This window comes from Actinoplanes sp. NPDC049681 (assembly GCF_044465265.1).
GTDB lineage: Bacteria > Actinomycetota > Actinomycetes > Mycobacteriales > Micromonosporaceae > Actinoplanes.
This window is the reverse complement of sequence record NZ_JBITLP010000001.1, coordinates 55,161-110,546: the sequence shown is the minus strand read 5'-3', so window position 1 is coordinate 110,546 and position 55,386 is coordinate 55,161. Positions and strand designations below refer to the sequence as shown.

The following is a 55,386-nucleotide window of genomic DNA, read 5'->3' as shown; positions in this document are numbered from 1 at the left end:
CGCCGGTCAGGAGACGCACCCGACCGGGAATGCGCCGGCCAGGAGGCAGGCCCTACCGCGAAATCGCGGGCTCGGAGGGCGGCCGGCCGGGGAAGCCGTCGGCCGGGAATGACGAGCCGCAGGTGGGCTGCCCGGCCGGGAACCGCATCAAGCGGCCAGGAAGACTCCCGCCGCCGTACGGATCTCCGGTAGCGGCAGGTGCGGCTCCGGGTTCGCCGACAGCACCTGCAGTGCCACGTGGTCCGCTCCCGCGGTGAAGTGTTCTTCCACGCGGGCACGCACCGAGTCGTCGGAACCCCAGGCCACCAGGGTGTCCACCCACCGGTCGCTGCCGTCGCCGGCGAAGTCCTCGTTCGTCAGCCCGTACCGGAGCAGGTTCTTGGTGTAGTTGGGCAGGCCGAGATAGATCGTCGTGCCGTGGCGGCCGGCCGCGCGGGCCGCCGCCGGGTCCGTGCCCAGGAAGATCTTCTGCTCCGGGATGAGTAGTTTGCCGGGGCCGAGGATGCGGCGGGCGTCTGCGGTGTGTTCCGGCGGGACCAGGTACGGCAGGGCGCCGGCGGCCGCGGTCGACGCCAGCTCCAGCGCCTTGGGGCCCAGCGCTGCGAGGAGACGTTCCGAGGCGGGTACGTCGGGCAGCTCTTCGAGGAAGCCGCGGAGCTTGCTCAGGGGGCGTACGTATTGCTGGCCGATCGCCTCGGTCGAAGGTGCGTGGCCCATGCCGAGGCCCAGGTAGAACCGTCCCGGGTGAGCGGAGCGGAGGCGTGTGACGCTGGCCGACAGGGTGGCCGGGTCGCTGCGCCAGATGTCGACGATGCTGGTGCCCACGACGAGCCGGGTGGTCGCGGCGAGGATCGCCCCGGGCAGGGCGAGGTCGTCCGGTGGGCTGCCGCCGATCCAGATGGAGCCGTATCCCAGCGCTTCGATCTCGGCTGCCGCGTCCGCGATCGCGCTCGCTTCCGTCGGCCACGATCGCCGGCTCGTCCACAACCCGTAGCGTCCGTCCACGTTTGCGATCGTACGATTGCCCGCAGCTGTCGTGCCTGAGAGGAACACCACTGTGTACCTGATGATCTCGAAGTACCTGGCGCCGCTCGACGAGGTGGACCGGGCTCGCGACGACCACCTGGCGTTCCTGGGCGGCCTGGAGGAGCGCGGCCTGCTGGTCTCGGCGGGCCGTCAGGATCCTGCGGTCGGCGGTGTGGTGCTGCTGGGTGTCGACACCGAGGGCGAGGCGCGCGAGCTGATGGCGCAGGACCCGTACCTGCTCCGGGGCCTGGCGGAATACACGGCGATCGGCTGGACGCCCGCCCGCGGGGTGCTGGCCGGCTGGGAGCCCGCCTGAGCAAGGCCGGCCGGGACACGGCCCGGCCGAAGCCCGGCCGCGACCCAGGACCGCGTCGAGGCAGGACTCGGCCGGCGTCGTGAGCCGATCGGCTGACGACAGGGAAGTGCGCGCCGCCCTTACCCTCGGATCATGTTGATCACGACAGCTCTGGGAGTGGTCCTGCTCGCCGGCGGACTCGTGGCCGTGGCCCGGCGCCGCAGCAGTGCTCCGTCCCACCTCACACCGGGGCGTACCGATCCGGGCCCGACCGCCGGTTTCGGGCATTACGACAACAAGTCCGGCTTCTAGGAGAACCAGGCGCCCGGCCCGTGTCGTGCGTCACGGTGAGGGTCAGCCGCGGCTCAGGGTGACCGCCGTCGTGACCTTGTCGGTGACCGTGGTGCCGTAGGCCGGGTCGGTGGCCGTCGCGGTCGTGTTCACCTCGGCGCGGCCGAGCTGGAACGGGGTCGTGCCGGTCGGCGTGGCCGTGCCGGACCAGGGGATCTCGGCGTTCTTCTCGCAGTCGACCTGGGCGCTGAACGTGCCGCGAATGATGGTCTTGCGCTTCACCTGGGTGATGTCGCCGTTGATCCGGACCGGGACGTCGGCCGAGCAGGCCACCGTGCCGTGGATCGTGGCGGCGCCGTTGAGCCGGCTGAACGTGCCGTCGGAGGCCGGGGTCACGCTCAGGGTCAGTTGCTCCGGTGCGGGGTCGTTGTGGATCTGGACACGACCGCGGGCGGCGGGGTCGTCGCCCTCGCAGTGCTGCTCGAAGGTGGCGTCGAAGTCCTCGACGTAGCCCTGGGGACCGAAGGACACCTGGTCGACGACGAAGGTGCCGGTCAGCTCGTTGCAGCCGCGGCCGTCGCCGGAGACGTCCAGGCCGGGGCCTTGGCCGTTGAACGGGTAGCGGGTGGCTCCCGCGTAGGTTCCGGGGGCGATGGCCTGTCCGGCCGGTGCGGAGAAGTCGGCGGACCACCAGTCACCGTTCGCGGCGCTGATGCCGACGGAGATGACCCGGCGGTCGGACGAGCTGGTGACCGTCAGCCGGTCGCCGCGGGCGACGTCGTAGCTCCAGTCGCGGCCTTGGGAGATGTAGTCGCCGGGGTCGCCGGTCATGGTGAAGGAGCCGGAGGTGACCGGCTGGGCCTGCGCCGCCGAGGGGGCCAGGAGAGTTCCGGCGGCGGCCGCCAGCGAGGCGAACGCGAGCACGGCGGAGCGTCGTACGAGCTTGGACATGCTTCTCCCCGTAGTGATGAGTGCCGATGTGACGACTCTCAATCTAGGGGAGGGGTGTGACACTTTGGACAGTCGTTTTTCAGGCTCGCCGGGAGCGGAACCGGCCGGCCTCACCGACGATGGTGTTGATCAGCAGCGTGTTCAGCAGCATGCCCGTGACGACGCTCAGCCACAGGATCGCGATGGCGAGCCAGCCGTCGCCGAGGAGGGCGATCGGCGCGAAGATCACCGATACCGGGGCGGTCAGGCCGATCAGGTAGATGCCGGCGAACGAGGGGCCGTGGTCGCCGGTTGCGAGCTGGGCGCCGATCAGGACCGCGGCGGACACCCCGACGGCGAACAGGTAGCAGCGGGTCACCCAGTTGCCGAAGAAGAACTTTGTCATGGCGACCATCCTGGTAATCCATCGACGGCCGTTCCTGAGTAGCCCTACCTAGGCACCACCCGGTTCGCAGCTCAGATCCGCCCCGGTGAGCAGTCCGCGGATCCCGAGTTCGGCGGCGGTCGGTGGCGGGCACTCGTCCACGATCACCGCCGTGCCGACCACGGTCGCGCCCAGGCGGCCGGCGAGGGTGTGCAGGCCGCGGGTCTGGGCGCCGGTCACCGCCCAGTCGTCCACGAGCAGGATGCGGTCGCCCGTACCGATCAAGTGGGTTCGCACGCCGAGCCATTGCGCATCGCCGCGGTGATCCTCGGGTACTTCCGCCCACGTCATCGGTTCGGCGATGGGACGACGGGCGCCAGCCCGGTACGCCTCCACGAAACCCACCCCCAGCGCCCGTGCCACCAGCGGTCCGACGAGGAAGCCGGTGACCTCGGGCGAAACCACGACGGTCGGGCCGGCGGAGGGGAAGAGGGCGGCCAGGCCGGGGCCGAGCCCGTCGAGGATCTGTGGGTCTCGCCACCATCCCGAGCGGTCGCTGACCAGCAGGCCGTTGCCCGGTTCGGGCTCCGTCCAGCGGAACCGGGAGCGCAGCAGGTCACGCAGGTCGGATGCCACGCGGACATGGTGTCACCGCGGCTCGCCGGTCCGGCCACCGAGTGGACAGAACGCGCTCAGACTAGGGGTCAAGTTGATGCAGTCGCCGGTGCGGATCAGGCATGCTGTTCGGCGTACCCATGCCTAAGTTGCCGTCGGGCCGCCGCCCGCTCAGTCCTGGAAGCCGCGCCGGTCTCGGCGCGGCCCTCGTGCTGCTCGCGGCCGTGTCGGGGCTGGAGATGACGGACGGCAAGGGCGCCCACTACGTCGGGCTCTTCGCCGCGGTGCCGTTCCTCGCGGCGGTCTTCGCCTACTGGCAGGCGGTGCTCGCGGTGGGTGCGCTCGCCACGACCGTCGGCTTGATCTTCGCGACGCAGAGCGGGTCCTTCGGCTCCGTCGGCATGATCAACGTGCTCGGCATCATGCTCTCCACGAGCATCGCGGCCACCGTCGCGACGATCCGGCAGCGGCAGGCCACCCGGATCGCCGAGCTGTTGCGGCTCGCCGCGGTGGCACAGCAGGCGGTGCTGCGGCCGCTGGGCCCGCAGGTCGGTGCGCTCGCGGTCGCCGGCCGGTACATCTCGGCGTCCGCCGCCGCGGACATCGGCGGAGACCTCTACGAGGCTCTGGACACCCCGTACGGCGTGCGGATCATCATCGGGGACGTGCGGGGCAAGGGCCTCGATGCGGTACGCCTGGCCAGCATCGTCCTGGGGTCGTACCGGCACGTGGCGTACGAGCGGGCCGACCTGCGCGCCATCGTGACGGACCTGGACCGGGCCGTGGCCCGCAGCGTGGGCGACGAGGACTTCGTGACCGCGGCGCTGGTGGAGGAGCGCGGCGGCACGCTCACGATCCTCAACTGTGGACATCCGGCGCCGCTGCTGTTGCGCCGCGGGCAGGTCATCCCGCTCGAGCCGCCGGCTCCGGCGCCGCCGCTGGGCTTCATGCCCGTGGCGCAGCCCCGGGTGGAGCGGCTGGAGCCCGGCGACCGGCTGCTGCTCTTCACCGACGGCTTGGGCGAGGCCCGCCGCGACGGCGAGTTCTTCCCGACGGCCGACCGGGCGTGGCGGCTGCTGGGCCACGGCACGGTGGGCGACGGCCTGGCGTCCCTGGAGACCGCTCTGGTCGACTGGGTGCACGGGCGGCTCGAGGACGACATCGCCCTGGTGCTGCTCGAGTACGCCGGGTCCGACGGCGGTCCTCCCGTACCGATGCCGAGCTGGGAGGTCGGCGCGGCCGGCAGCTAGCCGGCCTGCGGGACCGAGTCCTCGGCTGTCTCTTCCTGTGCCGCGGTGGCCTGAGCGGGCACGACCGGGACGGCGGCGACGGCGGCCACCGTCTCGGGCTGGCGATGCCGCCCGATGTAGTTGCGGGGCTGGTCGGCCTGGCGAGGCTCGGGAATAAGGCTTTTGATCGTGGCGAACATGGAAGACCTCCCCGGGTCTGTGTACGTCCTGCGCGTACATCCCAAGCAACGACGCGGCGCACCCCTCGATACGTGTCCGCGGCGCGGCGGCTTGCAAATGTCCGAACGGCTGCCCGCTTTCCCACCCGATCGGAGACGTTTGACCCCCAAGCCGACGGACAACCGGCCGGGGCGCTCAATCCGTGTGGTCCTCGTCCGAAAGATCGGACGCGACTTGTCGGGCGCTACCGATGGGTAATACAGTGTTGGTTACTGACGGGTAACTCGCGTCCGGAGAGCGGGGCCAAGAACACATGACTCACTACAAGAGCAACCTGCGCGACCTGGAGTTCAACCTCTTCGAGGTCTTCGGGGCGGATCGTGCGTTCGGGCAGGCGCCGTTCGACGGCATCGACGCCGAGACCGCACGTGACATGCTGGCGGAGGTGAACCGGCTCGCCCGCGAGGACCTCGCGGCGAGCTACACCGACGCCGATCGCAACCCCCCGAAGTTCGACCCGGCGACTCACACCGCGCCGCTGCCCGAGTCGTTCAAGAAGTCGTACGCCTCGTTCATGGCGTCCGAGTTCTGGCGCCTCGACCTCCCGGAGGCCCTCGGCGGCACGCTCGCGCCGCGCACCCTCTGGTGGGCCATCGCCGAGCAGATCCTGGGCGCCAACGCCCCGGTGTGGATGTACTCCTCCGGTCCTTCCTTCGCGCACGTCGTGCACGTCGAGGGCACCGAGGAGCAGAAGAAGTGGGCACAGATCTTCGTCGACAAGCAGTGGGGCTCGACGATGGTGCTGACCGAGCCCGACGCGGGCTCCGACGTCGGTGCCGGCCGCACCCGGGCTATTCCGCAGCCGGACGGCTCGTGGCACATCGAGGGCGTCAAGCGCTTCATCACCTCGGGTGAGCACGACCTCAGCGACAACATCATCCACTACGTGCTCGCCCGCCCCGTGGGCGTCGAGGGCGTCGGTGGTCCGGGCACCAAGGGCCTGTCGCTGTTCATCGTGCCGAAGTTCCACTTCGACCCGGAGACGGGTGAGCTGGGCGAGCGCAACGGCGTCTACGCCACCAACGTCGAGCACAAGATGGGCCTGAAGGTCTCGAACACCTGCGAGATGACCTTCGGTGAGCACGGCACCCCGGCCAAGGGCTGGCTGCTCGGCGACGTGCACCAGGGCATCCGCCAGATGTTCATGATCATTGAGTACGCCCGCATGATGGTCGGCACGAAGGCCATCGCGACCCTGTCGACGGGCTACCTGAATGCGCTGGAGTACGCGAAGAACCGCGTCCAGGGCGCCGACCTGGTCCAGAACTCGGACAAGGCCGCCCCGCGCGTCACGATCACCCACCACCCGGACGTACGCCGCTCGCTGATGCTGCAGAAGGCGTACGCGGAGGGCCTGCGGTCCCTGGTCATCTACACCGCGACCTGGCAGGACAAGGTGGCCATCGCGGAGGCCGCGGGCGACACCGAGGGCGCCAAGGCGGCCGGCCGTGTCAACGACCTGCTGCTCCCGCTGGTCAAGGGCGTCGGCTCGGAGCGGGCGTACGAGCTGCTCGGCCACGAGTCGCTGCAGACCTTCGGCGGCTCCGGCTTCCTGCAGGACTACCCGCTCGAGCAGTACGTCCGCGACGCGAAGATCGACACCCTGTACGAGGGCACGACCGCGATCCAGAGCCTCGACCTGATCTTCCGCAAGATCGTCAAGGACCAGGGCCGCGCGCTGGCCGCGGTCGCGACCGAGATGCAGGGGTTCATCGAGAGCGAGGCCGGCAACGGTCAGCTCAAGGAGGAGCGGCTGGCGCTGGGCAAGGCGCTCGGCGAGCTCCAGGCCATCCTCGGCGTGCAGATGGGCTGGCTGCAGGCGGCTCAGGGCGGCGAGACCCGGGCGCTCTACAAGGTCGGCCTGACCTCGCGGCGCGTGCTGCTCGCCCTCGGTGACGTGGTCGTCTCCTGGCTGCTGCTGCGGGGCGCCGAGGTGTCGCTCAAGCAGCTCGGCACCGAGCTGAGCGCGTCGGACAAGGCCTTCTACGAGGGCAAGATCGCCGCGGCCCGGTTCTTCGCCCGCGAGATCCTCCCGCGGATCGGCGCCGACCGCCGGATCATCGAGAACACGACGCTCGACCTCATGGATCTGCCGGAAGAGGCGTTCTGAGCTTCGCACTCTCCTGAAGACGGAAAACCGGCGGACAAGGGCGTCCGCCGGTTTTTCGTGCGCTCAGGCCCGGGCGGTGTGCTCCGCGACGAGCGCCATCGACCCGGGCTCGGTGGCCGACCACGACGCTTCGGTCCGGTGTACGGCGATGCCGGCCGTCTTCAGGCCCTCGTACACCGCGTAGCCGTCCGGCCGGAGCAGGATGGACACATCGGAGACCGTCGGGTTGTGGCCGACGATCAGCACGATGCCGATGGAGTCGGGCACGTCGCGGAGAAGGTCGACGACCTCCGTGCGGCCGCCGGCGTACAGGCCGTCCTCGTAGCGGACCTCCGGCGCATCACCTCCACCGAGTGCCGCGGCGACGGCATCCCACGTCTGCCGCGTGCGGGTCGCCGGCGAGCAGAGCACGAGATCCGGGCGAAGATTTTCCGCAGCCAGCCAAGCACCCGCCGCGCCCGCGTCGGCCCGCCCGCGGTCGGTCAGTCGGCGCTCGAAGTCGGGCAGCTCACCGGGGGTTTCCGCCTTGGCGTGGCGGAGCAGGACGAGGGTACGTGCGCTCATGGCAAGAGCATGCCTGATTGAGCTTCCGCCCGTCTGGGTAGACACCGGATCGACGTATTGCCGCGGCTCGGAGCGGCAGCCACGAGCCAGGGAGGTCCCGATGGGCATCGGTGGAAGCATCTTTCTGTTGGCGCTGGGCGCGATCCTCGCGTTCGCCGTCAACGCGGACATCAGCGGTCTCGACATCCACATCGTCGGCTACGTGCTGATGCTGGCCGGACTCGTCGGCCTGATCATCACGGTCTGGTACTGGAACAGCCGGCGCCGGCCGACCACTGTCGTCGAGCAGCGCCCGGTGGTGCGCAACGACGGTCAGGTCGTCGAGGAGTACCACGAGACGCGGCGCCAGGCCCCGCCGCCGCCGCCGTACGGCGCGTGACCTCGAGGGGGCGCCAGGAGCGCCCCCTCAACGCACTACTCAGGCCAGGGCGGCGCGTACCGCGTCGGCGAGCGGGGTCACCGGGCGGCCGAGGAGCTTCTGCAGATCCTCGGTGCCGGTGTAGAGCGCGCCCGCGGACGCGCCCTTGTCGGAGTCGGCCAGGACGGCGGCGAACGCCTCGGGCAGTCCGACGCTCACCAGGAACTCCGTGTACTTCTCCGGGCTCAGGTCGGTGTACGTGACGTCACGGCCGGACTGGCGGGACACCTCGGCGGCCAGCTCGCCCAGCGTCACGCCTTCGCCGCCCAGCTCGTACACCTGCTGGTCGATGCCGTCCGCGACGACGGCCGCCGCCGCAGCCTCGGCGAGCTCCGCCCGGGTCGCGATGCTGATCTTCCCCTCGCCGGCCGCGCCGTAGAGGCCGTGCTCGAGCGCGCCCTTGAGGTCGTAGTTCTCCAGGTACCAGCCGTTGCGCAGGAAGACCGACGGGATGCCGGACTCGGTGAGCGCTCGCTCGGTCGCGAGGTGCTCCCCGGCGAGGATCATGCTCGAGGTGTCGGCGTGCGGCGCGCTCGTGTAAGCGATCTTGCTGATTCCGGCGTCCTTGGCGGCGGCGATGACATTGAGGTGCTGCGGCACGCGCTGCCCGACCTCGCTGCCGGAGACGAAGAGCAGCTTGTCGGCGCCGGCGAAGGCCGCCCGCAGCGACTCCGGGTCGTCGTATGAGGCCTTCCGGACGACCACACCGCGGTCGGCGAGATCCTGGATCTTCTCGACCCCGCGGCCGACCGCCACGATCTGGCCGGCGGGTACGCCGCGCCGCAGCAGCGCCTCGACGGCGAGACGGCCGAAGTTCCCGGTGGCCCCGGTGACGACGATGGTCATGGTGATCTCCTCAAGTGCTCGTTCGGGGGCCGGTCGGCCACCGTACGGGGACAACTGACCAGGTCGCAGATCACTTCCCGATAGAGAGTGAGCACCTTGAAGTGCAGTACTCACCTGAGGGATAGTGTGCAGGTGGAAGCCGACGTGTACGACCGGAACTGCCCCAGCCGCCAGGTGCTCGACCGCATCGGCGACGCCTGGAGCGTGCTGATCGTGGGCGCGCTCAAGATCGGCCCCCGGCGCTATACCGAGCTGGCGCAGCGCATCCCCGGCGTCAGCCCGAAGATGCTCACCCAGACCCTGCGTGGCCTCGAACGCGACGGGCTGGTGACCCGTACGGTCCACCCGGTCGTGCCGCCTCGCGTCGACTACGAGCTGACCCCGCTCGGGCGCAGCCTGCTCGGCCTGGTGGACGCGTTGAAGCAGTGGGCCGAGAACCATATCGCCGATGTCGTCGAGGCCCGGGACGCCTACGACGCCCGCGCCACCAGCCAATCCAGCGCGGTCGGGGCGTGATTCAGGATCGAGATGTGCCCCTCGCCGGGGCCGATCCGCAGCTGGCCGAGCCCGGCTCGACGACCTGGGAGAACCAGGCCCAGGGCCCGTCGACCATCGCCCGGTCCGCGGCCGTGAAGTCGAGATCGTCACCGGCTTCGGGGGTACGGCCATCCGCGGCCGCACGCAGGGTGCGTACCCCGGCGGACCCCATGCCGGCGAACCGGTCCAGCCCCTCGGCGTCGAACGGGACGAGCGCGGCGATCGCCACCACGCCCAGGATCCGGCCGGTCAGCTGGGCGGCGCAGGCGAGGGCGTGCGAGCTTGCACCGCAGTGGCCGGCCACGGCGAACCGTTCGAGGCCCAGCTCATCGAGATCCACCGGAGGTCCGGACGCAGCAACGGGCCGGGCGGGGTGCCGATGTTCGGCGTGCCGTGATGCCACACGACCGGAAGGCCGCCGCCCCCGGTGTCGTACGCATGCAGCGACCCGACCCGGAATTCACGCATAGAGCGCGAAGTAGATGGCGATGTGGTGGCAGATGGCGGCCACGAGGGTGCAGGCGTGGAAGAACTCGTGGTGGCCGAAGACCGTCGGCCACGGATTGGGCCGGCGCAGCGCGTAGAAGACCGCCCCGACGCTGTAGATCAAGCCACCGGTGGCGAGCAGCACGAGGTCGGCGACCCCGCCGTTGCGCATGATGTCGGGCAGGATCGCCACGGCGCCCCAGCCCAGGGCCAGATAGAGCGGCGCACCGACCCAGCGCGGCAGGTGCGGCCAGATGCTCTTGAGCGCGACCCCGCCGACCGCACCGCCCCAGATCAGGGTCAGCATGAGCGTTGCCTTGGCCGAGTCGAGCAGCAGGACGCAGAACGGCGTGTAGGTGCCGGCGATGAAGATGAAGATCATCGAATGATCCAGCCGCCGCATCACCTGGTAGCCACGCTCACCCCAGACCCGCCGGTGATACAGCGCGCTGATCCCGAACAGCCCGCACACCGTCAGGCTGTAGATCAAACAGCTGAGCAGCGGCCAGACCCCGGGACGTGAGGCGGCGATCGAGCAGAGGACGACGCCGCAGACGAGCGCGACGAAGAACGCGTACTGGTGCAACCGGCCGCGCAGCCGCGGCTTGCCGAGATCGGCAGGCTTCATCCGGAACGGGGTCGAGGTCGTCACGATCTCCAGGTTACGGCACCGTAGGTTACTGCCAGGTAGTGAAGCCTCTCACGGATGAGGAAGCTCAGGCGTCGAGCCCCCGCAGGATCAGCGGCAGGCGGTCGGGCCCGGCCGGGTCGATCACGACCGGCACACCCCAGTCCTGGCGGGTGAGATGGCACGCCGCGTGTTCCACATCCGCGTCGCACGTGGCGGCCTGCGCGACAACCTGCAAAATCCCCTTGGGTACGGCCGGGTTCAGCACCAGCCGCCGCGACAGGTCGGTGCCGGTCCCCTCACCCTCCAGCAGCAGCTCGGGCGGCGCGGCGGAGACGACGAGCCGCGTCGACGGGCCGTACGTGGTGTCGAGTTTCTGACCAGGCGCAGGCGTGAACACCACGTCGAGGGTCACGTCGCCCGGCGCGAGCAGCGAGGGCGGACGCTCGGTGCGGTGCCGCTCGCCCTCGACGGTCGTGACCGCACCCGGCGCCAACCGTACGAGACGATGCGCGCCGGACTCGACCACGAACACGTCGCCCGTGCCGGTCAGCAGGACGTCGCTCGGCTCGGCCAGGCCCGAGTCCACCGTGGACACGTCACCGGATTCGGGGTCGTAGCGGCGCACGGCACCGTTGTAGGTGTCCGCGACCAGCACCGAACCGTCCGGCAGCGCGCTCACGCCCAGCGGGTGCTGCAGCAACGCCTCCTTGCCCGAACCGTCGACATGGCCGAAATCGAAGAGCCCCTGACCGACCGCGGTGTGCATCTCCCCATTCTCGATCCAGCGCAGCGCTGAGGTTTCGCTGTCCACAATCCACAGCTTTTCCCCGTACGCGGAAAGCCCTGAAGGTTGAGCCATCCACACATCCGGAATCGGGCCGTCCCGCAGGGATTCGACGGTCGTGCCGGCGTAGACGCCCGTGGTGCCGCGCTCCGGGTCGAACCACCACAACTGGTGGATGCCGGCCATGGCGATGATGACGCGGCCCTCGAACCAGGCGACGTCCCACGGCGACGAGAGCGAGACCCCGTCGTCGTCCGCGGACCGCCACGGCCGACCGGTCCCGGCGAGCGTCGTGACCTCGCCGGACTCCAGGTCGAAGCCCCGCAGCAGGTGGTTCACGGTGTCGGCGACGACGACGGTGCGGTTGTCGGGCAGCAGGCACAGACCCTGGGGCTCCGAGAAGGTCGCGGCGTCGGCGGGCCCGTCCGCGCGGCCCCGCTGCCCGGTGCCGATCCGGCGGACCAGGATCTCGCCGTCCGGGGTCAGCTCGGCGAGCGAATGCCGCGCCGAATCCGAGACCAGCAGATTGCCGCTGGGCAGCTCGATGGCCTTGCCGGGGAAGCGCAGCAGCGTGTCATCGGCGGGCGGCGCCACGTACGGACCGTCACCCCGGTGCAGGGTGCCCTTTGCTCCGTGCGTAGCGATCAGCTCGTCGAGCAGCCGGGACAGCCCCTCGGCGTGACCCTCACCGGCCATGGAGGCGACGACGTAGCCCTCCGGGTCGATGACGCTCAGCGTGGGCCAGGCCTTGGCGGCGTACTGCTGCCACATGACCATGTCGGCGTCGTCGAGGACGGGGTGGTGCACGCCGTACCGCTCGACCGCGGCGGCGAGGGCCTCGGGGTCACGTTCGTGCTCGAACTTCGGGGAGTGCACGCCGATGACGACGAGGGCGTCGCCGTACTTCTCCTCGAGCGGCCGCAGCTCGTCGAGGACGTGCAGACAGTTGATGCAGCAGAACGTCCAGAAGTCGAGCACCAACAGTCGACCTCGAAGGTCGGCGAGCTTGAGCTCCTTGCCGCCAGTGTTCAACCAGGCCCGGCCCCGCAGCTCGGGCGCCCGCACGCGTGCAGTCATGCGCCAATATTGCCTGGAAGACGGCGGACTGCGGGGCATCAGGAACGAGGCGCTGATCACTGCTGAGTGATCCAGTCGATGCGCAGGCGCGTTTGTGGATCGAACCGCTTGCCTCGCTGACCACGGGACACCCATACCTCGCGTATGGCCAGGCCGAGCCAAGAACGCCGCTGGGCGGTCGAAGCCGTAGCCCAGGCGGAACGGCGCATGATCGATGTGAGGGGCGGGTACGTGTCCTGAGCCGGCACAGAGCTTTCGGCCAGCGCCTGATGCAACTCGCGCAATCGGGCTGGGGAGCAGGCGGCTTGACTTTCCGTCCGCTTGATCTCATCCAGGAGGACGTGACGCCGAGCGCAAACGTCCGGCCCGGAACTCGGGAGCCCGTACGCGCGCACTCATGAGGCCATCGTGCCTGACGATCTTCGCCGGATCGGGCCGGGGTGACCGACGCCTCTCCGCTCGCGGTTCCCTTCCGCGCCGGGCCGGAACCCGGCGCGGAAATCAGCCGCGCTGCTTCAGGCAGAGCACCTTGGTCTTGTTGTCCCCGGTCGGGTTCAGCACGTACGGCTGGCCCGGGTCCGTGCACTGCTCCTTCGCGTCGACGATCGACGTCACCTCGTAAGAGCCGGGATCACCGCACTTCGCGGTCACCGCCTCGGCTCCGTCCCGCTTGACGCAGTCGCCGATGCTCACGGAGAAGCCACCGTCATCCGAACCACGGGCGATCAGCCACGTGATGCCGAACGTCAACCCGACCAGCAGACCTGCGCCGAGGATGACGCCAAGGAGCACCGGCAGCATCCGTACATGTGGCGTCTCGGACTTGGCCGGCTCGGCGGCCGGCGTCGTCTCGGGCTTGAACGACTGCTCGGGGCTGCCCGGCCAGCTCGCCGTCTGCTCGGGATCGGGGGGGGGTGCGACCGTGGCACGGCTCGCCGGGCCGGGGAAGACGCCGCCCATCCGCGGTCGCTCACCGAAGGGCTGGGTGGCGTCGGGCGCCGGCGGGAAGCCGTTTTCCAGCGGTGGTGCGGCGTGCATGGCCGGGAGGGCGGGAGCGGGCACGTACGGCTGGTCCTGCCCTTGGCCGCGACCCGCGACGTCGGTGGTGTGCTCGGCGTAGTCCGGGGGTGTGGTGCGGGCCGACGGGTTGCCCGGGACGTGGCCGTAGTGGCCGGGTCCGGCTGGGCTCCCGGGGAACGGGCCGGGCTGACCCGCCGGGCCGCCGGAGATCGGGCCGGGGTGGCCTGCGGGGCCGCCGGAGATCGGGCCGGGGTGGCCTGCGGGGCTGCTGGGGGCCGGGCCGTAGTGGCCGGGCCGCCCCGGACCACCGGAGACGGGGCCGGGCTGGCCTGCCGGGCCGCCGGAGATCGGGCCGGGGTGACTTGCGGGGCTGCTGGGGACAGGGCCCGACTGGCCAGGTTGCCCCGGTCGGCCCCGACCCGCGATGTCGGTGGTGAACTCGCTGAACGCCGCGGGGTCCGGGCCGTCCCCGCCGTCGAGGGGCTGTGGTGCGGGCGAGCCGGGCGCCGGAGTGAACGGCTGGCCTGGAGGCGCCACGCGGGCGCTGGCCGTCGCGCGGCCCGAGACCCGTCCGGACGGGTCGGCGCCGCCGGACGTCGGCGCGGACCCGAACGGACCAGCTGCCGCACCGAACGCCGAGTCGGCGGGTGGTGCGCTCTCGGGCCGGCCGGATGCCGGGGTGCCGTACGTTCCGGGCCGGCTGGGCGGTGGGCCGAAGCGGTCCTGGGCGGGCTGCTCGTCGAACCGGCCCTCGGCGTCGTCGCCGTCCGGCGTCTCGCCGAAGCCGCCGCTCACCGGGCGCGAGCCGGCGGCCGCAGGGGAGGAACCAGTGCCGGACGTCGGCCGGGGACCGAACAGATGCTGCTCACCAGAAGCGTCCGAACCGGACGGCGACCCGTAGACGCGCTGCCCGTCGGGTGCGCCGCCCTCGGTCCGCTGGCCGTAGACCCGTCGGTCACCGGGCCCGTCGGAGTCGGTACCCGAACCGAAGGGAAGCTGCTCGTCCAGTGCGTCGGAGTCGGTGCGCCGGCCGAAGGGACCTTGGTCCTCGGACGCGTCGGCGCCGGTGCGCTGTCCGTAGAGGCGCTGGTCGTCGGCGTCGGTGCGTTGGCCGAAGGGACCCGGGTCGTCGGTGGCGTCCGGGCGTTGGCCGAACGGAACCTGGGACGCCGAAGAGGTGCCCGGGCGAGCGGCGAATGCACCGGAGGCCGGTGCGCTGCCGAAGCCGCCCGATGTGGGGGCGCTCCCGAAGCCGGAGGAAGCCGGTGCGCTACCGAACCCACCCGACGTCGGGGCGGCGCCGAACGGCGTGCCGCCGGGGCGTTCCTCGCCGCCGTCGAAGGGTGAGCTCGGACGGGCGCCGTCCTCGTCCTGTTCGGGCGCGGCGGGACGGCCGTAGACGCGGGATTGCGGCGCCGGTGACGGCGGCGGGACCTCCTCGGCGTCCATCGGGGCGACGCGGCTCGCCACCGGTACGGAGGCGCTGGCCGACACCGGCCGGGCGGAACCCTTGACCGGAGCGGCACGGTCGATGCCCGGATCGGGCTGCTCGGCGGCATCGCGGGGCTGCGGTACTGCTGCCGGGCTTCGCGGCTCGGTGGCGACAGGTGCCCCGCCGGTGCTCAGGGCTGCGCCCGGCACTCGCTGCGGGTATCCCTGGCCACCGCTGCCAGGCCGGTCGTCGCGGCCGCCTTGGCCGTCCGGGCTTCCGAAGGAGCCGCCATCGCGACTACCGAATGCACCTCCGTCACGGCTGCCGAATGCGCCTTCGTCACGGCTGCCGAATGCACCTTCGTCACGGCTGCCGAACGAACCCTCGTCACGGCTGCCCGAGGAAGCTGCCTCGCGGTCGCCGAAGGGGCGCGCGTCGGCCGGGTCGCCGAAGGCGCCGGAATGGTCGCGGTTGTCGACCAGGTCGGACTCCGGAGCGGTCGATCCGGCGGACGGGGCGTTGAGGTCGGCCGCGGCGGGATCGTTGCGGCTCGTGAAGGCGGCCGCGTCCTTGCGGCCGGCGAAGCTGCCGGTGTCGCCCGACGACGAGCCGCGGAGCGGGAAGCTTGCGCCTTCAGGGGCCTGGCCGCGTACGGGGAAGCCACTGTCCGGGGCACCGCCACGGGTGGGACCGTTCGCGACGGGCGGGCCGTCCGGCAGATCGGTCAACGTGGCGCCGGGTACGCGGACGCGCTGGTCGCCGAAGGCCGACACCCCGGGAGGACGGCCGGACGACTGCTGGTCGGCGGGTGCGTCGGCGGCGCGCTCGAACGGGATGCGGCGGGGGCTCTCGGGCTGCTGCGGCGTACGGACCGGGGTGAAGCCGTTGAACTCGCCCACCGGACCGGAGAGCGGCCCGCCGGCGACGCCCGGTGAGCGCTGCGGGAGCTGGCCACCGGAGGCCTGCCGGAACGGCTGCGGCTCGAACGGGCTGCTCTCGGTGGACGGCTTTGCGGGTGGCGGCGGGGCCCAGGCCGAGGACGGGGGTTCCTCCTGCCGTGACTGTCCCGGACCGGCCGTGGCCTGGGCGGCGCCACCGAGGTCCGAGGGCTGGCGGGAGGGCAGAGGTTCGCGGGTGGGCAACGCGGAGCCGTCGCGCGAGGGCAGGGGGGAAGCGCCGCGCGAGGGCAGACCAGGAGCGCTCGGCGGGAACTGCTCGGCCGGACCGGACGGCGGACTCGCGGGCTGCGGCGGCGAGCCCAGCGAGGGTCCGGAGGCATAGGGGTTCGCCGAACCGAAGGAGGAACCGGCCGGCTGTGCGGGACGCGGCGCGGAGCCGGCAGGACCAGGGAGCGGGGAGTCGGCGCCGCCGGGACCGGGCGGCCGGGCGTCAAAGGCGGGCGGCCGGGCGTCGGGGCCGGGAGGCCGGGTGTCAGGGCCGGCGAGTCCGGGCGGGAAGGCCGCGGGCGGCGTGCCGGGACCGGGCGGGAAACCTGGCGGGGGCGTCCCGGGCCCGTCCTGGGAAGGAACGCGGGCCGATCCGGCCGAGGAGAACTTCGCGGCCCCGGGGCCGAAAGCGGGGCCCGGGCCCTGCCCGGCGGGCGGCACCGCCGGCACCACGAACGGCGAGCCGCCGTTGGGGGTCGATGGGGGCGGCGGGGCGTACGCGCTCGGGAACGAATCCTGGGCGTGGGGGTACGACGGACCGCGGTCGGACGGGCGGGGGCCGTCCGTGTCGGGCGGGAATGCGTCCAGCGGGAAGCCGTCGGTGCCGAACGGCTCGGCTCCGCCGCCCGACGTGGCCCCCGGCTGGTGGCCGGCTTGCTGGCCCTCGGACGTCATATCCGCCTCCTCCATGGCTGTCGGCCGTGCCAGCTTATGCACGGACGCGGCCGACCTTGCAGAGCTGGGCGTGACCCTGGTCACTACGCCCGGCCGGCCGAGCCGGGGCGGTGACCGTGCCCAACCGTACCGGTCGAGGCCGACTGTCGGAATCCCGGTGTACGCCGTCCGGAGCGGGCGACCGAGCGCGAAACCACCGAACGTGATCATGCCCACGGTGGCCGGGCGCAGCCGTCTCGGCCGGCAGGACAGGGCGATTCAAGCCGAGCGGGACGAATCGAGCTAGGCGGGTGAAAGCGGCTCGGGCCGGCTGAATAAGGCAGCGCCGCACCATCCGCGCGGGGTTCCCGAGCGAGGCAGGGGGCACGAGCAACGAGCCGGCGAAGCAAGCAGGAGGACCCAAGCAGCCGGCCGGGACACGACGAGGCCCCGACCTGTGCACCGGTCGGGGCCTCGGGTGCCGCGTCGATCGGGAGGCGATCAGAAGACGCGGGCGGTAGGACGTTGCCGTCCCTCGGATCAGAAGACGCGCTGCTGCGAGAAGATCGCGATCTCGTTGCGCATGGACTGCGTCGGGGCGGCATTCAACGCGCGCTCGATGGCGCGGGCTTCGCGCTTGGCGTGCCGGCGGGCCCGAATGCGGTCGATGGTGCTCATTTCTGCTCACTCCCCTGGCCTTGTGGGCCTTCGTCTCGTTGTGCCTGTGTTTCGGCGCTGCATCTATTGAACCGCGCCGGAACACAGGCTGCCAACGATCTAGGGGGTGACGTCGCTTACCTGCCTAATAATCTAAGGTTCGGTAAGCCTCCTGCCGATGAAAGCTACGTCCAGGAGAGTAGCGCTCCCTCGGGGTCCTCGAGGAAGGCGCCGATGTCGCGCAGGAACTTGGAGCCCAGTTCGCCGTCCACGATGCGGTGGTCGAACGAGAGGCCCAGGGTGGTGACCTGGCGAACCTTGATCTTTCCCTTGTGGACCCACGGCATCGGGCGGATCGCCCCGAATGCCAGGATTGCGGACTCGCCGGGCGGCAGGATGGGCGTACCCGTGTCGACGCCGAACACGCCGACATTGGTGATGGAGAAGGTCCCACCGGACATGTCGGACGGTGGCGTCTTGCCGGACTTCGCGACCTGCACCAGACCGTTCAAAGCGTCGGCCAGTTCCCGCAGGGTGAGCCGGCCGGCGTCCTTGATGTTCGGGACGATCAGGCCGCGCTCGGTCGCCGCCGCGATCCCCAGGTTCACGTAGTCCTTGACCACGATCTCGTTCGTCGCGCCCGACCAGGTCGAGTTGACCATCGGGTGACGCTTGATCGCGAGGAGTACGGCCTTGGCGACCAACAGCAGCGGGGAGACCCGTACGTCGCGGAACTCCGGCCGGGTCTTGAGCCGCTCGAGCGACTTCATGGACCGCGTGACGTCGACGGTGAGGAACTCGGTGACGTGCGGCGCGGTGAACGCCGACGCGACCATGTTCTCGGCGGTCAGCTTCCGGACGCCCTTGATCGGGATCCGCTGCTCGCGCGAGGCGTCGAAGACAGCCGCCGCCGTGCCGTTGACCGCAGGGGCCTGGGCAGGAGCCGGGGCCAGGGCGGCCGCGGCGGCCTGCTGCACGTCGTCCCGGGTCACCGAGCCGAGCGGGCCGCTGCCGACCAGCGAGTGCAGGTCGACACCGAGGTCCTTGGCCAGCTTCCGCACCGGCGGCTTGGCAAGAACAGGCCCACCGGCCCGAACAGCCGAAGGACCCGCCGGCGCCGGCGATGCCACAGGAGCGGGAGCCGGCGCAGGAGTGGCGACAGCCGCCGGAGGCGGGGTGGCCGGTGCCGCGGTCGGCGACGCTGTGGGCGTACCGATGCGGGCGCGGCGCTTGGCAGCCACCGTGCGCGGGCCGTATCCGACCAGCACAGCCGTGCGGCCACCCGGAGCCGGACCACCGATCAGGCCGGGCTCGACCGCGCCCTCCGCGGGCGCGACCTCCACCGCGGCGAGCGACTCGGCCGACGGAGCCGGCAGATCCGGCCCGGCCGAATCCCCGTCCTCCGGCAGCGGGCCGGCCGACGGGTCGGTGTCGATCGCGACGATCGGCGCGCCGACCTCCACCGTCGTGCCGGCCTCGTGGAAGATCCGGGTCACGACACCCGCCCACTTCGCGGGGATCTCGACCGCGGCCTTCGCCGTCTCCACCTCGACGATCGGCTGGTTCAGCTCGATCGTGTCGCCGACCTTGACCAGCCACGCGAGGATCTCGCCCTCGGTCAGGCCCTCGCCGAGGTCGGGCAGGGTGAACTCCTTGATCCGCGACATCCGCGTCACCAGCCGAACGCGCGGTCGACGGCGTCCAGGACCCGGTCCAGGTCCGGGAGGTACTCCTCCTCGACGCGGGCCGCCGGGTAGGGCACGTCGAAGCCCGTCACCCGCAGGACCGGCGCCTCCAGGGAGTAGAAGCACTCCTCGGTGATCCGGGCGGCGAGTTCCGCGCCCATGCCCAGGTTGCCGGGGGCCTCGTGGACGATCACGGCGCGGCCCGTCTTGCGGATCGAGTCGTAGACCGGGCCGAGGTCCAGCGGGGAGAGCGTGCGCAGGTCGATGACCTCGAGGTTGCGGCCGTCCTCCTGCGCCGCCGTCGCGGCGTCGAGCGCCACGCGGACCATCGGGCCGTAGGCGATCACGGTCGCGTCGGTGCCCTCGCGGGCCACGCGGGAGGCGTGCAGCGGGTACGCCGTCGACAGGTCGAGGTCCAGATCGACCTCGCCCTTCTCCCAGTAGCGGCGCTTCGGCTCGAAGAAGACGATCGGGTCGTCCGAGGCGATCGACTGCTGGATCATCGCGTACGCGTCGGCCGGGTTCGAGCACGTCACGACCTTGAGGCCGGGGGTGTGCGCGAAGTACGCCTCGGGCGACTCGGAGTGGTGCTCGACCGCGCCGATGCCGCCGCCGTACGGGATGCGGATGACGATCGGGATGCGTACGTTGCCCAGCGAGCGGTAGTACATCTTCGCGACCTGGGCGACGATCTGGTTGTACGCCGGGAACACGAACCCGTCGAACTGGATCTCGCACACCGGCCGGTAGCCGCGGATGGCGAGGCCGACCGCGGTGCCGACGATGCCGGCCTCGGCGAGCGGGGTGTCGATGACCCGGTCCTCGCCGAAGTCCTTCTGCAGGCCGTCGGTGATGCGGAAGACGCCGCCGAGCTTGCCGACGTCCTCGCCCATGATGACGACCTTGGAGTCGTTCTCGAGGGCGCGGCGCAGGCCGTGGTTCAGGGCCTTGCCAAGGGTGATCGTCTCGGGCATCAGTGGGCGCTCCCCTCGAACGAGGCCTGGTAGTCGGCGAACTGCTTGCGCTGCGCGTCGACCTCGGGCGAGCCGTTGGGGTAGACGTTGTCGAACAGGGTGACCGGCTGCGGGTCCGGCATGGCCAGGACGCGTTCGCGCAGGTCGAGGGCGAGCTTGCGGGCGCTGTCGTCGACCTCGCCGAAGAACGTGTCGTCGGCCAGCTGCTGCTTGGTCAGGAACGCTTTCAGCCGGCTGATCGGGTCCTTAGCCTTCCAGGACTCGACCTCGCTGGCGATGCGGTAGCGCGTCGGGTCGTCGGAGCTGGTGTGCGCGCCCATCCGGTAGGTGTAGGCCTCGATCAGCGTCGGGCCCTGCCCGTTGCGCGCGTTGTCCAGCGCTGCCCGGGTCACCGCGAAGGTGGCCAGGACGTCGTTGCCGTCGATACGGACGCCGGGGAACCCGAATCCGGAGGCGCGCCGGTAGAGCGGGATGCGCGTCTGGCGCTCGAGCGGCTCGGAGATCGCGTACTGGTTGTTCTGGCAGAAGAACACGATCGGCGCGTTGAAGACGCCGGACCAGACGAACGACTCGTTGACCTCGCCCTGGCTGGTGGCGCCGTCGCCGAAGTACGCGATGACCGCCTCGCCGTCCGGGCTGCCCGTCTTGCCGTCCATCGTCACGCCCATGGCGTAGCCGGTCGCGTGCAGCGTCTGCGAGCCGATGACGATCGTGTAGCCGTTGAACTTGTACTTGTTCGCGTCCCAGCCGCCCTGGTCGACGCCCCGGAACAGGCCGAACGGCATGATCGGGTCGATCCCGCGGGTGTAGAGCACGCCGTGCTCGCGGTACGTCGGGAACGCCATGTCCTGGGGCCGCAGGGCGCGCCCCGAGCCGACCTGTGCCGCCTCCTGACCGAGCAGGCTGGCCCAGATGCCGAGCTCGCCCTGCCGCTGCAGGGCGGTCGCCTCGGCGTCCAGGCGCCGGACCGTGACGAGGTCCCTGTACAGCTCGCGGTACTCGTCGTCGGTGAAGTCGACCGAATACGTCACGCCTTCCGGCGTGGTGACGCTGTCGACGTGCTCACCGTCGGGGGTCAGCAGTTGAACGAAGCCGCCGGCCGGGGCGTCCACCCCGCCGTGGCTTTCGTCGTTCGCCATCCGTGTCTCCCTGTTCATCTCTGCGCCCACGGCGGGTGTTGCCCGTCCGCGCGGCTGACCGCTGGTGCGCCGCGCCTGGCCCGGGTGAGGTTGCCGCGCGGTCCTTCGGTGGGGTTGCAGACCCCGCCGGGGAGTGACGACCCCCACCGCACCCCGCTTGGTACGCAGGCCAACGGCGGCGGTGCCGTCGCCACCATCCTCGCAGAGAACGTGAGTGGCGCCACAGGTCAGGTCGATCACAGATCCAAAATATTGCTGGCGCATCGGTGCCCGTTTTTGTCCGTATAAGAGGTTTTCGTACCCTCACTTCCGTCTGAACGGACGATGGGCGCCGCTGCGAAAAGCCCTATGCGTCGTTCCCCACTGCAGCCGACGGATCCATCGGGATCTCGACTCTGGGGAGGGTTCCGGCAGTGTCGCAGCAGCCGAACGACGACGGGCTCGTGCCACCGATCAAGGTGTTGCGCAAGCGCCTCAACGGCGTCTACAGCGCGGAGGGGCTAACCGGACCCACCCGGCGTTATGTGCTGCTCGTGGTGATGCTCGTCGGCCTGGCGTCGCTGCCGACCCTCGCGGCGATCACGGCGGGCTCGAACGAACTCGCGGACGGCGGGTCGACCGTCACGGACGTCCCGTTCATTCCGCCGGCCTCCAGCGGCCCGGTGCGGATCCCGCCGTCGTCGGCCGGCACGGATTCGCCGGGGCCACCGATCCAGGGACAGGCCCAGAACCGAAAGACCCGACCTTCCGGGTACGCGGGGAGCACCCGTCACCGGTCGGCCGAGGGTGAGGGAACGCACCGCCGCGGCCTACCGGCGGGCTGGGCCGCGAAGCCCGGTAAGTCGCACCGGCCTCTCCATAGGGACGAATCGGACGAAGGGGCAGGGGGATCCGGACCAGGCGTCGGAGGCAGCGATCCGGACACGGGTGACGACGGCCGTGGTGTCGACCAGGAGAACGACGGCGACGATCCGCAGAATGCCGACGGCGGCGATTCCCAGGGCGATGACGGAAACGGTTCCCAGGGCGATGACGGGAACGATTCGCAGGGCGGTGCCGACGGCGGCTCGGACAGCGATGGCGACGACTCACAGGGCGACGACGACGGCTGGCAGAACGACGACGGCTGGGGACGCGACGACGACTCCGGCGATCAGGACCAGGACCAGGACCAAGATCAAGGTCAAGATCCCCAGGATCCGGATGACGATCCGGATTTGCCGCCGGTGGAGCCGGTCCGCCCGCCGTGGTGCGCCGACCGCTCCCAGTGCTCCTCGCGGCCGTCCCACCACCACCGCCCCGACAGGTCCCCCCACAAGCAGTGCGAGGACGCCAACCACCGCGCGCACTGGTCGCACCACCAGGAAGGACGGCGGCGCATCGTCACCGTCCACATCGAGCCCACCGGCCGGCACGGCCGCCGGTCGACCGTCACGGAAACGCGGCGCGCGGAGCAGCCGAAGCGCCTCAAGAAGATCGTCAGTCACCGCTGGGCCGCGCCGGCCCGGTCCGACACCAGCCGGAGGTCCGCCATGGCCGAACGCCCGCAGAACGTCAAGTCGGCCGCCGACGCCGACCGTACGCACAACAGCCACCGCCACCACCGGACGGCGGACGCGCGGGCCTACCGGGGCAGCCACCGCGCCGAGAGCATGCACCGGACCGGTGGCAGCTACAACGCCGCCCTGCAGCGCAGCTCGCGACCGGGCCGGCACCACGCCGACCCGGACCACACCAACCGGTGGTGAACGCCGCTCAGGAGTCGTCGGTGAGGCGGTGGCGGTTCGTCTCGATCCAGGCGTCGATGGCCTCCGGATCGTTCGGGTCGACGCCCTCCGAGATCAGCTGGGCCACCGCCGCGGTCGCCGGGCTGCGCTTCTCGCCGGTGGCGTAGAGGCGCGCGAACTCGGGGATCATCTCCTCCACCACCGTGTCCGTCTGCTCGGCCGCCGCCTCCGGCAGGCCCTTCTTGCGCATCGCGTACGCGGACCAGGCGCGGGTCACCCGGGGCAGCATCGCGGCGTCGTCCATGTCGAGCACGGCCCGGCGGTGGACCCAGTCGAGCAGGAACAGGCCGGCGACGGCCGGGCTCCAGCGCAGCGGATCCCCGTCGGGCAGGCCGGCCGCGTGGTCGAGCAGCAGGCTGAGGCAGAAGTGCAGCGACGCCAGCTCGTCGTCGGCGGAGACCCGATCCAGGCCGAAGCGGGCCGCCTCGGGCGAACCGAGGAAGTCCCGCAGCAGTCGCTCCCGGTCGGGGCCGCTGAGCTCCGGCGGCTCCGGCAGCGGCGGCACGGTGGCCCGCGGCAGCAGGGCCAGGCGAGCGGTCGCCAGCGTGTGGTCGGTGGCCAGGTTGCCGTCCTGCGGCAGGTCGGTGAGGTCGTCGGTGATCTCGAGGTGGCGGCTGACCTCGGCGCGCAGCCGGCCCGGGTCCTCCTCGCGGAACCAGGTGAGCTCGTCGCCCGCGCACATCTCCCGGACCTGGCCGAGGATCCGGTCCGCGGGTCCGCCGACGAAGATGTCCTTGGTGATGCCGATGTTGTGGTCCACGAGTGCGACGACCGCGTGCTCCGGGCCGCCCTCCTCGGCGTCGTCGTACTCGAAGGTGACCAGATAGGACGTCTGGTCGCCGTACACGTCGCCGTAGGCGTAGCAGCCGGTGGGGCGTACGCGGCCGAGCCGGGCGACCCACGGCGGGGACTGTGCCCCGCGCTTGACCTGGGCCGCGCCCTCCGCGTCCGGCACGAGCGCCGCGAACACCTCGCGGATCGTCGTGGCCGAGGCCGTGCGGCGGCGGCTCGTGACGGCGAGGAACTGGCCCACGAACTCGCGGACCGCCGACGCGCGGTCGGTCTCCGCCACCGAATACACGCTGCCCAGCAGGGCGGTGCCCAGCATCTCAGCGTCCAGGGCACAGCCGAGCTTCGCCACGTCCCGGGCGGCGTGGAGGACCGCGTCGTACGGGTTCTGAGGTGCCGCCATGCCGCCGAGCCTACCGGTACCGCAGCGTGGAGGCCCTATTCCGAACGGACGACGGTGAGCGCCTCCCGGGCCTGGGCGTACGCGTTCAGCACCTCGCGCACGGGTGCCACCACATGCTCACGCCCGACCTCGGTCACCGACGCGCGCAGCCGTTGCTCGGCCCGCCGGCCCGCGCGTCGGGCGCCCACGTTGACGATCGGGCGCAGCAGCACCGCCAGCAGCAACCCGAGTATCAGGCCGCCGAGCAGGAGCAATGTGGGCAGCGGCACCTCGCCGACCTTCGGGTTGTCGAAGGCGGGCAGGCCCAGGGCGCGGACCGCGTACCCGGCGAGGAGCCAGCCGAGGCCCACCACGGCGGCGATGGTGAACAGCCACTGCAGCAGTCCGACCGCCGTCCACCAGAACGGCTTGCGGCTCATGCCGATATCGGTCTTCGCCACCGCCCGGTCGAGGGCGTCGGGCAGGTCGCCGAGCCGGGACCGGGCGGCCGTGTTCAGCGCCGGGGCCCAGACCTCGGGGATCGGCGCCGCCGCCCGCGCGGCCACGGCGCGGACCGACAGGCCGACCGCGGACTTCTGCGCGGCGTCGGCCTCGGGCAGCGACGTCCGTGACACGGGTACGAGCTCCTGCGACGGTCCGTCCTCGGCCGGCTTCTCCGAGGAGATGTGCAGCCGCTTGAGCGGGTCCGGCCGCAGCTTCCGTACGCCCCGCAGCAGCGGCCAGCCGGTGCTGGCGATCGCCCGGTGCCGGTACGCGCCCTCGGTGGCGGCGGCGACCGCGGGCACCCCGGCCGAGGCGGCGAGGGCGTCGCTGAGCTGGCGTACGGTCGCGCGGTCGACCTCGTCCTCGGCGGCCGGCGGCCCGATCGTGGCGGCGAGCTGCTCGGCGACGGTGTCGAGGTCGCCGGCGAGGCGGCGCAGGGCGGCCTGCCGTTCCGCGACCGTCTTCTCCAGCGCGGCCCGGAGCTCGTTGAGCATGCCCGGCTGCTTCGCCGAGGTGGCCATCGCGGGCACGCCGGTGAGGCCGTCCTCGTCGAGCAGCCGTTTGAGGTCGGTGAGCACGAGGTCGGTGTCGGCGGGCGAGAGCCGGTCGGCCTGGTTGAGCACGACGATCGTCACGTCGGCGTGCGAGCGGAACTGCCGCAGGTAGGCGTTGTGCAGGATGCGGTCGCCGTACTTCTGCGGGTCGACCACCCAGACGACCTGGTCGACCAGGCCGAGCAGCCGGTCCACCTCCAGCCGGTGGCCGCGTTCCACGGAGTCGAAGTCCGGCAGGTCGAGCAGGACGAGCCCGCGCAGCGCGGCCTCGTCGTCGGCGTCGAGCGCGCTCTCCCGGATGAACCGGTGCCGGGGCAGGACGCCGACCCAGTCGAGCAGCCGGTTGGCCGGCTCGAGCGGGCCCCACACGCAGGCATGCGCGACCCCGGTCGTCGGCCGGCGTACGCCCACCGGCGACAGCTTCAGGCGGGCGAGCGCGTTGAACAGGCTGGACTTGCCGCTGCCCGTGCTGCCGGCCAGCGCGACCACGGTGTGGTCCTGGGACAACGACAGCCGGCTGCCCGCCCGCTCGACCAACGTGTGCGCGGCGACCAGGTCGTTGTCCGGAAGGTACGGGTCGGTGACGCGCAGGAACCGCTGCAGCGCGTTCAGCCGCTCGGTGAGCTGCTCGGCGTCGACACGGTCGTCGCCGCCCAGGGCGCGCTTCACCTTCTCGACGAGGCTCATGACGGCGTCCCGGTCAACGCGAGTTCCTCCCTGGCACGCTCCACGTCGGCCGCGGCCCGCCGCAGGGTGGCACCGGGTTCCAGCTCGAGTCCCACCGCGGCGGTGCGGTCCGTGTAGCGGGCCGCCTCCGCGTCGAGCAGCACGTTAACCCGGGACACCAGTTCCCCGCGCGCCCGGGCGGCGAGGGTACGGATCGCCTGGTCGCCGAAGATCGCCTCGAGCACCTTCTGCGCCGCCACCGTCGTGCCCGCGCCGACCGCGACCTCGGCACCGGTGGGGATGAACGCGGTGGAGGTGAACACCGCGATCATCACGGCCAGGCCGATGCCGTTGACCGCGTACGCGGCCCCGCGGGCGACGACGCGCTTGTCGGCGGCCTCCGTGCGGACCAGCTCGAGCACCCACTGCTGCCAGTCGCGAACCACGCGCTCGGCCCGCTGCGGCAGGTCCGCCGAGGGCTTCTGCAGCGCCGGCTCCAGCAGCTCGGCCCCGGCGGGGTGCGCCTGCCAGGACGAGTACGCATTCTCGGCCGCATCCGACGCGACCCCCCGCAAGAGCGTGACCAGCTGCGACTCGAGCGCGGACCGCAGATTGCGCCCGGGCGCCGGACGGCCGGTGACGGCGGCGACGAGCCGGTCCCGCAGCTGGCCGATGCGTGACTCCAGAGTCCGCAGGAACTCGCCCGTACCGATGAACTCCTGCCAGCGGGCGAGCACCTCGCCGCGCAGCAGCCGGCCGTCGCGCAGGCCCTCCTCCATGGTCCGGCGGGCGTTGCGGTAGGCCAGAGTCACCCGTTCGTCGAGCGCCTTGGCGGCGACGGCCTGCTCGTCCGCGGCGGCCGCAAGCCCCTCGACGGCCGGTCCGAGAGCGGCGAGCGCGCCGTCGAGCGTCTGGCGGACCACCGTGGACCGGGCATTGGCGTCGGCCGCGAGCTGCGCGAACCAATCGTGCAGCTGCCGCGTCGCGTCCTCCGGCAGCAGCCCCTGACCGTCCAGCCTGGTCTCCGGCAGCACGAACAGCGGCGCGGCGCCCATGTCGTGATGGGTCAGCATCTCCGCCAGGTGCGCGGAGACCTCCCCGGCGGCCTCCGCGGGCACGCGATCCAGCACCAGCGCGATCACGGTGCCGCGCAACCGGGCCGTCTTCAGAAGCTCCCACGGTACGGCGTCCGCATAGCGCGCGGCGGTGGTCACGAAGAGCCACAGATCCGCCGCGGCCAGCAGTTGCGCCGCCAGTTGCCGGTTGCGGTCGACGACCGAGTCGATGTCGGGGGCGTCGAGGAAGGCCAGCCCGGGCCCGAGCGCCGGCGCCGACACCAGCTGCAAGGTCTGCGGGTCGGAGCTGGATTCCGCGGTACGCGTCAGGCCGGGCAGCAACTCGCCCTTACGGAACCACGACGCGTCCGAGGGGTGGCTGACCAGCACCGGCGACCGGGTGGTGGGGCGCAGCACGCCGGCGGTGCTGACCGGGGCCCGGACCAGGCTGTTGACCAGTGTGGACTTGCCGGCACCGGTGGAGCCGCCGACGACCACGAGCAGCGGGGCGTCGAGGCGGGCCAGCCGCGGCAGCAGATAGTCGTCCAGCTGCGACACCAGGGCGCCGCCGACCCGCCGGGCCTCCTCGGCCGAGGGCATGACCAGCGGGTACGTCGTGCCGCCGATCGTCGCGCGGAGCTGGGACAGCGCGGTGGCGAGGCGGCCGACGGCCGGTGGCGGCTCGACCGGGGCGGTGGTGCCGGTCGCTTCGGTCCGGCCGGTCGTGGGGGCCGGCACGGTCGCGTCGATCTGGGCGGCCATCGCGGGTGTGGTCGCGGGAGCGCTCTCCCTGGCGGAGCGGGGGCCGAGGTCGTCGAGGGTGGCCGGACGGGTCTGGGTGGTGACGACGTTGCCGCTGGTGGAGGCGGCGGCCGGCGGCCACTCCGGCGTCGACGGCGACCCGTCGCCGCCGGCATCCGGCTGGGCGGTGGCGTCCAGTTCAGCGGAGGGGTCCGGCTGTGCGGTGGCGTCCGGTTCAGCGGAGGGGTCCGGCTGGGCGGAGGGGTCCGCGGGCGAGTCGACGGACTCGCCGAGCTGCTCGGTCGGGGCCTCGCCGGTGGCGTCATGCTCAGTGGTGACCTTGGCAGCCGCGTCGTCGTCCGCGGTCTCGTCGTTGGGCGCCTCGGTGGCGGTCATGTCGGCGGTGGGCTCGGGCTCCGCCGGGGGTTGCGGGGCGGCGTCCGTCTCCGGGGCGAGGGGTGCCGACGCCTCCGGGGGCTCGGAGGGCGCGGTAGTGCCTCGTTCCTCGGGTTCGCCTGTCTTTGCCATCGATTCCGGCTCGGGGGGTGGTGCGGTTGGGGAGGCTGTGGGCGTACCGGAGGATCCGGCGGACCTGGCCGGACCACCGTTGGTCTGGGCTTTTGTCAGGGGAGCGTCGGCTACGGCGGGCGTGGCCGACGGTCCGACCGCGTCACCGTGTGTCGTCACGGGTAAAGCGTGCCCGATCTATGCATCGCAGACAACAGGTACCCCACCCGTCGTGACCGGACGGGAACCTTCGGCGCGAGGTTGCGCCGGGTTGACTCAACTTGCACTTGCGGACTGGTGATCCCGTGGCATCATTGAGTCCGGTCCACTCAACTTGAGGACCGAACAGCAGTAGACGCCTGGTCAGAAGCGAGGAAGCGAACATGGCACGAGCGGTCGGCATCGACCTCGGCACCACGAACTCCTGCGTCAGCGTTCTGGAAGGAGGCGAGCCCACCGTCGTCGCCAACGCGGAGGGTGCTCGGACGACCCCGTCCATCGTCGCCTTCGCGCGCAACGGCGAGGTGCTCGTGGGTGAGGTCGCCAAGCGTCAGGCGGTGACCAACCCCGACCGGACCATCCGTTCGGTCAAGCGCGAGGTCGGCACCAACTGGTCCATCGACATCGACGGCAAGAAGTACACCCCGCAGGAGATCTCCGCGCGGGTGCTCATGAAGCTCAAGCGCGACTCCGAGGCCTACCTCGGCGAGACCGTCACCGACGCGGTCATCACCGTCCCGGCCTACTTCAACGACGCGCAGCGGCAGGCCACCAAGGAGGCCGGCGAGATCGCGGGCTTCAACGTCCTGCGGATCGTCAACGAGCCCACCGCCGCCGCGCTGGCGTACGGCCTGGACAAGGGTTCCAAGGAGCAGACCGTCCTGGTCTTCGACCTCGGCGGCGGCACCTTCGACGTCTCCCTGCTCGAGCTCGGCGAGGGCGTCATCGAGGTGAAGTCGACCTCCGGTGACAACCACCTCGGCGGCGACGACTGGGACCAGCGGATCATCGACCACCTGGTCAAGACGTTCCGCGGCGAGAACGGCATCGACCTGTCCCAGGACAAGATGGCCCTGCAGCGCCTCAAGGAGGCCGCCGAGAAGGCCAAGATCGAGCTGTCCGCGGCGACCACCACCAGCATCAACCTGCCGTACATCACCGCCGGCCCGTCCGGCCCGCTGCACCTCGACATGAACCTGAGCCGCGCCGAGTTCCAGCGCATGACCCAGGACCTGCTCGACCGCTGCAAGGGCCCGTTCGAGCAGGCGATCAAGGACGCCGGCGTCAAGGTCGCCGACGTCGACCACGTCATCCTGGTCGGCGGCTCGACCCGTATGCCGGCCGTGACCGAGCTGGTCAAGTCGCTGACCGGCAAGGAGCCGAACAAGGGCGTGAACCCGGACGAGGTCGTCGCCGTCGGCGCCGCCCTGCAGGCCGGCGTGCTCAAGGGCGAGGTCAAGGACGTCCTCCTGCTCGACGTGACCCCGCTGTCGCTGGGCATCGAGACCAAGGGCGGCATCTTCACCAAGCTCATCGAGCGCAACACCACGATCCCGACCAAGCGCTCCGAGGTCTTCACCACGGCCGACGACAACCAGCCGTCCGTGCTGATCCAGGTCTTCCAGGGCGAGCGCGAGATCGCGGCGTACAACAAGAAGCTCGGCACCTTCGAGCTGACCGGCCTGCCGCCGGCCCCGCGCAACGTGCCGCAGATCGAGGTCACCTTCGACATCGACGCCAACGGCATCGTGAACGTCCACGCGAAGGACCTGGGCACCGGCAAGGAGCAGAAGATGACCATCACCGGCGGCTCCGCGCTGCCGAAGGACGACATCGAGCGCATGATGCGCGACGCTCAGGACCACGCCGACGAGGACAAGAAGCGCAAGGAGGACGCGGAGACGCGCAACCTCGCCGAGCAGCTTCAGTGGCAGACCGAGAAGTTCCTGGCCGAGAGCGGCGACAAGCTTCCCGAGGACTCCCGCAACCAGATCAGCGAGGCGCTGGGCGACCTGCGCGGCGCGCTGGGCGGCAGTGACATCGAGAAGATCAAGACCGCTCACGAGAAGCTGGCGACGGTGTCCCAGCAGGCCGGTTCCCTGCTCTACGCCCAGCAGCAGCAGGAGGGCGCGCAGGAGAACCCCGGTGCCGACGGCAGCCAGGGCGCGCCCGGTGGCGCGGCCGGCTCGAGCGCGGGCCCGCAGGGTGGCGCTGACGACGTCGTCGACGCCGAGATCGTCGAGGACGACAAGAAGTGACCCGGGCGGACGACGAGAACGACGGTCAGGCGACCGAGCGCGTCGTCATCCGCGATCGCCGCAAGATCGACGTGAAGGGTAAGGACACCACGGTGACCAAGGAGGCCGAGGAGTCCAAGGAGACCAAGGCCGGCGCGCACCGCGCCGCCGAGGAACCCGAGGACGAGGTGACCCCCACGCCGGGTCTCGGAGCGGAGCTCCAGGCCCTGCGGACCGAGCTGGAGGAGCGCACCCGCGACCTGCAGCGGGTGACCGCCGAGTACGCCAACTACCGCAAGCGCGTCGACCGGGACCGGAGCACGGCCGCCGAGCAGACGACCGGCACGGTGCTCACCGCGCTGCTGCCGGTGCTCGACGACATCGACCGGGCCCGCGAGCACGGCGACCTGGTCGGGCCGTTCGCCTCGGTCGCCGAGTCGCTGGGCGCCGTGGTCGGCAAGCTGGGTCTCGTGGCCTTCGGCGAGAAGGGCGATCCGTTCGACCCGACCCGCCACGAGGCGGTGGCGCACCTGACGTCCGCCGACGTCACGGAGCCCACCTGCGTCGAGGTCATGCGTCGCGGCTACACCCTCGGCGAGCGGCTGCTGCGGCCCGCGCTGGTCGCGGTCGCCGACCCCGCGTGACGATGTCCCGTCCCGTCCACCACCCGGTGGGCGGGACCCCCTTCCGACCGCCCCACCCGCCGCCCGAGACCGGACTTAAGACTTGCCATATCCGTAGGAGGAGGTGGGCTGGATGAGTTCGAAGGACTGGCTGGAGAAGGACTTCTACGCCGTTCTCGGGGTGGGCAAGTCCGCCTCCGCCGACGACATCAAGAAGGCGTACCGGAAGCTGGCCCGGGAGAATCACCCCGACCACAACCCCGGCAACAAGGACGCCGAGGAGCGGTTCAAGGCCGCGTCCGAGGCGTACGACGTGCTCTCCGACGACAAGAAGCGCAAAGAGTACGACGAGATGCGCTCCCTGTTCGGCTCGGGCGCGTTCCGCCGGGGAGCCCGCGCCGGTGGCAGCGGCCAGTTCGACCCGTCCGACCTGTTCGGCGGGTTCGGCGGCGCCGGCGCCGGCACGGGGGCCGGTGACCGGCGGTTCGGCGGCGCCGGCTTCTCGGACATCTTCAGCTCGATCTTCTCGGGCGGAGGCGCGGGCCCGGGTGGACGCCGGGGTCCGCAGCGCGGCCGGGACGTCGAGGCGGAGGTGACGCTCGACTTCGCCCACGCGGTGCAGGGCACGACGCTGCCGCTCACGCTGCGGTCGCCGGGCGTCTGCGACACCTGCCACGGCAACGGCGCCAAGCCGGGCACCGTGCCGCGAGCCTGTCCGCAATGCCACGGCACCGGGCTGATCTCCCGCAACCAGGGGTCGTTCAGCTTCTCCGAGCCGTGCCGGGAGTGCCAGGGCGCGGGCAGCATAGTCGACGAGAAGTGCCCGGAGTGCCGGGGCACGGGCGGGGTCACCAAGAACCGCACGATCAACGTCCGTTTCCCGGCCGGTGTCGCCGACGGTCAGCGGATCCGGCTGAGCGGGCGCGGCGAGCCGGGGGAGCGGGGCGGCCCGGCCGGCGACCTGTACGTGCAGGTCCGCGTGCGGCCCGACGACCTGTTCGGGCGCACCGGCGAGGACATCACGCTGACCGTGCCGATCAGCTTCGCGGAAGCGGTCCTCGGCACCGATCTGCGGGTGCCCACCCTGGACAGCCCGGTGACCCTGCGGGTTCCGCCGGGCACCCCGAGCGGCCGCAAGTTGCGGGCGCGCGGCAAGGGCGTGCAACGCCGCGACGGCAGGGCCGGAGACTTGATCGTGACGGTCGAGGTGCAGGTACCCTCCGGGGTTTCGGACGAGGCCCGCGACGCGCTGGAGCGGTTCGCCAAGCTCACGCCCACGGCGGAACGTGGACGCATCGAAGCCCGGCTCCGCCGCGGATGATGAACCTTCGGGAGGTGGCACATGTATGAAGAGATCAGCATCTCGATGGAGCAGGCCTCCGACGCGAAGGTTCTGATCATCTCCGTGGCCGCGAAGCTGGCCGGGATGCACCCGCAGACCCTCCGCCAGTACGACCGGCTCGGCCTGGTGCAGCCCGGCCGGGCCGGTGGCGGCGGCCGGCGCTACAGCGAGCGGGACGTCGCGCTGCTGCGTGAGGTGCAGAAGCTGAGCCAGGAGGAGGGCGTCAACCTGGCCGGCATCAAGCGCATCATCGGGCTCGAGCAGCTCGTGGGCGAGCTGCAGGAACGGATCGCCGAGCTGGAGTCGCAGCTCGACGGCGCGTACCAGCGGATCGCCCAGCTCGAGTCGATCGGGGCGTATCCGGGACGCGACCTGGTACGCCGGCAGCCGCCGTCCACCGCCCTGGTGGTCTGGCGGCCCCGGCGTCCCGGCGACAAGTAGCCGGAGCGGGCCGCCGCCGGGTTCAGCGGCGGCCGAAGAGCGCGAGGCGGCGGGGGTGGCGCACCAGGCCACCCTCGATCCAGTCCTCGTAGTCGAAGAGCTCGGGGCGGGTCATCAGCACCCGGCAGTTGTGCGCCCAGATCGACATCGGCTCGTCGCCGACCTCCTCGGCGCGCTCGACGTACTTCTTCAGGCGGCGCTTGCGCTGCGAGGACGCGTTGGGGCGTACGCCGTCCGCCGCGTAGATGTACATGCAGTGCTGGGCGAAGCGGCGGGCCGGGCACTGCCGGTCCATCGCCAGCTCGAACAGGGTGGGCGCCAGGACGTCACCCGCGATGAGCAGGTCCCAGTCCGAGGGCATGGAGTCGAGCGGCACGGCCTCCGGGTGGTACGCCCACGCCTGCAGCTCTTCCGGCCTCGGATCGACCGGATTGGCGAAACCGAAAAATGTCGCTTCGCGCACGGTCACGATGCCGCCTCTACACGCTCGATCATCCGCCGACCTCCTCCGGCAGAGGGCCCGCGTCGGCGCCGTAACCCCCTCAAGTCCGGCGTGTCGCTGGTCACCCTGTAACTCGATGTTGTCGCGGCGACACGTTAGCGCGAACCGGGCATCGTGCGGAAGTGATGAAGTATCACTTTCAGATACCGGTCAGTAGCAATGAGCTGCAGCTCAGTCCACGGCGGGGAGTACGTCGGCCGTGCGGCGCACAGCCGTCCGCCGCCGGACGATGTTCTTGAACCAGGTGTAGTCCGGCAGGCGCGCCAGAAGCGGTCCGCTCACCACCGTGATGAGTACGTACGCGGTGGCCACCGGTGCCAGCTCGGGCTCGACGCCGGACGCGACGGCCAGCCCGGCGATGACGATCGAGAACTCGCCGCGGGGCATCAGGGCCAGCCCGGCGCGGATCTGACCGGGCAGCGCGATCCCGGCGCGGCGGGCGGCCAGGACGCCGGTCAGCACCTTGGTCAGCATCGTGAGCAGGGCGAGCCCGAGCGCGGGCAGCAGCACCGGCGGCATCGCGGCCGGGTCCGTGGACAGGCCGAAGAAGACGAAGAAGACCGCGGCGAAGAGGTCGCGCAGCGGCGAGAGCATCTGCACGGCGCTGTGCGCCACCTGGCCGGAGAGGGCGATACCCACGAGGAAGGCGCCCACGGCTGCCGAGACCTTCAGTTCGGCCGCCACGCCGGCGACGAACAGGGTCAGGCCGAGCACGCTCAGCAGCAGCGCCTCGGCGTCCTTGACGGACATGAAGCTGGAGATGGCGTGCCCGTACCGGATCGCCACGACCAGCACCGCGACCACCGTGAGCACCGCGACCGCGAGCGCCTTCATGCCGCCGGCCAGCCCCACCCCGGCCAGCACCGCTGTGACGAGTGGTAGGTAGAACGCCATCGCCAGGTCCTCGATGACCAGGACGGACAGGATCACCGGCGTCTCGCGGTTGCCGAGCCGGCCCAGGTCGCCGAGCACCTTGGCGATCACGCCGGACGACGAGACCCAGGTGATGCCGGCCAGCACCAGGGCCGCCTCCCAGCCCCAGCCGAGCAGCAGGGCGAAGCCGGCGCCGGGCAGGGCGTTGAGCAGCGCGTCGATCACGCCCGCGGGCGCGGCCGAGCGCAGGTTGCCGACGAGCTCGCTCGCCGAGTACTCCAGCCCCAGCATGACCAGCAGCAGGACGACACCGATCTCGGCGCCGATCTCGATGAACTCCTCGCTGGCGGAGAGCGGGACGAGGCCGCCCTGCCCGAACGCGAGCCCGGCGAGCAGGTAGAGCGGGATGGGGGAGAGCCCGATGCGGCGGCCGAGGCGGCCGAGCATGCCGAGCGCGAAGAGCAGCGCACCGACCTCGATCAGGAGGACCGTCGTGCTGTGCACCGGCGCCTCAGTCGCCGTGATCGCCGGCGAGGATGGCGGTGACGCCGTCCAGGCCCTGCCGGGTGCCGACGGCGACCACCACGTCGTTCGCCTCGAAGGAGAACGACGGACCGGGGGAGGCGATCACCTCGCGGTCGCGCAGGACGGCCACGATCGAGGCGCTGGTGCGGGTGCGGGCGCGGGTGTCGCCCAGCCGGCGACCCACGAACGGCGAGCCGGCGGGCAGGGCGATCTGCTCGGTCAGCAGGCCCGCCGCCTGCTGACGCAGACCGGAGAGCTGCCCGAGCATGAGCGAGGCGCCGAGGACGTCGGCCAGGGCCTCCGCCTCGTCGTCGGTCAGCGGTATCGAGGCGAGGCACGAATCGGGGTCGTCCACGTCGTACAGCACCAGGTCGCGGCGGCCGTTGCGGTGCGAGACCACGCCGACCGTACGCCCGGAGGAAGTCACCAGGTCATGACGGACGCCGATGCCAGGAAGTGGAGTCTGCTCAACCCGTACGCGCACGCGTTCCACCGTAACGGCTGGGCGGGCGTACCACGGTCAACAGCAGCAGGCCCGCCGCGCACAGGACGGTGCAGATCACGTACGCGTGCCGGTAGCCGAAATGCTGAGCGACCCCGAACAGCGGCCCGGCGAGCATCGCGCCCAGCGGGAACGAGTTGGTGAACAGCGTGGTGGCCCGCCCGGGATGCCCCGGCAGCATGTTCTGCATGTACGTGATGCCGAGCCCGGACACGGCGGCGATGAAGAGCGCGTTCAGGATCTGCGCGCCGAACAGCAGCCAGACGCTGGAGGCCATCGCGACCAGCCCGTAGTACGCGATCCCGCAGGCGGCCCCGGCCAGGAGCAGCACGCGCAGGGGCATCCGGGTGGACATCGCGCCCAGCCCGAGCATCAGCGGGATCTCGAGGGCCGCGCACAGGCCCAGCACCAGACCGGCGTCGGCGACGTCACCGCCCAGATCAGTGCGGATGTACAGCGGCAACGCCTGTACGGCCAGCGTCAGCGGCGTCTGCATGAGCGTGAAGGCGGCGGCCGTCAGCAGCAGCGTGCCCGAGATTGCGGCCTTGTCCGGCGTGGCGGCGATCGCGGGCGCCTCCACCTCGTCCAGCCCGAAGAGGCCGATGGCGGCGGCCAGGGCGTACATGAGGGCGGCGGCGCCGTAGACCCAGACGAATCCTCCGGCGTCGAGCAAAAAGGCGGCCAGCGGCGGACCCGCCACCCAGGCCAGGGAGAAGACGGTGCGCAGGCCGCTGATGCCCATCGCGGCCCGGTCGGGGGCGTCGCGTTCGAGCACCTGGCGGGCGTACGCGAAGGATTGGGGAAAGAGCGAGTTCGCGAGTGCGATCGCGGTGATCGTCAGGCCGAGCAGAACCCAGTAGTCGCGTACCACCGCGGTGAGCGCGCAGCCGATCATGCCGGCCACGGCGCCGCCCACGAGCAGCCTGCGCCGGATCGGGCGCCGGTCCGAGAGCCGCCCGATCAGGGTCGAGCCGAGCACCCCGGACAGCGGGGCGACGACCAGGAAGACCGTCACCTGCAGCGGGCCGGCGTCGACCTCGGTGCTCAGGAAGAGCGACAGGAACGGGCCGACCAGCGCCGTGGAGATCCCGACCGCGAGGAAGACGAGGCCCAGGGGAAGGAGCGCACGAGTGAGCCGCGGCGTACGCCGCACGGTGCCGAGGGCCATATGTCTGACGTTACGTCCCGGCGGGGTTACCGGCATCTCTTTCTCGGTCGTGGACTCGCCGACCTAGAGTTGAGTGGAATACGCTCAAGTCTCGAGTTGCTGAACCACGCGGATGCTGCATCTCTTGGAAGATCCGATCAGGGGAGCTCATGAACGCCGAACGCCTTACCACCAAGAGCCGCGACGTCATCACCGGTGCGGTCGCCGACGCCAACCAGCGCGGGCACGCCACCGTCGAGCCGTGGCACCTGCTCCTCTCGCTGCTCGACACCGGCGGCTCCACCGCTCCGGCGCTGCTGCGAGCGGTGGGCGCCAATCCCGCGGACGTCCGGCGCGCCGCCGTACGCGCGGTCGAACAGCAACCCTCCGCACGCGGCTCGAGCACCGCGGAACCCAGCCTCTCGCGCGAGTTCGTCAACGCCATCGGTGAGGCCGAGCTGATCGCCAAGCCGCTGGGCGACGAGTACGTCTCGACCGAGCACCTGCTCGCCGGCCTGGCCCGGGTGGGCGGGGCGGTCGGCACGGCCCTGCGCGACGTCGGCGCCACCGAGGAGACGCTCGTCGCCGCCTTTCCGTCGGTCCGCGGCGGCGAGCGGCGGGTGACGAATCAGGATCCCGAGCAGACGTACAAGGCGCTGGAGAAGTACAGCGTCGACCTCACCGCGCTGGCTCGCGACGGCAAGATCGACCCGGTGGTCGGGCGGGACGCCGAGATCCGCCGGGTGGTGCAGGTGCTCTCCCGGCGTACCAAGAACAACCCGGTGCTGATCGGCGAGCCCGGCGTGGGCAAGACCGCGATCGTCGAGGGCCTCGCGCAGCGGATCGTCGCCGGCGACGTGCCGGAGACGCTGCGCGACAAGAAGCTCGTCTCACTCGACCTCGGCGCGATGGTCGCCGGCGCGCAGTATCGCGGCCAGTTCGAGGAGCGCCTCAAGAGCGTCCTCGAGGAGATCCGCAACTCCAACGGCCAGGTCGTCACGTTCCTCGACGAGCTGCACACCGTCGTCGGCGCCGGCAAGGGCGAGGGCTCGATGGACGCCGGCAACATGCTCAAGCCGATGCTGGCCCGCGGCGAGCTGCGCATGGTCGGCGCCACCACCCTCGACGAATACCGCGAGCACATCGAGAAGGACCCGGCCCTGGAACGCCGCTTCCAGCCGGTCGTCGTCGGTGAGCCCACGGTCGAGGACACCATCGGCATCCTGCGTGGTCTCAAGGGCCGCTACGAGGCCCACCACCGCGTGCAGATCACCGACGCCGCCCTGGTCGCGGCCGCCGCGCTGTCCGACCGCTACATCAGCGACCGGTTCCTGCCCGACAAGGCCATCGACCTGATCGACGAGGCGGCCTCCCGGCTGCGCATGGAGATCGACTCCCGCCCGGTCGAGCTCGACCAGCTGCAGCGGCAGGTCGACCGGATGCGGGTCGAGAAGCTCGCGCTGGAGAAGGAGACCGACCCGGCGTCGGTCGCCCGGCTGGAGCGCCTCGAGCGCGACCTGGCCGACCGCGAGGAGGAGCTGACCGCCCTCAACGCCCGGTGGGAGCGCGAACGCGGCGGCCTGAACCGGGTCGGCGAGCTGAAGAAGAAGCTCGACGAGACGCGCGCCGAGCTCGAGCGCGCCCAGCGCGAGGCCGACTGGGAGCGGGCCTCCCGCCTGCAGTACCAGGAGATCCCGGCGCTGGAACGCGAGATGGAGAGCGCGGCCGCCGCCGAGGACGAGAAGACCGAGCCGCCGATGGTCAAGGAGGAGGTCGGCGCCGACGACATCGCCGAGGTCATCGCGTCCTGGACCGGCATCCCCGCCGGCCGCATGATGGAGGGCGAGACCGCCAAGCTCCTGCGCATGGAGGAGTCGCTGCAGGCCAAGGTGGTCGGCCAGGCCGAGGCCGTCGCGGCCGTCTCCGGGGCCGTGCGCCGGGCCCGCGCGGGCGTCGCCGACCCGGACCGGCCCACCGGCAGCTTCCTGTTCCTCGGCCCCACCGGCGTCGGCAAGACCGAGCTGGCCAAGGCCCTCGCGGGCTTCCTCTTCGACGACGAGCGGGCCATGGTCCGCATCGACATGAGCGAGTACGGCGAGAAGCACTCCGTCGCCCGCCTCGTCGGTGCCCCGCCCGGGTACGTCGGCTACGAGGAGGGCGGCCAGCTGACCGAGGCGGTGCGGCGGCGGCCGTACAGCGTGGTGCTGCTGGACGAGGTGGAGAAGGCGCACCCGGACGTCTTCGACGTGCTGCTGCAGGTGCTCGACGACGGGCGGCTCACCGACGGCCAGGGGCGTACGGTCGACTTCCGCAACGCGATCCTCGTGCTGACCTCCAACCTGGGCTCGTCGGTCATCTCCGACTTCACCCTGGGCGAGGAGGAGCGCCGCGAGGAGGTCATGGCGACCGTGCGCGCGCACTTCAAGCCGGAGTTCCTGAACCGGCTCGACGACATCGTGGTGTTCCACGCGCTGACCGCCCAGGACCTGGCGGCGATCGTGGACATCCAGCTCGGCCGGCTGCGCAACCGGCTGGCCGACCGCCGGCTCAGCCTGGACGTCACCGAGGCGGCCGTGCAGTGGCTGGGCGAGCACGGCTACGACCCGATCTACGGCGCGCGGCCGCTACGCCGGCTGGTGCAGTCCGCGATCGGCGACTCGCTGGCCAAGGCGCTGCTCGCCGGGGAGATCGTCGACGGCGACACCGTGCTGGTCGACCTGAGCGACCAGAAGGACGGACTGCGCGTCACCCGCGCCTGAGCAAGAAGAAGGGCCCCGAGTTCGCTCGGGGCCCTTCTGTGTCGTCAGCTGGCCTTCGCCTCCCGCTGCCGGTAGGCGTGGGTCATGAGAATGTCCGTGAAGGCGTGCTCGCCCTCCTCGGACCAGATCCTGATGCCGTCGCGGTGGAGCTGATAGCGGACGTCCTGGTATCGGGTCCGCGTGTCGTCATGGTGAACGACGGTCAGGGTGTCGGCGTGGGGCATGGGACTCACCGGTCCTTAACTGGTCTGGGGCGGCCGCGGCGAGGACACGCGGCCTGCGCAATCGGGAAGGCGCCCTGATCCGGTCTGCCTCGACCCCGGCGATTGGTGAGCGGGGGCGGCGACTCGGTCGGGCACAGGGCGGCGCCGAGGGACTCTGATGCCTGCGGCGCGCCACGAGATGGAAGTGTATGGGCCGGGATCGACTTGCGTCGCCCCTCGAACGAGCGACCTATTTCATCCGATTTCGTGCTAACTCGGGCGATGTTGCCATAGATCTGGCCGGTGCGTTCGCCGGTCCGCGCATCTGGTGCCTGCCCGATACCGTGAGTGGATCTAGGAGGGAGCGCCGATGTATCCCGCAGCACCGGCACCGAGTTCACGGCCGACGGTCGTCACCGTCTCGTCGTACCTGCTGTATTTCAGCGCCGCCGCGTCGATCCTCGGCGCGGTGCTGTCGCTCACCACGATCTCCACGATCTCGGAGGTGTACAAGGACCTGTACGCGAACACCTCCAACAGCGGCTTGGAGAGCGTCATCGTCGGCGCCAGCGTGGTCGGTGTGGCGATCAACATCCTGTTCGCGGCCGGCCTGGCGATCCTTGCGATCTTCAACAACCGTGGCCGGCAGGGCTCCCGGATCACCACCTGGGTGATCGGCGGCATCTTCCTCTGCTGCAACGGCTTCGGGCTGCTGGGCAACGCGGCGACCAGCGGGATGAACCTCGACTCCGGCAACACCACGGGACCGAGCGCGCGGGAGGTGGAGGAGCGGCTCTCCGCCGAGCTCCCGTCCTGGTACACGCCCGTCACGACGACGCTGACGATCCTGCTGGTGCTGGCCATGCTCGCGGCGCTGATCCTGCTCATGCTGCCGGCAGCCAACGCGTACTTCCGCAAGCCGCAGCCGACCTGGGACCCGTCGATGCCATACCCGTATCCCGGGCAGCCCGGCTATCCCGGCCAGCCGGGATACCCCGCGCCGGGCTATCCGCAGCAGCCCTATCCGGGGACCGGGGCGTTTCCTCCTTACCCCGGGTCGCAGGAGCCGTCCATGCCACCTGGTAACGCCTCGGACACCACGCCTCCGCCGGAATCTTCCGGGCCGTCGCCGCACACCGGCAGCCTGCCCGCGACGGATCCCTGGAGCGCGCCGTCGCCGCCCGACAATCCGCCGGACACTCCTCCGACCCCCAAAGATCCGTCCTGACGACGGTCTTCTCGCGCGCCGCCGGGTAAGCCCGGCGGCGCGTCGTACGTCCGGGTAGGTTCGTCCGCGACGGAGGGAACCACCATGTCGTACGCAGTGCAGTACCCGGCGGCGGCCGCGCCCGCGCCCACCGCGACGCCACGCCGGCCTGTCTCGGTCGGGTTCGCGTCGGTCCTGCTCATCGTCATGGCGGTCGTGGGTCTCGGGTACGCGGTGGCAATGCTGGCCGTCGCGCCCGGCACGGTCGACCGCTTCCGGGACGCCGCCGGCGCGAGTGCCGACGTCGACGGCTTCGTCACGGTGGTGTGGATCGAGGCGGCGCTCGGCGCGGTGCTGGCGGTCATCCTCTTCGCCCTGTACGTGGTGCTCGCCCTGGGCCTGCGCAGGGGCAGCAACGGCATCCGCATCGCCACCCTGGTGGTGTGTGCGCTCGGCCTGGTCGCCGGGGGCGTGTCGACGCTGACGATGGCGGTGCAACGCGGCGGGGAGTCGGCGCCGGGATCGATCGGCGCAGCCCTGGCCGATGCTTACCCGGGGGCGTGGATCGGCCTGAACGTCGGCCTGGCCGTCGCTCAGATGGCCGGGTACCTGCTCGTGGGGCTGCTGTTGCTGGCCGCGCCGCGGTGGTTCTTCGGCCGGGCGCCGAAGCCGGTTACGCCGGATCCGTTCGCGGCCCCGCGGCCCGCCTACGGGCCTCCGGGCGGCTACCAGCCGATGTACGGGGCGCCCTACCCGGCTGCCCCTCAGGTGCCGGTGCCCGTGGAGAGCCCCGGTGAGCCGAGCCCGTGGGCTCCGCCGCGTCCGGTGGTCCCGTCCGTTGGCCCGTCGAGTGTAACGGAGAGTAATAAGGGGATTCCCGGCTGGCCGCCGAGCGACGTTGCCCCCCACCGTCCGTGGCCTGCGGCCGAGGGTGCCGCCGCCGGTGTCCCGTCGGCCGAACGGCCCCCTGCGGCGGACTCTTCGTGGGCCGCACCTGTCCAGCCCGACAACACCGGCGGTACGAGCGCCGGCAATGACCCGGAGGAAGGGTCCCCGACGCGGCCGTCCAGCTGACCCACGGAGAGCCGGCACCCCCTCGGATGGGGGCAAGGCGACGCGTCCGTCCAGCTCCCGGGGTCGACGACATCGACGGTTGTGCGTCACCCGAACGGGTACCGTTGGTCGCCGAGGGTCTGTTCGGCGCCGCTGTCCGGACGGGCTTTCTCCGAGGACGGACATTACTGCGCGGGTGACATCGGTGTCAGTCCGTACTCGTTCGATGACCGTCGTTGTCTCCGGGCCCGGGAACAGAGTCGGGCAAAGGGGGTTTGAGCTGCATCAATGCCCGCGGCAAAGGTGCCCGTGGAGGTGATTCAGTTAACAATATTTCCTGTTACGAGGATGTTTCGGCGCGCGTCAATAGTTCCTTTCCGCCCCGCCAGGGCAGAAGGTTCCAGTTTCCGGACAGCCAGTACCCTCGATGTCATGGAAGCCCACCACGACCTGCGTAAATTCATCACTGAATTGCCCGTCGCGCAGCGTTGTGCCGTGCTTTCATCGGGTCGTGAAGTCGACTGTGACGTGCAAGCCCGTCGTGTGACGGTGCAGTACACGACGGTGCCGGCGTACGGGCGGACGCCGGGCGGTGGCCGTACTGATCGCGACATCGAAATGTGGGGCGGCTCACTCCAGGGGCGGGGATCGAGGAGCTCGACGGCGATGGGCAGCGACCAGAAGGCGACTGAGGCGTTGCAGGAGGCAGAGACCGAAGTCGGTGTCGCGGGAATGGTGGATCGGGGTACGGGCGCTGCCGTGCGGGGTGCCGGCCAGACGTGCCGATCGGCCTACCGTTCGATCGACTTCGGCCTTACGGCCTGAAAGTCAGCCGGTTCGTTCCTGCGCACATGCAGGAGAATCGATGCAGTTGGTGGAAGGATGGAGATCGTGGGAACTGCGTTGGCGGAAATGACAATGCCTCAGATCTCGCCGCTGGCCGGCGAGCCTATTGAACGTGCCGATGCGGAGCGGCTGGCCGGGGTGCTGAAGGCACTCGCGGACCCCGCCCGGCTCCGGCTGCTCAGCCTCATCCAGTCCGCTACGGACGGTGAGGCGTGCGTCTGCGACCTCACCGCGCCGCTGGGACTGTCGCAGCCGACCGTCAGCCACCACCTCCGGATCCTGACCGAGGCGGGGCTGCTCGAGCGCGAGAAGCGGGGCGTGTGGGCGTACTACCGCCTGGTCCCGACGGCGATCGCGACGATCGCGGACCTGCTCACCCCGCCCCGCAAGCGGGCCACGAAGAAGGCCCGCTGACCGGGCCGACGGCGAGCGGAGCCCGCTCGCACCGGGCGGGCCACGGGCAGGCCCGCCCCGCGTCGAGCGGGCGGTGGCACCGCCGGTCGGGCATGACCGGCCGGCAACCCTCGAAGGTGGACCGGCTGCCGGCCGGCCCCGGTCATCCGGCCGGGGAAGCGCCGGCCGGATGAGGTTGGCACGGACGAAGTAGGCAGGGACGCCCGTGTATGCGGGCAGACTTGGTAGGACCGCCGGCTTCGGCGGGAAGGTGCCTGGCGTCACCGAACGTTTGTCGAGCGTGACGCCAGGCGGGACACCTCCATCAGGATCCACCCCCGAGGACCCGAAGGAGTTGACGGGTGAACTACGTGCCCGGTGATCTGCGCGACCAGCTCGCGCACGTGGGCTACGACGTGGTGCAGGCCGGTCTGGTGTGCGGCAGCGGCGGCAACCTGTCCGCCCGTATCCCCGACGAGGACGCTTGCTGGGTGACCGCGAGCGGTGCGTGGCTCGAAAGGCTCAGCCGCTCGACGTTCGCGGCGGTGCGTATCACCGACGGCGGCCCGGCGATATCGGCCACGGGCGGCCTGCCGGCGCCGCGTCTCGAGCCGACCAGCGAGTTGCCGCTGCATCTGGCGCTCTACCGCGCCCGGCCGGACGTCAATGCGATCGTTCACCTGCATCCGCAGACGGCCCTGTTGCTCGACGCCCTGGGCGAGCACATCCGGATCGTGACGACGGATCACGCGTTCTACCTGACGCGCGTCTCGACCGTGCCGTTCCGGATGCCGGGCAGCGCCGAGGTGGCGGCCTTGACCGCGGCCATGGCGGCGGACGGCACCAACTGCCTGGTGCTGAGCCAGCACGGCTGTGTGGTGATGGCCGACAGCGTGGAGCTTGCCCACAAGCGGGCCCGAAACCTCGAGGAGGCCGCCCAGCTCACCTACCGGGCGCTGACCCTGGGGCGGCTGGACAACCTGCGCGAGGTGCCCGAGGAGTTCCTGGACGGGCTGGCCGGGACGGCCCCGCTGCGGGTCTGAAAGTGACCGCTCAGGCCTCGGACAGATCTTGCAACGCCGCCGCGGCCAGCGTGTCACCCCTCTCCGCGGCCTGACGGAAGTGTCGCTCGGCACCGACGAGGTCACCGTGGCGCTGGAGCAGGACCGCGAGATTGTGATGTGCGTGCGCGTCGCCGAGCTCGGTGCCGGCGCGGTAGGCGGCTTCCGCAGCGTCGTCGTCGCCGAGGACATCGGCGTAGAGGTTTCCTAGCGGAACCATGCTGTCGGCTTCGCCCAGCTCCATGCCACGCACGAGCACCAGGCGAGCCTCTTCGACCCGCCCCGTGCTCACCAGCAGGACGCCCAGGTCGGCGCGGGCAGAGGGGTACAGCTCAGCTCCGGCGCGCAGGGCCGGCTCGAGGGAAGGGTCGAGGCTCTCGTCCCACCGCCAGCAGGCCAGCACCGCTGCGGCCCGCTCGTTGCCCGCGGCACTGGCGCGTTCGACCGCCTCGAGGGCCGCGTCATGCTCGCCCCGCTCCCGCAGGGCGAAGGCAAGCATCAGGGTGCCGCCGCTGTCGCCGGCACGCTCGGCCTGCTCGTAGGCGCGCATCTCGCCGGCCAGGTCGCCGAGTTCGCCCAACACCAGGCCCAGGTTCAGCCAGGCATCGGTTTCGCCGCGCTCGAGGGCAAGCTCGTAGGCGCCCACCGCTTCACGAAAGCGTTTCTGCCCGGCCAGGGTGTTGCCGAGGTTGAAGGCGGCGCCGGCATCGCCGAGGTCCGACGCCCGCCGGAAGCAGTACTCCGCGCCGCCGGCCTCGCCGCTGTCCGGGAGGTCGCACCCGATGCCGACCAGCTCGTCGACGTCGGAGGTCGCACACGCCTTGCGCAGCAACTCAGCCGGGGTCGTCTCCACGATCTTGATGGTGCCTCACGTGGCAGCGCTCAGGCGGAGTGACGCGGCCGGTGCTTCCGGCGGTCGTTCTCGTCCTCGTCCTCGTCGGTCAGCTCCTCCGCGATGCCGGCCACGGTCGCCGCGGCCACGACGCCGATCGCGGTCGCGGGGCCCGTCTCCCCGGACATGCCCGCCGCGGCGGCGCGCTTCTTCGCCCGGCGCTCGCGGAGCATCTCGATGATGATCGGCAGCACCGAGATGAGCACGATCAGGGCCACGACCGGCAGGATGTAGTGGTCGATCTTGTCGCCGACGGCGTGCCAGATCCGGTCGGCGAGCAGGTAGCCGACCAGGATCACGCCGTCGCACCAGAGCACCGCGCCGACCACGTTCCACAGGAAGAACTGCCTGGCCGGCATGCCGAGGGTGCCGGCGACCGGGTTGAGGAAGGTCCGGACGATCGGGATGAACCGCGCCAGCACCACCGCCTTCGCCGGGCCGAACTTCTCGAAGTAGTACTCGGCCTTCTCCACGTACTCGCGCTTGAACAGCCTGCTGTCCGGGCGGTCGAACATGCGCCGGCCGTACCGGGCGCCGAGGAGGTGGCCCAGCTGGGCGCCGAGGACCGCGCACACGGGTGCGCCGATGAGCAGCCCGATCAGCGACATCCGGGTGCCGTCGCCGAAGATCGAGTCGGCCACCGGCGAGGCCGCCACGCCCGCCAGGAACAGCAGAGAATCCCCCGGGAAGAAGAAGCCGACCAGGAGGCCGGTCTCCGCGAAGAGGATCGCCCAGACCCCGATCAACCCGAAGGTGTGCAGCAGTTCCTGCGGGTCGAGCGGATTCAGAGCGAGCTGCTCGGTGAGCGCACTGTAGGTCACGATTAGGAGGGTACCGGCCGCTGCCCTGCCGGCACCTGTGCGAACGCTGAGGATTACAGCCGGGGATCCACCGGCTCCGATTCCGCAGCCAGGATGGCGAATACCAGCTCGTGCACCCGCCAGAGCGGGGCGCCCTCGGCCAGCCGGTCCAGCGCCGCCAGGCCGAGGCCGTGCTCACGCAGCGCCAGCGCCCGCTTGCGGCCGAGCCGGCGCTGCCGCAGCCGCTCCAGCTGTTCCGGCCGGGTGTACTCGGGGCCGTAGATGATCCGCAGGTACTCCCGTCCCCGGCACTTCACCCCCGGCTGCACCAGGCGGCCCTGCGCGTCCGTCGCGCCCAGGCCGGCGTACGGCTTCACGACCATGCCCTCGCCTCCGGCCGCGGTCAACGCCAGCCACCAGTCGGTCGCCGCCTTCTCGGCAGCGGCGTCGTCGAGGTCCACCACCATCCGCCGGGTCGGCGTGAACAGGCCCGGATCGGCCGCGACGAGCCGGTCGGCAACGTCGAGATGCCAGCCGTGGTCCTTGTCCTTGTGGCTGGTCGCGGGCGTGGCGAGCACCGCGAACGGTGCCAGGGTCACGCCGGTCAGGCCGTCCGTCGGCTGCACGTACGCGCGGTAGGCCGCCGAGTATCCGGCGATCTCCGCCGCCCGCAGCTCGATCCGGTCGCGCAGCGCGCCGACGTCCAGCCCGCGCGCCGCGACGCGGTCGAGCAGGGACAGAGCCGCGGGCAGTGCGGCTCGCCCGGCCGCACCGACGCCGGCGTACCGCTCGCGGATCAGCCCGCCCGCCTTCGCCGACCACGGCAGCAGCTCGGTGTCGAGCAGCAGCCAGCCGTCCTCCAGGACACCCGCCGCGACGGCCGCGGCACGAACCTTCGCCAGCAGCTCCTCGTTGCGGGCGGCATCGAAGAACGGTCTTCCCGTACGCGTCCAGACGGCGTCCCCGGCCCCGTCGCGCGAGACCCGCACGACGGCACGCGAGCCCATGTGCTTCTCCTCGCACACGACCTTGCCGACGCCGGCCGCCCGCAGATCCGCGAACGCCGTCGACGGGTGCTCGAGGTAGCCCTCGACCGTCGCCGTGGAGCAGGGCGCCATCGTGGGCGGCAGCCACACCAGCGTCTCGGGGGCGAGCGCGAAGCGGCTCATCACCTCGAGCGCCGCGGCGGCGTTCTCGGCGGCGACCGTCGTGCGCCCGTACCCGTAATCGAGGTGTCGTCGTCCGGTCACGTCGGCGAGGTCGAGGCCCTCGTCGGGGCGGACCGGCTCGGCGATCAGCGGCCGGGCCGGGGCGTAGTACTCGCGTGCCGCCGGCACGGAGACGAGCTCGCGCGACGGCCAGCGCAGCGCGGTGAGCTTGCCGCCGAACACGCAGCCGGTGTCGAGGCAGATCGTGTTGTTGATCCACTCCGGTTCCGGGGTCGGGGTGTGGCCGTACACGACGGCTGCCGAGCCGCGGTAGTCGCGCGCCCACGGATAGCGGACCGGGAGGCCGTACTCGTCGGTCTCGCCGGTCGTCTCGCCGTAGAGCGCGAACGAGCGCACGCGGCCGGACGCGCGGCCGTGGTATGCCTCCTTGAGGCCGGCGTGCGCGACCACGAGCTTGCCGCCGTCCAGCACGTAGTGGCTGACCAGGCCCTCGATGAAGGCGTGCACCTCGGCCACGAACTCGGGCGTCTCGGCCTCCAGCTGTGCCAGCGTCTCGGGCAGGCCGTGGGTGAGCTGTACGTTGCGGCCGTTGAGCTTGCGCGCCAGCTTCTGCTCGTGATTTCCCGGCACGCAGATCGCCGTACCGTTCTTGACCATGCCCATGACCAGGCGGAGAACCCCCGGCGAGTCCGGACCGCGGTCCACCAGGTCGCCGACGAAGACCGCGGTGCGCCCTTCCGGATGCACCGCGTTGTCGCGGGTGACGGCGTACCCGAGCTTCGTGAGCAGGGCGTCCAGCTCGGCGCGGCAGCCGTGCACGTCGCCGATGATGTCGAACGGGCCGGTGAGCTCCCGCTTGTCGTTGAACAGCTTCTCGTAGCGGATCGTCGCGCCGGCGATCTCGTCGGTGCCGCGCAGCACGTGCACCTTGCGGAAGCCCTCGCGGGCCAGCTGACCCAGGGAACGCCGCAGGTCACGATGCATCCGGGTGAGGACCTGACGGCCGAAGGTACGGTCCTCGCGGGCCTGCGTACGCTCCCACGCCAGCGCCTCCGGCACGTCGAGCACCACGGCGACCGGCAGCACGTCGTGCTCGCGGGCCACCTTGATCAGCCCGGCCCGGGCGTGCGGCTGGAGGTTGGTGGCGTCCACGACGGTGAGCCGACCGGCCGCGAGCCGCTTGGCGGCGACGTAGTGCAGCACGTCGAAGGCGTCACCGGAGGCCGACTGGTCGTTCTCGTCGTCGGCGACCAGCCCGCGGAAGTAGTCCGAGGAGAGCACCTGGGTGGGCGCGAAATGCTGCCGGGCGAAGGTGGACTTGCCGGATCCGGAGATGCCGACGAGCGCCACCAGCGCCAGGTCGGGAATGTCGATCTCGGTCATGCCGCCTCCTTCCGGGTGAAGATCGCCATCTGTGTCGGGTTTCCGTAAGTCTCGTCCAGATCTCCGACGCCTCGGATCGCTACGTCGTAGCCGTGCGCGCTCGCCATGCGGGCGGTCCAGTCGGCGAACTCGGCGCGGGTCCATTCGAAGCGGTGATCGCTGTGCCGCATGCCGGTCAGGCCCTCGTAGAGCACGTTGTACTCGGCGTTCGGGGTAGTCACGACGACGGTCGCCGGGCGGGCGTGGCCGAAGACCGACCCCTCCAGCGCGGGCAGGCGCGGCGGGTCGACGTGCTCGACGACCTCCATCAGCACGGCGGCGTCGTACCCCTTCAGCCGGTCGTCCCGATAGGTGAGCGCCGACTGCCACAGCGTCACGCGCCCGCGCTGCCGCTCCGGCACGCGGTCCAGGTGCAGGCGCCGGTGCGCCAGCTCCAGGGCCCGCGAGGAGACGTCGGTGCCGACGATCTCGGCGTAGCGCTTGTCCTTGACGAGGGCACCGAGCAGTGCGCCGCCGCCACAGCCGAGGTCCAGCACGCGGGTGGCCCCCGACTCGGCGAGGGCGGCCAGCACGGCGTCGCGTCGCTGCTCGGCCAGCGACTGCTTGCGCGCCACCGGCAGCTCGGCCTCCTCGTCGGCCGCGGTGTCGACGGGTGCGTCGACGGTGTCCGGGTCGTCCCGGTCGAGCTGCTCCAGCGCGCTCGCCGCCAGGGACCGGCGGTGCGCCAGGTAGCGGCGGGTGATGAAGACCTTCTCCGGGTGTCCGGAGAGCCAGCCCTCGCCCGCGCGGAGCAGCTTGTCGATCTCGTCCGGCGCCACCCAGTAGTGCTTGGCGTCGTCGAGCACGGGCAGCAGGACGTACAGGTGGTTGAGCGCGTCGGCCAGCCGTAGCGTGCCGGTGAGGGTGAGATCCGCGTACGCGCTGTCGCCGGCGAGCGGGTGCCCTTCCGGGACGTCGTCGAGCGGGATCGGGCGCACGGTGACCGTCCAGCCGAGCGGCTCGAACAGCGCGATCGGATCGCCCTTGCAGCGCAGCACCGGCACGTGGATCTCCAGCGGGATCGGCTCGCCGGCGAGGTCCGGGCGGTCCCTCGACTCGCCGCGCAGCGCACTGCGGAACACCTTGGCCAGCGCGCTCGCCAGGAGGCTGGAGGCCGCGTACGGGCGGTCGTTGACGTACTGACCCAGCGTGAACGACTCCGGCGCCGCCTGCTGCTTGCGCCCGCCGCGGGCGGCACCGAGCCGCTGCGGGTCGACGTCGAGCAGGAGCGCCGCCGTGCACCGGTCCTCGCCCGCGTCCGGGAACAGGACGTGGGCCGTGCCGGTGGGCACGTCGAAGGAGTGCACTTTGTCGGGGTGCTTGACCAGCAGGTAGCCGAGGTCGGTCGCCGGCCGGTGGGTGGTCGTCACGGTGAGCAGCACCGATCGATGATCGCAGCGGCTGTGGATACCGGCGAACCATTTGCGCGAGGCCGCAATGATTCCCGGGTCCGATCCCGTCGTAGGAAGCGGAGGTGGCCGTGACCTACGAGGAGTTCGCCGACAGCCGGCTCGACGCGCTGCTGCGCTATGCCGTCATGCTGACCGGCGACCCCCACACGGCCCAGGACCTGGTCCAGGAGACCATGGTCCGGGTCCAGCTCAGCTGGCGGCGGGTCGTGGCCAGCGACTCCCCGGACGGCTACGTGCGCAAGATCCTCACCAATCAGTTCATCGACCTGCGCCGCGGTTCGTGGCTGCGCCGGGTCCTGCTGCGCGCGGAGCCGGATCCGGTCGCCGCCCCCTCCGACCACGCCCAGGAGTCCGCCGAGCGCGACCGCATCTGGGGCATGCTCTCCCGCCTGCCCCGGCGTCAGCGCGCGGTCCTGGTCCTGCGCTACTACGAGGACCTGCCCGACCAGGAGATCGCCGATGTGCTCGGATGCGCGGTCGGCACGGTTCGCTCGTCCATCTCGCGGGCGCTCGCCACGCTCCGCGCCGAACTGGTGGAGGCCTGATGTCCCCGATCGAGCCGTCCCCGATCGAGGAGGAGCTGCGGGCGGCCTTCGCCCGGCACGAGGCCGACATCCCGGCCGCCGGCCCGGTGCGTGCCAAGATCGATATTGCTCGGGTACGGGCAAAGCGCCGTCGCCGCGTCCGCCGCAGTACCGGTGCGGCCGCCGCACTGCTGATCGCGATCGCGCCTGTGCCCGTCCTCGTGGACCACTGGCGGCACACACCGGCCGCGGTCGGCAATCTCTACGGCACCGCCTCGCGGTCCCCGGAGGCCGTCGGCCCGCTGGACGTCCTCCTGCTCGGCAGCGACAACCGCGCCGCCGACGATGACCCCGCGAACCGCCGCGCCGACATGGTGATGATGGTCCACCTGCCCGCCGACCGGTCCCGCGTCTACCTGGTCAGCCTGCCTCGCGACGGCGCGGTGCAGCTGCCCGGCGGAGCGGCCAAGCTCACCGCGACCATGTTCACGGGCGGTCCGCAGCTCACCCAGCGTGTGGTGTCGGACCTGACCGGCGTCGACTTCGATGCGACGGTCACCGTCGACTTCCGGGCGCTGCGCTCGATCACCGAGGCGGTCGGCGGCGTCGAGCTGTGCCTCCCGGCGCGGCTGAGCACCGGCAGCAAGGGCAAGTCGTACGAGGCAGGTTGCCGCCGGGTCGGCCCCGAGGACGTGACACCGATCCTCCGGGGTCGCTACGGCCTGAAGAACGGCGCGTACGACCGCGACCGCAACGCCCAGAGATTCCTGCGCTCCCTGGCGACGAAGCTGACCCTGGACGGCACCACGACCGACCCGGGCCGGCTGCACAGCCTCATCGAGGCCGGCCGCGACGGCATCACGGTCGACGGCGACATGGACGCACTCCTGGGAGCCGCCGGGTCGATGGGCTCGGCGGAGGTGATCGGCGTCAGCGCGCCGAGCTTCCACACCCTCGCCGACGGCCGGGAGCAGATCTACCCGGGAGTGGGGCCCGCCCTCTACGCCGCGATCCGGGCGGATCGGCTCGGCGGGTGGGCGGACGCCCATCCCGATTACGTCCTCAGATAGCGCAAGGGCCGGTATGCCGGATCAGCGGTAGTCGTCCTCCAGCTCGACGATGCGGCTCTGCTCGTGGGCGTCCCACTCGGAGACCTCGATGCCGGAAGGCGCCCCGTCCTCTTCCCGGTCGTCGTCGTCCAGCCAGCCCGAGGTGGTCTCCGTGGCCTGCTCGGCCGCGTCCACCTCCGGCGTCTCCAGGTCGTGCTCGTTGCTCGGGTACGTCATGCCGACTCCCTTCGCCGTTGGGTCAATCGTGCCCGGTCCGCCGCCGTCACGGTGGGTAAACCGTACGCCGCCAACAGGGCGATTTCCGTCACCGTCCCCTGCTGCGGAATACTGCCTGCTGGAGGACAGCGCGGTCCTGCCCTCTGCTTCGTCGTCCGAGAATCAAGGAGCGCTACCGATGCCCATCGCTTCCCCTGAGGTCTACGCCGAGATGCTCGACCGCGCCAAGGCCGGCGCGTTCGCGTACCCCGCGATCAACGTCACTTCCTCGCAGACCCTCAACGCCGCCCTGCAGGGCTTCGCGGAGGCCGGCAGCGACGGCATCATCCAGATCTCCACGGGTGGCGCCGAGTACGTCTCCGGCCCGACGGTCAAGAACATGATCACCGGCGCGGTCGCGCTCGCCGAGTTCGCCACCGAGGTCGCGAAGAACTACCCGATCAACATCGCGCTGCACACCGACCACTGCCCGAAGGACAAGCTCGACAAGTACGTACGCCCGCTGCTGGCCATCAGCAAGGAGCGCGTCGACAACGGCAAGGCGCCGCTGTTCCAGTCGCACATGTGGGACGGCTCGGCCGTACCGGTCGAGGAGAACCTGCAGATCGCCGAGGAGCTGCTCGCCGCCGCCGCGGCCGCGCACATCATCCTCGAGATCGAGGTCGGCGTGGTCGGCGGCGAGGAGGACGGCGTCTCCGCCGCGATCGACGACAAGCTGTACTCCACCGTCGAGGACGGCCTGGCCACCGCCGCCGCCCTGGGCCTGGGCGAGAAGGGCCGCTACATGACGGCCCTGACCTTCGGCAACGTGCACGGCGTCTACAAGCCCGGCAACGTCAAGCTGCGCCCGGAGATCCTCAAGGAGATCCAGGAGGCGGTCGGCGCCAAGTACGGCAAGGAGAAGCCGTTCGACCTGGTCTTCCACGGCGGCTCCGGCTCGCTGCTCTCGGAGATCCACGGCGCCCTGGACTACGGCGTGGTGAAGATGAACATCGACACCGACACCCAGTACGCGTTCACCCGCCCGGTCGTCGACCACATGCTGAAGAACTACGACGGCGTGCTGAAGATCGACGGCGAGGTCGGCAACAAGAAGGCGTACGACCCGCGCGCCTGGGGCAAGCTGGCCGAGAACGGCCTGGCCAAGCGAGTCGTCGAGGCGTGCGAGCACCTGCGCTCGACGGGCACCACCCTCTCGAAGTAACGAGCTCCCCGCGGCCGGTCCCCGTTTCGGGGGCCGGCCGCTCTCGTGTTGCGGGCCCCCGCCGACCCGTGGGTACGATCGTCGTCTTCTGTTCTCGGAGGCGGTGATCTTGCTCGGCATCGAGGGTTACGAACCGCACTGGCACTACGACGCCGACGCCCTCGCCGCCGTCCACCGAGCGCGGTTCTCCCGCATCATCGGGACGAAACTCCTGCACGGCTGGCTCATGTGGGACCTCTCGGAGCGCGGCTGGTTCGCCGACGGGCCGGTCATCCTCGGCTTCGGCGGAGCCAACGTCGAGATCACCCACCGCAAGTTCGACGAGTGCGCCATCACCTGGAACCAGGTCGACATGAGCGCCCCGATCGACTGGTACGCCACCGGCATCCAACTCGACTGGCGAGCCGACCCCCACGCCGCCCTCCGCAACGCCCGCGGGCGCGTCCTGCGCGAGGTCAACATCATCGAGCGGACCACGGTCGCGGAATGGCGGCCCCGGGTCCTGCACGCGGTCGAGTTCCTCTTCGAGGGGGCGCGGCTCGCGGTCTACAACGCGATGGACGAGAACGGGCTGACCGACGTACCGGAGATGGATCTGCCGGTCGCCAGCTGGCGCCGGGTCCACGTCGCCTGACCGGCACGGCTGAATCGGGCCCATCGGTGCCGGGACCATGTCGCCGGACCGCGGATCGGCCCGGCACGACATCCGGGCCGGGCGTCAGTCGCCGCCGCCCCCGCCGTCCGACCATCCACCGCCGTCGTGCGAGCCGCTGTCGTGCCAGCCGCCGTCGTGACCGCCGTGGTGGCCGTGACCGCTGTGGTGGCCGTGGCCGCCGTGGTGGTGTCCGCCGGTGTCCCACGAGGCGCCGTAGTCCACGATCGGGCCGCCGTCGCTGCCGCCGACGCGCCGGCGGGAACGGTCCGTGACCTTGGTGCGTCCCGCTACGGCGCCCGCGATCACGACCACCAGCAGCAGCATCAGCACGAAAAGGATCATCGCCATGGCCGCAGTGTGCGGCACGCGTGCCACCGAGGAATCACGGGTTCAGCGCCGCCATCGCCTCGTCCAGCGAGTCCGTCACGACGATCAGGTTCGACTGGTCGCCGTGCGGTGATCGTGCCAGCAGGGGCCGCAGCAGCTCCTCCACCGGCAGCTGCGCCCAGTGCGCCACGCCCAGGAACACGAACGCGCCGGACGGGCCGTCCGTACGGTAGAAGGTCTTCGTCGCAGCCTGGAAGACCTCCTGCACGGTGCCCGCCCAGCCCGGGGCGAACACGATCCCGCCCCGGGACAGCCGCAGGATCGAGTCCTCGCGGACCGCATTGGAGAAGTACTTGCCGATCTGGCCCGCGAACAGGTTCGCCGGCTCGTGGCCGTACAGCCAGGTCGGGAGCGCCAGGCCGCCGTGCGTGAGACGCCCGACCACGTCTCCCGCGACGGCCTCGGGCGCGGGGAATTCCTGGCGGACGGCAAGGGCCGCCGCGGTGTAGGGGTCGTGGTCGAGGAAGTCCGGCGTCGGCGCGAGCTTGCCGATCGCCACGGAAAGTTCAGCCTCGCTGCGCGTGGCGAAATAGGCGCCCAGATTGGCCGCCTCCATCACCCCCGGACCACCGCCGGTCACGATCAGGCGGCCCGCTGCGGCAAGGCGGTGGGCCAGGGTCGCCGCCATTCGGTACGCGTCGGAGCCACGCGGTTCGGCGTGCCCGCCCATGATCCCGACCGCCCCACGGGCGCCGTGCGCGTCGATCCACGCCGCGAGCGCCTTGCCGAGCGCGTTGTCGACGCCGGCGTCGTGCAGCCGCTGCGCGATCGCCTCCCGCAGGTCGGGTGCCGCCCCGCCGTGCTCGAGGAAATGCTGGTAGACGCGGGTGTCGTACATGCCGGCGAAGCCGTCCTCGGCGAACCCGAAGGCCAGATCCTCGGGCGTGTAGAGCAGCGCCGGGTGCGTCGGGTACGGCCGGGCGTCGAAGGGCGGGATCAGCTGGGCGCCGCGGCGGATCAGATCCACCTCGACCTCGGCCGTGGCCAGCTGACAGCCCACGAAAAGGGTGCCGGAGACGTCGACGCCGGTGAAGTCGGGTGGGTTCTGGTCGAGCCGCAACCCGAGGACGATCAGGCCGGCCAGCGACCGCTTGGCGAGGTGAACGTCGAACTCGGCGCGCGACTCCACCTCGAACTCGGTGGCGTCAAAAGGATGAGAGAGATCCCCGAACATCCCCGTAGGGTAGCCACCGTGCGAAACGCCTCAGGATCGTTGTTCGGGCTCGCGTACGGAGACGCGCTCGGCAAGCCCACGGAGTTCCAGGACTACGAGTCCATTGTGGCTCGGTACGGCGCCGGCGGTCCGCGAGACCTCGAAGGCGACCCGGCGCTCGTCACCGACGACACCCAGATGATGCTCGCGGTCGGGGAAGCCCTGGTCACGGCGCCGTCGATCACGCCGGGCGGCTACGAGCCGGTGCTCCGGCAGGCGTTCCTGGACTGGGCGATCAGCCCCGACAACAACCGCGCACCGGGCATGACGTGCCTGCGCGCCTGCGCCGACCTCGCCGACGGCCGGCCGTGGCAGCGCGCCTCGCAGATTCACTCGAAGGGCTGCGGCGCGAACATGCGGGTTGCGCCGCTGGGCCTGATGCCGGGGCTGACCGACGACCAGCGGGCCGGCGGGGCGCAGCTGCAGGCCGGGTTGACGCACGGGCACGCGACCGGGCTCGCGGCGAGCGAGGCGACAGCTTTCGGCGTACGGTGGCTTGCCGACGGTCTTGATCCTCAAGAGCTGCTGCCGG

At 71.3% G+C, this 55,386-nt stretch carries 52 protein-coding genes (1 of these 52 cut by a window edge); 22 read left to right on the top strand and 30 right to left on the bottom strand.

What is annotated here, in order from left to right:
- Nucleotides 1–147: 147 nt before the first annotated feature.
- Complete coding sequence (locus ACIBO8_RS00550; RefSeq protein WP_396112964.1) at nucleotides 148–1,005, bottom strand: TIGR03620 family F420-dependent LLM class oxidoreductase; 858 nt, start codon at nucleotides 1,003–1,005, stop codon at nucleotides 148–150.
- Between the two features lie 61 nt (nucleotides 1,006–1,066).
- On the opposite strand from ACIBO8_RS00550, the gene ACIBO8_RS00545 reads away from it, so the two are divergent.
- Together ACIBO8_RS00545 and ACIBO8_RS00540 are read left to right on the top strand one after the other, a co-directional pair.
- Nucleotides 1,067–1,342, top strand: a complete 276-nt coding sequence (locus ACIBO8_RS00545; RefSeq protein ID WP_396112963.1) for a YciI family protein — start codon at nucleotides 1,067–1,069, stop codon at nucleotides 1,340–1,342.
- Nucleotides 1,343–1,474: 132 nt separating this feature from the next.
- Nucleotides 1,475–1,633: a hypothetical protein gene (locus tag ACIBO8_RS00540; protein ID WP_396112962.1), complete on the top strand. Its 159-nt coding sequence runs from the start codon at nucleotides 1,475–1,477 to the stop codon at nucleotides 1,631–1,633.
- Nucleotides 1,634–1,675: 42 nt separating this feature from the next.
- On the opposite strand, the gene ACIBO8_RS00535 is transcribed toward ACIBO8_RS00540, so the two are convergent.
- The 3 genes from ACIBO8_RS00535 to ACIBO8_RS00525 form a co-directional block, all read right to left on the bottom strand.
- Nucleotides 1,676–2,563, bottom strand: a complete 888-nt coding sequence (locus tag ACIBO8_RS00535) for a hypothetical protein (protein ID WP_396112961.1) — start codon at nucleotides 2,561–2,563, stop codon at nucleotides 1,676–1,678.
- Nucleotides 2,564–2,642: 79 nt separating this feature from the next.
- On the bottom strand, nucleotides 2,643–2,948 hold the full coding sequence (locus tag ACIBO8_RS00530; RefSeq protein ID WP_396112960.1) for an SCO4225 family membrane protein: 306 nt from the start codon (nucleotides 2,946–2,948) through the stop codon (nucleotides 2,643–2,645).
- A gap of 48 nt (nucleotides 2,949–2,996) precedes the next feature.
- Nucleotides 2,997–3,563, bottom strand: a complete 567-nt coding sequence (locus tag ACIBO8_RS00525) for a phosphoribosyltransferase (protein WP_396112959.1) — start codon at nucleotides 3,561–3,563, stop codon at nucleotides 2,997–2,999.
- A 101-nt stretch (nucleotides 3,564–3,664) separates the two neighbouring features.
- On the opposite strand from ACIBO8_RS00525, the gene ACIBO8_RS00520 reads away from it, so the two are divergent.
- On the top strand, nucleotides 3,665–4,792 hold the full coding sequence (locus ACIBO8_RS00520; protein WP_396112958.1) for a PP2C family protein-serine/threonine phosphatase: 1,128 nt from the start codon (nucleotides 3,665–3,667) through the stop codon (nucleotides 4,790–4,792).
- Here ACIBO8_RS00520 and ACIBO8_RS00515 read toward each other — a convergent pair.
- The gene (locus ACIBO8_RS00515; protein WP_396112957.1) at nucleotides 4,789–4,971 is read right to left on the bottom strand and encodes a hypothetical protein; all 183 of its coding nucleotides are present in this window, start codon (nucleotides 4,969–4,971) and stop codon (nucleotides 4,789–4,791) included. The genes ACIBO8_RS00520 and ACIBO8_RS00515 overlap by 4 nt on opposite strands.
- Nucleotides 4,972–5,264: 293 nt before the next feature.
- Here ACIBO8_RS00515 and ACIBO8_RS00510 point away from each other — a divergent pair, with 293 nt between their 5' ends.
- Nucleotides 5,265–7,121, top strand: coding sequence for an acyl-CoA dehydrogenase (locus tag ACIBO8_RS00510; protein ID WP_396112956.1), 1,857 nt, complete (start codon nucleotides 5,265–5,267; stop codon nucleotides 7,119–7,121).
- A 63-nt stretch (nucleotides 7,122–7,184) separates the two neighbouring features.
- Here the strand turns inward: ACIBO8_RS00510 and ACIBO8_RS00505 are convergent, their stop codons facing one another.
- Nucleotides 7,185–7,685 carry a SixA phosphatase family protein gene (locus tag ACIBO8_RS00505; protein WP_396112955.1) on the bottom strand — a complete coding sequence of 167 codons (501 nt, stop codon included), beginning with the start codon at nucleotides 7,683–7,685 and terminating at the stop codon, nucleotides 7,185–7,187.
- A gap of 100 nt (nucleotides 7,686–7,785) precedes the next feature.
- Here ACIBO8_RS00505 and ACIBO8_RS00500 point away from each other — a divergent pair, with 100 nt between their 5' ends.
- Nucleotides 7,786–8,064: a DUF6458 family protein gene (locus tag ACIBO8_RS00500; protein ID WP_396112954.1), complete on the top strand. Its 279-nt coding sequence runs from the start codon at nucleotides 7,786–7,788 to the stop codon at nucleotides 8,062–8,064.
- Between the two features lie 39 nt (nucleotides 8,065–8,103).
- Here the strand turns inward: ACIBO8_RS00500 and ACIBO8_RS00495 are convergent, their stop codons facing one another.
- Nucleotides 8,104–8,949 carry an SDR family oxidoreductase gene (locus ACIBO8_RS00495; RefSeq protein ID WP_396112953.1) on the bottom strand — a complete coding sequence of 282 codons (846 nt, stop codon included), beginning with the start codon at nucleotides 8,947–8,949 and terminating at the stop codon, nucleotides 8,104–8,106.
- A gap of 126 nt (nucleotides 8,950–9,075) precedes the next feature.
- Between ACIBO8_RS00495 and ACIBO8_RS00490 the strand changes: the two genes are divergently transcribed.
- Nucleotides 9,076–9,465, top strand: a complete 390-nt coding sequence (locus ACIBO8_RS00490; RefSeq protein WP_396112952.1) for a winged helix-turn-helix transcriptional regulator — start codon at nucleotides 9,076–9,078, stop codon at nucleotides 9,463–9,465.
- Between the two features lies 1 nt (nucleotide 9,466).
- On the opposite strand, the gene ACIBO8_RS00485 is transcribed toward ACIBO8_RS00490, so the two are convergent.
- The 8 genes from ACIBO8_RS00485 to pdhA form a co-directional block, all read right to left on the bottom strand.
- The gene (locus tag ACIBO8_RS00485; RefSeq protein ID WP_396112951.1) at nucleotides 9,467–9,826 is read right to left on the bottom strand and encodes an alpha/beta fold hydrolase; all 360 of its coding nucleotides are present in this window, start codon (nucleotides 9,824–9,826) and stop codon (nucleotides 9,467–9,469) included.
- 120 nt (nucleotides 9,827–9,946) lie between these two features.
- Complete coding sequence (locus ACIBO8_RS00480) at nucleotides 9,947–10,624, bottom strand: hemolysin III family protein (protein WP_396112950.1); 678 nt, start codon at nucleotides 10,622–10,624, stop codon at nucleotides 9,947–9,949.
- Between the two features lie 64 nt (nucleotides 10,625–10,688).
- A complete protein-coding gene (locus ACIBO8_RS00475; RefSeq protein WP_396112949.1) occupies nucleotides 10,689–12,464 on the bottom strand; it encodes an NHL domain-containing thioredoxin family protein in 1,776 nt (591 codons plus the stop codon).
- A 501-nt stretch (nucleotides 12,465–12,965) separates the two neighbouring features.
- On the bottom strand, nucleotides 12,966–16,757 hold the full coding sequence (locus ACIBO8_RS00470; protein ID WP_396112948.1) for a hypothetical protein: 3,792 nt from the start codon (nucleotides 16,755–16,757) through the stop codon (nucleotides 12,966–12,968).
- A gap of 519 nt (nucleotides 16,758–17,276) precedes the next feature.
- Nucleotides 17,277–17,414 carry a hypothetical protein gene (locus tag ACIBO8_RS00465; protein ID WP_396112947.1) on the bottom strand — a complete coding sequence of 46 codons (138 nt, stop codon included), beginning with the start codon at nucleotides 17,412–17,414 and terminating at the stop codon, nucleotides 17,277–17,279.
- A 164-nt stretch (nucleotides 17,415–17,578) separates the two neighbouring features.
- A complete protein-coding gene (locus ACIBO8_RS00460; RefSeq protein WP_396112946.1) occupies nucleotides 17,579–19,060 on the bottom strand; it encodes a dihydrolipoamide acetyltransferase family protein in 1,482 nt (493 codons plus the stop codon).
- 5 nt (nucleotides 19,061–19,065) lie between these two features.
- Nucleotides 19,066–20,055 carry an alpha-ketoacid dehydrogenase subunit beta gene (locus ACIBO8_RS00455; RefSeq protein ID WP_396113841.1) on the bottom strand — a complete coding sequence of 330 codons (990 nt, stop codon included), beginning with the start codon at nucleotides 20,053–20,055 and terminating at the stop codon, nucleotides 19,066–19,068.
- Nucleotides 20,052–21,191 (bottom strand): pyruvate dehydrogenase (acetyl-transferring) E1 component subunit alpha, encoded by a 1,140-nt coding sequence (gene pdhA / locus ACIBO8_RS00450; protein ID WP_396112945.1) that lies wholly within the window; start codon nucleotides 21,189–21,191, stop codon nucleotides 20,052–20,054. The genes ACIBO8_RS00455 and pdhA overlap by 4 nt, the downstream gene beginning before the upstream one ends.
- A 413-nt stretch (nucleotides 21,192–21,604) precedes the next feature.
- On the opposite strand from pdhA, the gene ACIBO8_RS00445 reads away from it, so the two are divergent.
- Entirely contained in the window at nucleotides 21,605–22,939 is a 1,335-nt protein-coding gene (locus ACIBO8_RS00445; RefSeq protein ID WP_396112944.1) for a hypothetical protein, read from the top strand.
- Nucleotides 22,940–22,946: 7 nt separating this feature from the next.
- Here ACIBO8_RS00445 and ACIBO8_RS00440 read toward each other — a convergent pair whose 3' ends face one another.
- From ACIBO8_RS00440 to ACIBO8_RS00430, 3 genes are read right to left on the bottom strand one after another with little or no spacing between them, the layout of a single operon-like run.
- A complete protein-coding gene (locus ACIBO8_RS00440) occupies nucleotides 22,947–24,170 on the bottom strand; it encodes a hypothetical protein (RefSeq protein ID WP_396112943.1) in 1,224 nt (407 codons plus the stop codon).
- 35 nt (nucleotides 24,171–24,205) lie between these two features.
- On the bottom strand, nucleotides 24,206–25,894 hold the full coding sequence (locus tag ACIBO8_RS00435; protein ID WP_396112942.1) for a GTPase: 1,689 nt from the start codon (nucleotides 25,892–25,894) through the stop codon (nucleotides 24,206–24,208).
- Nucleotides 25,891–27,690 carry a dynamin family protein gene (locus tag ACIBO8_RS00430; protein ID WP_396113840.1) on the bottom strand — a complete coding sequence of 600 codons (1,800 nt, stop codon included), beginning with the start codon at nucleotides 27,688–27,690 and terminating at the stop codon, nucleotides 25,891–25,893. Before ACIBO8_RS00430 ends, ACIBO8_RS00435 begins: the two co-directional genes overlap by 4 nt.
- Nucleotides 27,691–28,559: 869 nt before the next feature.
- Between ACIBO8_RS00430 and dnaK the strand changes: the two genes are divergently transcribed.
- From dnaK to ACIBO8_RS00410, 4 genes are all read left to right on the top strand, one after another.
- Nucleotides 28,560–30,434, top strand: a complete 1,875-nt coding sequence (dnaK, locus tag ACIBO8_RS00425; protein WP_396112941.1) for a molecular chaperone DnaK — start codon at nucleotides 28,560–28,562, stop codon at nucleotides 30,432–30,434.
- The gene (gene grpE, locus ACIBO8_RS00420) at nucleotides 30,431–31,057 is read left to right on the top strand and encodes a nucleotide exchange factor GrpE (RefSeq protein WP_396112940.1); all 627 of its coding nucleotides are present in this window, start codon (nucleotides 30,431–30,433) and stop codon (nucleotides 31,055–31,057) included. Before dnaK ends, grpE begins: the two co-directional genes overlap by 4 nt.
- A gap of 112 nt (nucleotides 31,058–31,169) precedes the next feature.
- The gene (gene dnaJ / locus ACIBO8_RS00415) at nucleotides 31,170–32,357 is read left to right on the top strand and encodes a molecular chaperone DnaJ (RefSeq protein ID WP_396112939.1); all 1,188 of its coding nucleotides are present in this window, start codon (nucleotides 31,170–31,172) and stop codon (nucleotides 32,355–32,357) included.
- 21 nt (nucleotides 32,358–32,378) lie between these two features.
- Complete coding sequence (locus tag ACIBO8_RS00410) at nucleotides 32,379–32,819, top strand: heat shock protein transcriptional repressor HspR (RefSeq protein WP_396112938.1); 441 nt, start codon at nucleotides 32,379–32,381, stop codon at nucleotides 32,817–32,819.
- 22 nt (nucleotides 32,820–32,841) lie between these two features.
- Here ACIBO8_RS00410 and ACIBO8_RS00405 read toward each other — a convergent pair whose 3' ends face one another.
- The 4 genes from ACIBO8_RS00405 to ACIBO8_RS00390 form a co-directional block, all read right to left on the bottom strand.
- A complete protein-coding gene (locus tag ACIBO8_RS00405) occupies nucleotides 32,842–33,288 on the bottom strand; it encodes a hypothetical protein (RefSeq protein WP_364709603.1) in 447 nt (148 codons plus the stop codon).
- 204 nt (nucleotides 33,289–33,492) lie between these two features.
- Nucleotides 33,493–34,698, bottom strand: coding sequence for a cation:proton antiporter (locus tag ACIBO8_RS00400; RefSeq protein WP_396112937.1), 1,206 nt, complete (start codon nucleotides 34,696–34,698; stop codon nucleotides 33,493–33,495).
- Between the two features lie 7 nt (nucleotides 34,699–34,705).
- Nucleotides 34,706–35,203, bottom strand: coding sequence for a cation:proton antiporter regulatory subunit (locus ACIBO8_RS00395; protein WP_396112936.1), 498 nt, complete (start codon nucleotides 35,201–35,203; stop codon nucleotides 34,706–34,708).
- Nucleotides 35,187–36,389 (bottom strand): sugar efflux transporter, encoded by a 1,203-nt coding sequence (locus tag ACIBO8_RS00390; RefSeq protein ID WP_396112935.1) that lies wholly within the window; start codon nucleotides 36,387–36,389, stop codon nucleotides 35,187–35,189. The genes ACIBO8_RS00395 and ACIBO8_RS00390 overlap by 17 nt, the downstream gene beginning before the upstream one ends.
- 149 nt (nucleotides 36,390–36,538) lie before the next feature.
- Between ACIBO8_RS00390 and clpB the strand changes: the two genes are divergently transcribed.
- The gene (gene clpB, locus ACIBO8_RS00385) at nucleotides 36,539–39,127 is read left to right on the top strand and encodes an ATP-dependent chaperone ClpB (RefSeq protein WP_396112934.1); all 2,589 of its coding nucleotides are present in this window, start codon (nucleotides 36,539–36,541) and stop codon (nucleotides 39,125–39,127) included.
- A 44-nt stretch (nucleotides 39,128–39,171) separates the two neighbouring features.
- Here clpB and ACIBO8_RS00380 read toward each other — a convergent pair whose 3' ends face one another.
- Nucleotides 39,172–39,351 carry a hypothetical protein gene (locus ACIBO8_RS00380; RefSeq protein ID WP_396112933.1) on the bottom strand — a complete coding sequence of 60 codons (180 nt, stop codon included), beginning with the start codon at nucleotides 39,349–39,351 and terminating at the stop codon, nucleotides 39,172–39,174.
- 349 nt (nucleotides 39,352–39,700) lie between these two features.
- On the opposite strand from ACIBO8_RS00380, the gene ACIBO8_RS00375 reads away from it, so the two are divergent.
- The 5 genes from ACIBO8_RS00375 (at nucleotide 39,701) to ACIBO8_RS00355 (ending at nucleotide 43,872) form a co-directional block, all read left to right on the top strand.
- Nucleotides 39,701–40,558: a hypothetical protein gene (locus ACIBO8_RS00375; protein ID WP_396112932.1), complete on the top strand. Its 858-nt coding sequence runs from the start codon at nucleotides 39,701–39,703 to the stop codon at nucleotides 40,556–40,558.
- An 84-nt stretch (nucleotides 40,559–40,642) separates the two neighbouring features.
- Nucleotides 40,643–41,611, top strand: coding sequence for a hypothetical protein (locus ACIBO8_RS00370; RefSeq protein WP_396112931.1), 969 nt, complete (start codon nucleotides 40,643–40,645; stop codon nucleotides 41,609–41,611).
- Between the two features lie 411 nt (nucleotides 41,612–42,022).
- Nucleotides 42,023–42,415: a hypothetical protein gene (locus ACIBO8_RS00365; RefSeq protein ID WP_396112930.1), complete on the top strand. Its 393-nt coding sequence runs from the start codon at nucleotides 42,023–42,025 to the stop codon at nucleotides 42,413–42,415.
- 57 nt (nucleotides 42,416–42,472) lie between these two features.
- Nucleotides 42,473–42,850 carry a helix-turn-helix transcriptional regulator gene (locus ACIBO8_RS00360; RefSeq protein ID WP_014440216.1) on the top strand — a complete coding sequence of 126 codons (378 nt, stop codon included), beginning with the start codon at nucleotides 42,473–42,475 and terminating at the stop codon, nucleotides 42,848–42,850.
- Between the two features lie 341 nt (nucleotides 42,851–43,191).
- Nucleotides 43,192–43,872: a class II aldolase/adducin family protein gene (locus tag ACIBO8_RS00355; protein ID WP_396112929.1), complete on the top strand. Its 681-nt coding sequence runs from the start codon at nucleotides 43,192–43,194 to the stop codon at nucleotides 43,870–43,872.
- Nucleotides 43,873–43,882: 10 nt separating this feature from the next.
- On the opposite strand, the gene ACIBO8_RS00350 is transcribed toward ACIBO8_RS00355, so the two are convergent.
- From ACIBO8_RS00350 to ACIBO8_RS00335, 4 genes are read right to left on the bottom strand one after another with little or no spacing between them, the layout of a single operon-like run.
- Nucleotides 43,883–44,743 (bottom strand): tetratricopeptide repeat protein, encoded by an 861-nt coding sequence (locus ACIBO8_RS00350; RefSeq protein WP_396112928.1) that lies wholly within the window; start codon nucleotides 44,741–44,743, stop codon nucleotides 43,883–43,885.
- Nucleotides 44,744–44,772: 29 nt separating this feature from the next.
- Complete coding sequence (locus tag ACIBO8_RS00345; protein ID WP_396112927.1) at nucleotides 44,773–45,603, bottom strand: DedA family protein; 831 nt, start codon at nucleotides 45,601–45,603, stop codon at nucleotides 44,773–44,775.
- 53 nt (nucleotides 45,604–45,656) lie between these two features.
- On the bottom strand, nucleotides 45,657–48,134 hold the full coding sequence (locus ACIBO8_RS00340; RefSeq protein WP_396112926.1) for a polynucleotide kinase-phosphatase: 2,478 nt from the start codon (nucleotides 48,132–48,134) through the stop codon (nucleotides 45,657–45,659).
- Entirely contained in the window at nucleotides 48,131–49,555 is a 1,425-nt protein-coding gene (locus tag ACIBO8_RS00335) for a 3' terminal RNA ribose 2'-O-methyltransferase Hen1 (RefSeq protein WP_396112925.1), read from the bottom strand. The genes ACIBO8_RS00340 and ACIBO8_RS00335 overlap by 4 nt, the downstream gene beginning before the upstream one ends.
- Before the next feature lie 98 nt (nucleotides 49,556–49,653).
- Here ACIBO8_RS00335 and ACIBO8_RS00330 point away from each other — a divergent pair, with 98 nt between their 5' ends.
- Together ACIBO8_RS00330 and ACIBO8_RS00325 are read left to right on the top strand one after the other, a co-directional pair.
- The gene (locus ACIBO8_RS00330; RefSeq protein WP_396113839.1) at nucleotides 49,654–50,130 is read left to right on the top strand and encodes a SigE family RNA polymerase sigma factor; all 477 of its coding nucleotides are present in this window, start codon (nucleotides 49,654–49,656) and stop codon (nucleotides 50,128–50,130) included.
- Nucleotides 50,130–51,179, top strand: coding sequence for an LCP family protein (locus ACIBO8_RS00325; protein ID WP_396112924.1), 1,050 nt, complete (start codon nucleotides 50,130–50,132; stop codon nucleotides 51,177–51,179). The genes ACIBO8_RS00330 and ACIBO8_RS00325 overlap by 1 nt, the downstream gene beginning before the upstream one ends.
- A 21-nt stretch (nucleotides 51,180–51,200) precedes the next feature.
- On the opposite strand, the gene ACIBO8_RS00320 is transcribed toward ACIBO8_RS00325, so the two are convergent.
- Complete coding sequence (locus ACIBO8_RS00320; protein ID WP_396112923.1) at nucleotides 51,201–51,395, bottom strand: hypothetical protein; 195 nt, start codon at nucleotides 51,393–51,395, stop codon at nucleotides 51,201–51,203.
- Nucleotides 51,396–51,573: 178 nt separating this feature from the next.
- Here ACIBO8_RS00320 and fbaA point away from each other — a divergent pair, with 178 nt between their 5' ends.
- Nucleotides 51,574–52,599, top strand: a complete 1,026-nt coding sequence (fbaA, locus tag ACIBO8_RS00315; RefSeq protein ID WP_396112922.1) for a class II fructose-bisphosphate aldolase — start codon at nucleotides 51,574–51,576, stop codon at nucleotides 52,597–52,599.
- Nucleotides 52,600–52,702: 103 nt separating this feature from the next.
- Nucleotides 52,703–53,233 carry a hypothetical protein gene (locus tag ACIBO8_RS00310; RefSeq protein ID WP_396112921.1) on the top strand — a complete coding sequence of 177 codons (531 nt, stop codon included), beginning with the start codon at nucleotides 52,703–52,705 and terminating at the stop codon, nucleotides 53,231–53,233.
- 84 nt (nucleotides 53,234–53,317) lie between these two features.
- Here the strand turns inward: ACIBO8_RS00310 and ACIBO8_RS00305 are convergent, their stop codons facing one another.
- The gene (locus ACIBO8_RS00305) at nucleotides 53,318–53,602 is read right to left on the bottom strand and encodes a hypothetical protein (protein WP_396112920.1); all 285 of its coding nucleotides are present in this window, start codon (nucleotides 53,600–53,602) and stop codon (nucleotides 53,318–53,320) included.
- Between the two features lie 34 nt (nucleotides 53,603–53,636).
- Nucleotides 53,637–54,815: an LOG family protein gene (locus ACIBO8_RS00300; RefSeq protein ID WP_396112919.1), complete on the bottom strand. Its 1,179-nt coding sequence runs from the start codon at nucleotides 54,813–54,815 to the stop codon at nucleotides 53,637–53,639.
- Here ACIBO8_RS00300 and ACIBO8_RS00295 point away from each other — a divergent pair.
- Nucleotides 54,795–55,386 carry the 5' portion of an ADP-ribosylglycohydrolase family protein gene (locus ACIBO8_RS00295; RefSeq protein ID WP_396112918.1) on the top strand. The gene runs 440 nt beyond the window's last position, so only the first 592 of its 1,032 coding nucleotides appear in the window; the start codon lies at nucleotides 54,795–54,797; the stop codon falls past the right edge of the window. The two genes, ACIBO8_RS00300 and ACIBO8_RS00295, sit on opposite strands and share 21 nt — an antisense overlap.

Excerpts from the sequence above, each read along its gene's own strand:
- ACIBO8_RS00545 (WP_396112963.1), top strand. The coding sequence starts at position 1,067 with ATGATCTCGAAGTACCTGGCGCCGCTCGACGAGGTGGACCGGGCTCGC.
- ACIBO8_RS00540 (WP_396112962.1), top strand. The coding sequence starts at position 1,475 with ATGTTGATCACGACAGCTCTGGGAGTGGTCCTGCTCGCCGGCGGACTC.
- ACIBO8_RS00535 (WP_396112961.1), bottom strand. The coding sequence starts at position 2,563 with ATGTCCAAGCTCGTACGACGCTCCGCCGTGCTCGCGTTCGCCTCGCTG.
- ACIBO8_RS00530 (WP_396112960.1), bottom strand. The coding sequence starts at position 2,948 with ATGACAAAGTTCTTCTTCGGCAACTGGGTGACCCGCTGCTACCTGTTC.
- ACIBO8_RS00520 (WP_396112958.1), top strand. The coding sequence starts at position 3,665 with ATGCTGTTCGGCGTACCCATGCCTAAGTTGCCGTCGGGCCGCCGCCCG.
- ACIBO8_RS00515 (WP_396112957.1), bottom strand. The coding sequence starts at position 4,971 with ATGTTCGCCACGATCAAAAGCCTTATTCCCGAGCCTCGCCAGGCCGAC.
- ACIBO8_RS00510 (WP_396112956.1), top strand. The coding sequence starts at position 5,265 with ATGACTCACTACAAGAGCAACCTGCGCGACCTGGAGTTCAACCTCTTC.
- ACIBO8_RS00505 (WP_396112955.1), bottom strand. The coding sequence starts at position 7,685 with ATGAGCGCACGTACCCTCGTCCTGCTCCGCCACGCCAAGGCGGAAACC.
- ACIBO8_RS00500 (WP_396112954.1), top strand. The coding sequence starts at position 7,786 with ATGGGCATCGGTGGAAGCATCTTTCTGTTGGCGCTGGGCGCGATCCTC.
- ACIBO8_RS00495 (WP_396112953.1), bottom strand. The coding sequence starts at position 8,949 with ATGACCATCGTCGTCACCGGGGCCACCGGGAACTTCGGCCGTCTCGCC.
- ACIBO8_RS00475 (WP_396112949.1), bottom strand. The coding sequence starts at position 12,464 with ATGACTGCACGCGTGCGGGCGCCCGAGCTGCGGGGCCGGGCCTGGTTG.
- ACIBO8_RS00470 (WP_396112948.1), bottom strand. The coding sequence starts at position 16,757 with ATGACGTCCGAGGGCCAGCAAGCCGGCCACCAGCCGGGGGCCACGTCG.
- ACIBO8_RS00465 (WP_396112947.1), bottom strand. The coding sequence starts at position 17,414 with ATGAGCACCATCGACCGCATTCGGGCCCGCCGGCACGCCAAGCGCGAA.
- ACIBO8_RS00460 (WP_396112946.1), bottom strand. The coding sequence starts at position 19,060 with ATGTCGCGGATCAAGGAGTTCACCCTGCCCGACCTCGGCGAGGGCCTG.
- pdhA (WP_396112945.1), bottom strand. The coding sequence starts at position 21,191 with ATGGCGAACGACGAAAGCCACGGCGGGGTGGACGCCCCGGCCGGCGGC.
- ACIBO8_RS00440 (WP_396112943.1), bottom strand. The coding sequence starts at position 24,170 with ATGGCGGCACCTCAGAACCCGTACGACGCGGTCCTCCACGCCGCCCGG.
- ACIBO8_RS00435 (WP_396112942.1), bottom strand. The coding sequence starts at position 25,894 with ATGAGCCTCGTCGAGAAGGTGAAGCGCGCCCTGGGCGGCGACGACCGT.
- ACIBO8_RS00430 (WP_396113840.1), bottom strand. The coding sequence starts at position 27,690 with ATGGCCGCCCAGATCGACGCGACCGTGCCGGCCCCCACGACCGGCCGG.
- dnaK (WP_396112941.1), top strand. The coding sequence starts at position 28,560 with ATGGCACGAGCGGTCGGCATCGACCTCGGCACCACGAACTCCTGCGTC.
- dnaJ (WP_396112939.1), top strand. The coding sequence starts at position 31,170 with ATGAGTTCGAAGGACTGGCTGGAGAAGGACTTCTACGCCGTTCTCGGG.
- ACIBO8_RS00410 (WP_396112938.1), top strand. The coding sequence starts at position 32,379 with ATGTATGAAGAGATCAGCATCTCGATGGAGCAGGCCTCCGACGCGAAG.
- ACIBO8_RS00390 (WP_396112935.1), bottom strand. The coding sequence starts at position 36,389 with ATGGCCCTCGGCACCGTGCGGCGTACGCCGCGGCTCACTCGTGCGCTC.
- clpB (WP_396112934.1), top strand. The coding sequence starts at position 36,539 with ATGAACGCCGAACGCCTTACCACCAAGAGCCGCGACGTCATCACCGGT.
- ACIBO8_RS00380 (WP_396112933.1), bottom strand. The coding sequence starts at position 39,351 with ATGCCCCACGCCGACACCCTGACCGTCGTTCACCATGACGACACGCGG.
- ACIBO8_RS00375 (WP_396112932.1), top strand. The coding sequence starts at position 39,701 with ATGTATCCCGCAGCACCGGCACCGAGTTCACGGCCGACGGTCGTCACC.
- ACIBO8_RS00370 (WP_396112931.1), top strand. The coding sequence starts at position 40,643 with ATGTCGTACGCAGTGCAGTACCCGGCGGCGGCCGCGCCCGCGCCCACC.
- ACIBO8_RS00365 (WP_396112930.1), top strand. The coding sequence starts at position 42,023 with ATGGAAGCCCACCACGACCTGCGTAAATTCATCACTGAATTGCCCGTC.
- ACIBO8_RS00360 (WP_014440216.1), top strand. The coding sequence starts at position 42,473 with ATGGAGATCGTGGGAACTGCGTTGGCGGAAATGACAATGCCTCAGATC.
- ACIBO8_RS00340 (WP_396112926.1), bottom strand. The coding sequence starts at position 48,134 with ATGACCGAGATCGACATTCCCGACCTGGCGCTGGTGGCGCTCGTCGGC.
- ACIBO8_RS00325 (WP_396112924.1), top strand. The coding sequence starts at position 50,130 with ATGTCCCCGATCGAGCCGTCCCCGATCGAGGAGGAGCTGCGGGCGGCC.
- ACIBO8_RS00320 (WP_396112923.1), bottom strand. The coding sequence starts at position 51,395 with ATGACGTACCCGAGCAACGAGCACGACCTGGAGACGCCGGAGGTGGAC.
- fbaA (WP_396112922.1), top strand. The coding sequence starts at position 51,574 with ATGCCCATCGCTTCCCCTGAGGTCTACGCCGAGATGCTCGACCGCGCC.
- ACIBO8_RS00305 (WP_396112920.1), bottom strand. The coding sequence starts at position 53,602 with ATGGCGATGATCCTTTTCGTGCTGATGCTGCTGCTGGTGGTCGTGATC.
- ACIBO8_RS00300 (WP_396112919.1), bottom strand. The coding sequence starts at position 54,815 with ATGTTCGGGGATCTCTCTCATCCTTTTGACGCCACCGAGTTCGAGGTG.